At 41.4% G+C, this 47,689-nt stretch carries 44 protein-coding genes and 1 other RNA gene; 25 read left to right on the top strand and 20 right to left on the bottom strand.

Annotated features, from left to right (window positions below):
- A partial coding sequence (gene tuf / locus AC5YCD_RS12665) for an elongation factor Tu (protein WP_496129349.1) occupies window positions 1–1,143 on the top strand: 1,143 nt, incomplete at its 5' end.
- Window positions 1,144–1,254: 111 nt separating this feature from the next.
- Window positions 1,255–1,713: a ribosomal protein S18-alanine N-acetyltransferase gene (rimI, locus tag AC5YCD_RS12660; protein WP_496130373.1), complete on the top strand. Its 459-nt coding sequence runs from the start codon at window positions 1,255–1,257 to the stop codon at window positions 1,711–1,713.
- A gap of 1 nt (window position 1,714) precedes the next feature.
- Here rimI and AC5YCD_RS12655 read toward each other — a convergent pair whose 3' ends face one another.
- The 4 genes from AC5YCD_RS12655 to trxB form a co-directional block, all read right to left on the bottom strand.
- Complete coding sequence (locus AC5YCD_RS12655) at window positions 1,715–2,530, bottom strand: arginyltransferase (protein WP_496130372.1); 816 nt, start codon at window positions 2,528–2,530, stop codon at window positions 1,715–1,717.
- A 23-nt stretch (window positions 2,531–2,553) separates the two neighbouring features.
- Window positions 2,554–3,279: a leucyl/phenylalanyl-tRNA--protein transferase gene (aat, locus tag AC5YCD_RS12650; protein WP_496130371.1), complete on the bottom strand. Its 726-nt coding sequence runs from the start codon at window positions 3,277–3,279 to the stop codon at window positions 2,554–2,556.
- A gap of 53 nt (window positions 3,280–3,332) precedes the next feature.
- Entirely contained in the window at window positions 3,333–4,883 is a 1,551-nt protein-coding gene (locus tag AC5YCD_RS12645; RefSeq protein ID WP_496130370.1) for a methyltransferase regulatory domain-containing protein, read from the bottom strand.
- A gap of 109 nt (window positions 4,884–4,992) precedes the next feature.
- The gene (trxB, locus tag AC5YCD_RS12640) at window positions 4,993–5,946 is read right to left on the bottom strand and encodes a thioredoxin-disulfide reductase (protein WP_496130369.1); all 954 of its coding nucleotides are present in this window, start codon (window positions 5,944–5,946) and stop codon (window positions 4,993–4,995) included.
- Between the two features lie 260 nt (window positions 5,947–6,206).
- Between trxB and AC5YCD_RS12635 the strand changes: the two genes are divergently transcribed.
- Both AC5YCD_RS12635 and AC5YCD_RS12630 read left to right on the top strand, forming a co-directional pair.
- Window positions 6,207–9,338 (top strand): DNA translocase FtsK 4TM domain-containing protein, encoded by a 3,132-nt coding sequence (locus AC5YCD_RS12635; protein WP_496130368.1) that lies wholly within the window; start codon window positions 6,207–6,209, stop codon window positions 9,336–9,338.
- A gap of 116 nt (window positions 9,339–9,454) precedes the next feature.
- Entirely contained in the window at window positions 9,455–10,360 is a 906-nt protein-coding gene (locus AC5YCD_RS12630) for an AEC family transporter (RefSeq protein ID WP_496130367.1), read from the top strand.
- Between the two features lie 29 nt (window positions 10,361–10,389).
- Here the strand turns inward: AC5YCD_RS12630 and AC5YCD_RS12625 are convergent, their stop codons facing one another.
- From AC5YCD_RS12625 to yihG, 6 genes are all read right to left on the bottom strand, one after another.
- Entirely contained in the window at window positions 10,390–10,677 is a 288-nt protein-coding gene (locus tag AC5YCD_RS12625) for a PA4642 family protein (RefSeq protein WP_496130366.1), read from the bottom strand.
- A gap of 384 nt (window positions 10,678–11,061) precedes the next feature.
- Window positions 11,062–11,334, bottom strand: a complete 273-nt coding sequence (gene minE / locus AC5YCD_RS12620; protein WP_122901720.1) for a cell division topological specificity factor MinE — start codon at window positions 11,332–11,334, stop codon at window positions 11,062–11,064.
- Between the two features lies 1 nt (window position 11,335).
- Window positions 11,336–12,148: a septum site-determining protein MinD gene (gene minD / locus AC5YCD_RS12615; protein WP_496130365.1), complete on the bottom strand. Its 813-nt coding sequence runs from the start codon at window positions 12,146–12,148 to the stop codon at window positions 11,336–11,338.
- A 68-nt stretch (window positions 12,149–12,216) separates the two neighbouring features.
- Complete coding sequence (gene minC, locus AC5YCD_RS12610) at window positions 12,217–12,945, bottom strand: septum site-determining protein MinC (protein WP_496130364.1); 729 nt, start codon at window positions 12,943–12,945, stop codon at window positions 12,217–12,219.
- 124 nt (window positions 12,946–13,069) lie between these two features.
- Window positions 13,070–14,125: a preprotein translocase subunit SecA gene (locus tag AC5YCD_RS12605; protein WP_496130363.1), complete on the bottom strand. Its 1,056-nt coding sequence runs from the start codon at window positions 14,123–14,125 to the stop codon at window positions 13,070–13,072.
- A gap of 9 nt (window positions 14,126–14,134) precedes the next feature.
- The gene (gene yihG / locus AC5YCD_RS12600; RefSeq protein WP_496130362.1) at window positions 14,135–15,061 is read right to left on the bottom strand and encodes a 1-acylglycerol-3-phosphate O-acyltransferase, YihG family; all 927 of its coding nucleotides are present in this window, start codon (window positions 15,059–15,061) and stop codon (window positions 14,135–14,137) included.
- A 238-nt stretch (window positions 15,062–15,299) separates the two neighbouring features.
- Here yihG and AC5YCD_RS12595 point away from each other — a divergent pair, with 238 nt between their 5' ends.
- The 9 genes from AC5YCD_RS12595 (at window position 15,300) to AC5YCD_RS12555 (ending at window position 24,292) form a co-directional block, all read left to right on the top strand.
- Window positions 15,300–15,935 (top strand): YiaD family glycine zipper/OmpA-like lipoprotein, encoded by a 636-nt coding sequence (locus AC5YCD_RS12595; RefSeq protein WP_496130361.1) that lies wholly within the window; start codon window positions 15,300–15,302, stop codon window positions 15,933–15,935.
- A 126-nt stretch (window positions 15,936–16,061) separates the two neighbouring features.
- Window positions 16,062–18,098, top strand: coding sequence for a DNA helicase Rep (rep, locus tag AC5YCD_RS12590; protein WP_496130360.1), 2,037 nt, complete (start codon window positions 16,062–16,064; stop codon window positions 18,096–18,098).
- A 22-nt stretch (window positions 18,099–18,120) separates the two neighbouring features.
- On the top strand, window positions 18,121–18,573 hold the full coding sequence (dut, locus tag AC5YCD_RS12585; protein WP_496130359.1) for a dUTP diphosphatase: 453 nt from the start codon (window positions 18,121–18,123) through the stop codon (window positions 18,571–18,573).
- Between the two features lie 148 nt (window positions 18,574–18,721).
- Entirely contained in the window at window positions 18,722–20,140 is a 1,419-nt protein-coding gene (locus AC5YCD_RS12580; protein ID WP_496130358.1) for a phosphomannomutase/phosphoglucomutase, read from the top strand.
- A gap of 10 nt (window positions 20,141–20,150) precedes the next feature.
- Window positions 20,151–21,062, top strand: a complete 912-nt coding sequence (gene argB / locus AC5YCD_RS12575; RefSeq protein ID WP_496130357.1) for an acetylglutamate kinase — start codon at window positions 20,151–20,153, stop codon at window positions 21,060–21,062.
- Window positions 21,063–21,191: 129 nt separating this feature from the next.
- Complete coding sequence (locus AC5YCD_RS12570; protein ID WP_496130356.1) at window positions 21,192–22,040, top strand: class II glutamine amidotransferase; 849 nt, start codon at window positions 21,192–21,194, stop codon at window positions 22,038–22,040.
- A 255-nt stretch (window positions 22,041–22,295) separates the two neighbouring features.
- On the top strand, window positions 22,296–22,751 hold the full coding sequence (locus AC5YCD_RS12565) for a bacteriohemerythrin (protein ID WP_496130355.1): 456 nt from the start codon (window positions 22,296–22,298) through the stop codon (window positions 22,749–22,751).
- A 147-nt stretch (window positions 22,752–22,898) separates the two neighbouring features.
- The gene (locus tag AC5YCD_RS12560) at window positions 22,899–23,975 is read left to right on the top strand and encodes a hypothetical protein (RefSeq protein WP_496130354.1); all 1,077 of its coding nucleotides are present in this window, start codon (window positions 22,899–22,901) and stop codon (window positions 23,973–23,975) included.
- A complete protein-coding gene (locus tag AC5YCD_RS12555; RefSeq protein WP_496130353.1) occupies window positions 23,972–24,292 on the top strand; it encodes an RnfH family protein in 321 nt (106 codons plus the stop codon). The genes AC5YCD_RS12560 and AC5YCD_RS12555 overlap by 4 nt, the downstream gene beginning before the upstream one ends.
- A 42-nt stretch (window positions 24,293–24,334) precedes the next feature.
- Here AC5YCD_RS12555 and AC5YCD_RS12550 read toward each other — a convergent pair whose 3' ends face one another.
- Window positions 24,335–24,733: an outer membrane protein assembly factor BamE gene (locus tag AC5YCD_RS12550; protein WP_122901692.1), complete on the bottom strand. Its 399-nt coding sequence runs from the start codon at window positions 24,731–24,733 to the stop codon at window positions 24,335–24,337.
- A gap of 112 nt (window positions 24,734–24,845) precedes the next feature.
- Here AC5YCD_RS12550 and fur point away from each other — a divergent pair, with 112 nt between their 5' ends.
- Window positions 24,846–25,283, top strand: a complete 438-nt coding sequence (gene fur, locus AC5YCD_RS12545) for a ferric iron uptake transcriptional regulator (protein WP_496130352.1) — start codon at window positions 24,846–24,848, stop codon at window positions 25,281–25,283.
- Window positions 25,284–25,339: 56 nt separating this feature from the next.
- Here fur and AC5YCD_RS12540 read toward each other — a convergent pair whose 3' ends face one another.
- Together AC5YCD_RS12540 and AC5YCD_RS12535 are read right to left on the bottom strand one after the other, a co-directional pair.
- The gene (locus tag AC5YCD_RS12540) at window positions 25,340–26,458 is read right to left on the bottom strand and encodes a PilT/PilU family type 4a pilus ATPase (protein WP_496130351.1); all 1,119 of its coding nucleotides are present in this window, start codon (window positions 26,456–26,458) and stop codon (window positions 25,340–25,342) included.
- Window positions 26,459–26,492: 34 nt separating this feature from the next.
- Window positions 26,493–27,530 (bottom strand): type IV pilus twitching motility protein PilT, encoded by a 1,038-nt coding sequence (locus tag AC5YCD_RS12535; protein WP_496130350.1) that lies wholly within the window; start codon window positions 27,528–27,530, stop codon window positions 26,493–26,495.
- A 122-nt stretch (window positions 27,531–27,652) separates the two neighbouring features.
- Between AC5YCD_RS12535 and AC5YCD_RS12530 the strand changes: the two genes are divergently transcribed.
- Window positions 27,653–28,339 (top strand): YggS family pyridoxal phosphate-dependent enzyme, encoded by a 687-nt coding sequence (locus AC5YCD_RS12530; RefSeq protein WP_496130374.1) that lies wholly within the window; start codon window positions 27,653–27,655, stop codon window positions 28,337–28,339.
- Window positions 28,340–28,429: 90 nt separating this feature from the next.
- On the opposite strand, the gene AC5YCD_RS12525 is transcribed toward AC5YCD_RS12530, so the two are convergent.
- Genes AC5YCD_RS12525 through AC5YCD_RS12515 form a run of 3 tightly spaced genes read right to left on the bottom strand, consistent with a single transcriptional unit; the run spans window position 28,430 to window position 34,072 of the window.
- Entirely contained in the window at window positions 28,430–29,182 is a 753-nt protein-coding gene (locus AC5YCD_RS12525) for a 3-oxoacyl-ACP reductase family protein (RefSeq protein WP_496130349.1), read from the bottom strand.
- A gap of 18 nt (window positions 29,183–29,200) precedes the next feature.
- Window positions 29,201–32,812 (bottom strand): AAA family ATPase, encoded by a 3,612-nt coding sequence (locus tag AC5YCD_RS12520; RefSeq protein WP_496130348.1) that lies wholly within the window; start codon window positions 32,810–32,812, stop codon window positions 29,201–29,203.
- Window positions 32,813–32,821: 9 nt separating this feature from the next.
- Window positions 32,822–34,072 carry an exonuclease SbcCD subunit D gene (locus AC5YCD_RS12515; protein WP_496130347.1) on the bottom strand — a complete coding sequence of 417 codons (1,251 nt, stop codon included), beginning with the start codon at window positions 34,070–34,072 and terminating at the stop codon, window positions 32,822–32,824.
- Window positions 34,073–34,402: 330 nt separating this feature from the next.
- Here AC5YCD_RS12515 and AC5YCD_RS12510 point away from each other — a divergent pair, with 330 nt between their 5' ends.
- Together AC5YCD_RS12510 and AC5YCD_RS12505 are read left to right on the top strand one after the other, a co-directional pair.
- A complete protein-coding gene (locus AC5YCD_RS12510) occupies window positions 34,403–34,849 on the top strand; it encodes an ABZJ_00895 family protein (RefSeq protein WP_496130346.1) in 447 nt (148 codons plus the stop codon).
- A gap of 51 nt (window positions 34,850–34,900) precedes the next feature.
- Window positions 34,901–35,830 (top strand): TIGR01777 family oxidoreductase, encoded by a 930-nt coding sequence (locus tag AC5YCD_RS12505; RefSeq protein ID WP_496130345.1) that lies wholly within the window; start codon window positions 34,901–34,903, stop codon window positions 35,828–35,830.
- 2 nt (window positions 35,831–35,832) lie between these two features.
- On the opposite strand, the gene hemB is transcribed toward AC5YCD_RS12505, so the two are convergent.
- Entirely contained in the window at window positions 35,833–36,846 is a 1,014-nt protein-coding gene (hemB, locus tag AC5YCD_RS12500) for a porphobilinogen synthase (RefSeq protein WP_496130344.1), read from the bottom strand.
- 94 nt (window positions 36,847–36,940) lie between these two features.
- Between hemB and AC5YCD_RS12495 the strand changes: the two genes are divergently transcribed.
- Window positions 36,941–37,438 carry a thioesterase family protein gene (locus AC5YCD_RS12495; protein WP_496130343.1) on the top strand — a complete coding sequence of 166 codons (498 nt, stop codon included), beginning with the start codon at window positions 36,941–36,943 and terminating at the stop codon, window positions 37,436–37,438.
- Window positions 37,439–37,500: 62 nt separating this feature from the next.
- On the opposite strand, the gene AC5YCD_RS12490 is transcribed toward AC5YCD_RS12495, so the two are convergent.
- Both AC5YCD_RS12490 and glpK read right to left on the bottom strand, forming a co-directional pair.
- The gene (locus AC5YCD_RS12490) at window positions 37,501–38,949 is read right to left on the bottom strand and encodes a patatin-like phospholipase family protein (protein WP_496130342.1); all 1,449 of its coding nucleotides are present in this window, start codon (window positions 38,947–38,949) and stop codon (window positions 37,501–37,503) included.
- Window positions 38,950–39,138: 189 nt separating this feature from the next.
- Window positions 39,139–40,620 carry a glycerol kinase GlpK gene (gene glpK, locus AC5YCD_RS12485; RefSeq protein ID WP_496130341.1) on the bottom strand — a complete coding sequence of 494 codons (1,482 nt, stop codon included), beginning with the start codon at window positions 40,618–40,620 and terminating at the stop codon, window positions 39,139–39,141.
- 132 nt (window positions 40,621–40,752) lie between these two features.
- Between glpK and ssrA the strand changes: the two genes are divergently transcribed.
- The 7 genes from ssrA (at window position 40,753) to AC5YCD_RS12450 (ending at window position 46,407) form a co-directional block, all read left to right on the top strand.
- Window positions 40,753–41,112: a transfer-messenger RNA gene (gene ssrA / locus AC5YCD_RS12480) on the top strand.
- Window positions 41,113–41,288: 176 nt separating this feature from the next.
- Window positions 41,289–42,518 carry a tyrosine-type recombinase/integrase gene (locus AC5YCD_RS12475; RefSeq protein WP_496130340.1) on the top strand — a complete coding sequence of 410 codons (1,230 nt, stop codon included), beginning with the start codon at window positions 41,289–41,291 and terminating at the stop codon, window positions 42,516–42,518.
- Between the two features lie 2 nt (window positions 42,519–42,520).
- A complete protein-coding gene (locus tag AC5YCD_RS12470) occupies window positions 42,521–43,318 on the top strand; it encodes a hypothetical protein (RefSeq protein ID WP_496130339.1) in 798 nt (265 codons plus the stop codon).
- A gap of 283 nt (window positions 43,319–43,601) precedes the next feature.
- Window positions 43,602–43,853: a hypothetical protein gene (locus AC5YCD_RS12465; protein WP_496130338.1), complete on the top strand. Its 252-nt coding sequence runs from the start codon at window positions 43,602–43,604 to the stop codon at window positions 43,851–43,853.
- An 18-nt stretch (window positions 43,854–43,871) separates the two neighbouring features.
- The gene (locus tag AC5YCD_RS12460; protein ID WP_496130337.1) at window positions 43,872–44,126 is read left to right on the top strand and encodes a hypothetical protein; all 255 of its coding nucleotides are present in this window, start codon (window positions 43,872–43,874) and stop codon (window positions 44,124–44,126) included.
- 72 nt (window positions 44,127–44,198) lie between these two features.
- Window positions 44,199–45,350, top strand: a complete 1,152-nt coding sequence (locus AC5YCD_RS12455) for a hypothetical protein (RefSeq protein WP_496130336.1) — start codon at window positions 44,199–44,201, stop codon at window positions 45,348–45,350.
- 175 nt (window positions 45,351–45,525) lie between these two features.
- Entirely contained in the window at window positions 45,526–46,407 is an 882-nt protein-coding gene (locus AC5YCD_RS12450) for a hypothetical protein (protein ID WP_496130335.1), read from the top strand.
- Between the two features lie 58 nt (window positions 46,408–46,465).
- Here AC5YCD_RS12450 and AC5YCD_RS12445 read toward each other — a convergent pair.
- Window positions 46,466–47,649 (bottom strand): IS3 family transposase gene (locus AC5YCD_RS12445; RefSeq protein ID WP_496129453.1). Its coding sequence is split into 2 segments (ribosomal slippage): window positions 46,466–47,373 and window positions 47,373–47,649, totalling 1,185 coding nucleotides; the frame shifts between segments, so codons are not numbered across the junction.
- Window positions 47,650–47,689: the final 40 nt, after the last annotated feature.

Genomic DNA, 47,689 nt, shown 5'->3' with positions numbered 1-47,689 from the left:
ACAATTGGTCACGTTGACCATGGTAAAACAACTTTAACAGCTGCGATTGCAACTGTATGTGCTAAACAATTTGGTGGCGAAGCGAAAGACTACGCTGCAATTGACTCAGCACCAGAAGAAAAAGCACGTGGTATTACAATTAATACTTCACACGTAGAATACGATTCTCCAATCCGTCACTACGCTCACGTAGACTGCCCGGGCCACGCCGATTATGTTAAAAACATGATTACTGGTGCTGCTCAAATGGACGGTGCGATCCTTGTATGTGCTGCGACTGATGGTCCAATGCCACAAACTCGTGAACACATCCTTCTTTCTCGTCAGGTAGGTGTACCTTACATCGTTGTATTCTTAAACAAATGCGACCTTGTAGACGACGAAGAGCTTCTTGAATTAGTAGAAATGGAAGTTCGTGAACTTCTTTCTACTTACGACTTCCCAGGTGATGATACTCCAATCATCCGTGGTTCAGCTTTAGCTGCACTTAACGGTGACCAAGGTCAATACGGCGAATCAGCTGTTGTAGCTCTTGTTGAAGCGCTTGACTCTTACATCCCAGAACCAGAACGTGCAATCGATAAAGCATTCTTAATGCCAATCGAAGACGTATTCTCTATTTCTGGTCGTGGTACAGTAGTCACTGGCCGTGTTGAATCAGGTATCGTGAAAGTAGGCGAAGAAGTTGAAATCGTTGGTATCAAAGACACAGTTAAAACAACTGTAACTGGCGTAGAAATGTTCCGTAAACTTCTTGACGAAGGTCGTGCGGGCGAGAACTGTGGTGTTCTTCTACGTGGTACTAAGCGTGAAGACGTTCAACGTGGTCAAGTATTAACTAAACCAGGTGCGATCAAGCCACACACTAAATTCGACGCAGAAGTATACGTACTTTCTAAAGAAGAAGGTGGTCGTCATACTCCATTCCTTAACGGTTACCGTCCACAGTTCTACTTCCGTACAACTGACGTAACTGGCGCAATCTCTCTTCAAGACGGCGTTGAAATGGTTATGCCTGGTGACAACGTAGAAATGTCAGTAGAATTAATCCACCCAATCGCAATGGACCCAGGTCTACGTTTTGCGATCCGTGAAGGTGGTCGTACAGTTGGTGCTGGTGTTGTTGCTAAAGTAACTGCATAAGTATTAATTGTGTGAAAAAAAGCGTCCCTTTGGGACGCTTTTTTTATCGCTGGCTTTTTGAAATAAAGTTTTTATAATGCCAATTTTATTTAACTAACGTAGATAACGAACATGATTCGTTTTATGCAAGCAGCTGATGTTGCTGTTGTGACTCAAATTGAGAACAAAGTTCAAAGCCACCCGTGGAGCGAAAAGCAATTTTCGCAAGCAGTTGAACAGTATCAAAGTACTGTGATTGAAAAAAATGGTCAGGTATTGGGTTTTTGTATTTTGCAGCCTGTATTAGACGAAGCTAACTTACTGCTTATGGCGATTGATCCAAGTCAGCAAGGCCAAGGTTTGGGTTATGAGTTGCTCAGTCAATCGCTAGAGATGCTTCAAAATAATCCATTACAGATTTTTTTGGAAGTGCGTCAAAGCAACATTGCAGCAATTAAATTGTATGAAAAGGCAGATTTTCATCAAATTGATTTACGTAAAAATTATTATCCGAAGCCTGATGGCACGCGTGAACATGCCATTATTATGGTCAAAGCATGTAGTGATGATTTTGCTCAACTCTTCAAATAAATCATTTGATAATGGAGTTGTTCCAACCTGAGGGCAGGGTGGTCATCAATGATCGCCCAAGCTGCTGAATTTCATCTTTATTTAAAATCCGATTTAGGCGACGCCATTGTCCATCAATGAGTAATTCAAGCGGTACATACTGCGATTTATAATTCATTTTATCTGAATGTGGTACCCAATAGCCTAAATAAACAAACGGCAAGCCTTTTTGCTGAGCATATTCAATCTGCTTTAAAATCGCATAAACACCTAAAGATCGACGATTCTCATCTGGATCGAAAAAGGTATACACCGCAGAAATACCGTCATCAAGCGGATCACAGGTGGATACGCTGACTAAACGTTGATCTTGCCAGAGTTCTAAAAAAAAACTCTCGGTACAGGTATGCATTAAAAACTTTTCAAACTGGTCTTCACTGGGTGGATACATATCCCCATCAGCATGACGTTGGTTAATGTAGCGCTCATATAAATCATAATGAATGGAGGTGGCATCTTGAGTGCGGGTAATTTTAATGCTTAAGTCTTGATTGCGTTTCCAAGCCTTTTTTTGTTGACTATTCATGTGAAAGTCTTGAACCGGTACACGGCAAGACAAACATTGGCGGCATAGATGGCATTCCGGACGATAAACAAAATCCCCACTACGGCGAAAACCTAAGCGTGATAATTCAGATAGCGTCACAACATCAATACGATGTGCCGGATCTAAAAACACCATCCGCGCAGATTTTTTCTCCAAGTAACTGCAATTATGCGGAGGCGTAATGTAATACTGTAAATCATTTAACAGGGACTGCGGGTGATAAGAATTCATAACAAGTTCCCTCTAGCTATTTATCATTCATTTAGGCACATGTTTTGCGCTATTGTTTTACTTGAAAATACACTGTCCTGATATTTTTTCCAATCGACAGCAGGGGCATTTATCACATCTTGTAACGAATTAAGATAGGCTTGGCGAGAAAGTGTACTCGCACCTAAACTTAATAGATGGTCATTCACCAGTTGGCAATCAATCCAAGGCAGCTGATTGTCTTGTCCAATGAGCATTAAGGTATAAAATGCCATTTTAGAAACGTCGGTTTGCCGACTAAACATCGACTCACCAAAACAGCCTTTACCAATGCTGACGCCATATAAGCCACCAACCAACTGATCTTGTTGCCAGACTTCTACACTATACGCATAGCCGAGCTGAAACAGTTGGCAATAACCTTGAATAATGTCTTCGCAAATCCATGTATCGGCAGCATAACTGCGCGGCATGCTACAAGCATGGATTACTTGCTCAAAAGCTTGATTGACTGTAATTGTATAATCAAACTTTTTCATATTACGTAGTAAAGATTTACTCGGTTTGTAATCAAATGGGCGAATAATGCAACGGGGTTCTGGACACCACCAACAGATTGGTTCACCTTCGGAAAACCAAGGAAATAAGCCGTGCCGATACGCTTCTAATAAGGTACTTGGCGCAAGATTGGCACCAATACAAATCAAACCTTGTCCTTCGGGGTCGGCTTGAATAGGATCAGGGAAAATAAACTCAGATTGCAGCTGCATGATCGACACATATTCAAAAGGATCGACTTTATCTTAGCCGATCCTTAACCATTTTAGCTAAATAAAGCCAATTGTTTCGCAATCAATGGTTTTGCTTGGTGAATAAAGAGTTGGGCTTGTTGGCTTAAATAGACTAAGCTGGCTTGACGCTCGAGCAAAGGTTGCTGATGATCATCTAATAAATGCCAATTTAACTGATCAAAGTTTTGCTGTGCATATTCAGCTAAGTCTTCAGGGAGGCGAAGCTGCTCAAAGAAATAACCACGATAAAACAAAGCTTCAATTTGCGAGACGGCAATACCAATCCCTGTCATTGGATTGGCTAATACCTGATAGTTTTGGTGATAGCTGGCCTGTTCTAAGATATAACGATTTAAGGCTTGGCTGGATTGAACAGTGCTATTGGGGACTTTGTTTTGACAAGGCTGGGCTAAATTTAAATGACATAAAATCACCAAAGCATTGAGCAGCTGCGCGTAACTTAAGTTAGGCAAGGCATGTTCGAGTTCAAATAAGCTTTGGCTCTTATATTGAATGCATTTGAAGTGCTGGGCTAAGGGCTGGTAAATCTCTTGTAACAGATTAAATTCACCTAAATGTCCTTGAATCGTTGTAGGTAGAGATTCTGCAGAACTGAGTAAGACAAAGCGAGTTTGACGTAAACGTTGCTGAATTTGTAAAGCGGAGAGCGTATTTTTACCGCGAATAAATAAATCTTTCCTAAATTGAGTATTTGCAAAGTAATCACGGCATTGTTCTTTAAAAATAGGGTGCTCAATTTGATTTAAAAATTGCTGATGTTGCTGGCTAAAATTAATGTCATCTAGATGCACATCTAAATTGGTGCTACTGGCAAAGGACAGTTTAATTTCTTCTAAAGTACGTACCACTTGTTGAAAGGAAAAACACTGCCAATCTTGATTGAGATATTCGTGAATCAAATAGTCAGGATTTTGTTGTTGTAAGCTCTTAAGTTTGTCTAAGGCAAAAGGATTTTTTTTGCCAAACTCTGGACCTTGCTTTAATAAGCTTTGGCTAAACGCTAGCGCATCTTTGACTTTTTGTGCCGGCTGAATACTGGTGCTATTGAAGTGAAAATGGCTATGTAGTAGTTCACGCAGTGGCATATTGGCTGCCCAGCCAGTTAAGCAATTATAACTGATATAGACAATCCCTTTGGGTTTTAAAAATTTACGAATAAATTTTAAAATAATGTGTTGATTGCGGTGACTAATCCAACTCCAAATACCATGTAAACTAATGGAATCAAATTGAGGTAAGTCATGCTCAAGGAGTTCATCAAAACTGGCATCAAAAAAATGATGCGCGGCCTGACTGTGCTCTGCCATGAGGTTGGCATGTGCGGCATGTGCAGGATTGAAATCCGTGCCATAAAATGTCCCTATATTTGAAGCAGCATGTATATTAATGCTTACCCCTTGGCCAAAGCCTAATTCGCAATGCTGGTGTTCAGTTAAGCTATCACTACATTCAACACCATTGAGTAATAAGCAAAACTTTTGAAAGTTTGGACTTAAATCTCGATAGTAGCCATATGTGTAATTCACATCCGTATGATAGCCGTCCGTCCAATTTGTTGTCATGAGAAACTCTTATTAGTAAGTCTTGAGAAACGGTCGGCACTTTATAACTGATTGTTAGACAAAATAAAACCACCGCAAAAGGGTGGTTTTACTAAATGGTAAAAAAAACTTATTCGCCTAAGGCATCCAAGTATTTTTCTGCATCCAGTGCAGCCATACAACCAGAACCCGCTGAAGTAATCGCTTGACGGTAAATGCTATCGGCAATGTCACCTGCAGCAAAAACACCAGGAACTGAAGTTTGTGTTGCATTGCCTGAAGTACCACTTTGGACTTGAATATAGCCATCACGTAATTGTAATTGACCCTCAAACATGCTGCTATTTGGTTTATGACCAATGGCAATAAATAGACCAGATACATCAACGTCTTGGGTTGAATCATCTTGAGTTGATTTTAAACGTACTGCGGTCACGCCAGTCTGATCACCCAACACTTCTTCGACTTGATGGTTCCAAATGATGCTGATTTTGCCTTCTTTTTCTTTGGCAAAAAGGTGATCTTGTAGAATCTTCTCAGAACGTAGGCTGTCACGGCGATGCACTAAAGTGACGTGTGAGGCGATGTTAGACAAATAAAGTGCTTCTTCAACTGCAGTATTACCACCGCCAACGACCATGACTTTTTGTTCTTTATAGAAGAAACCATCACAGGTCGCACATGCGCTTACGCCTTGACCCATGAATTTTTGTTCAGACTCTAAACCTAAGTATTGAGCAGTTGCACCTGTACAAATAATTAAAGCATCACAGCTAAACTCTTCCATATCGCCTTTTAAGACAAATGGACGTTGGCTTAAGTCAACTTCATTAATATGGTCGTAGACGATTTCTGTACCAAAACGTTCAGCATGTGCTTGCATGCGTTCCATGAGGGCAGGGCCTGTTAAACCTTCAGGGTCGCCAGGCCAGTTATCAACTTCTGTGGTGGTGGTCAGCTGACCACCGAGTTGTAAGCCTGCAATGAGAGTAGGTTTTAAGTTAGCACGCGCAGCATAAACTGCTGCACTATAGCCTGCTGGACCTGAACCTAAAATAATTAAGCGTGAGTGACGAGCGCTCATCGAGGGCATCCTTTTTTTATTGAGTAATTTATGGAATTATACAGGTAAAAGCATGAGCCGTCTTAGCGCTTGAATGTAGATATTTTTGATCATGTAAATTGATTTAAACTATATAGACAACAAAACCAGCATTATCGATTGAGTTAACAATATCCAAGCATTCTGCTGCATCTTTTTTTGTACAACAGGTGCATAATATTGCTCTTTAGTTGGCACTTCACCTGCCATAAACTTTGAACCACTTAGCCATAGGACCGTATATGACTGCAATGTCGAGTGCTTATGCACAGCGCTTATTACAGACATTATTTTTGCTCTCATTTGGAACATATTTGTTCCTTGCAACAGTAACCTATACGCCGTTTGACCCAGGTTGGATGCATATCTCTAGTGATACCCAACAGGTGTCTAATGCCAGTGGCGTAGCAGGCGCATGGCTTGCCGACTTAATGTTTGGCTTTTTAGGCTGGGCAAGTTTATTGATTCCGCTTTACTTTTTTATTGAAGCGGTTCAGGTGTGGTGGCCACATAGTTTTCTGACTCGTCCTTTTCGTTATGCGGCACAATTTTTTATGCTGCTTGCTACATCGACCTTATTATATTTGTTTTGGGAAGTCCCTGCTGATACTTTAGCCAATGCTTCAGGTGGGATTATTGGCTATGAATTGGGACAAAGTTTGGCAGGCCTACTGACTATTTATGGCGCTGCGGCATTTTTAATTGTGTTTTTAGTGGTGCTGTTTACCCTCGCATTTGGGGTGAAATGGAATAAAACCCTCACTACCCTTAAAGCCTTACCTACTCAGTTACAAGATTTATTTTATAAAAATGTACCTGAAAGTGAGTCAGCATTTGACCGTACCACAGAGCTGAGCAGTCAAAAGACCAGCTCAGATGTAGCCAAGCCAAGTCCAGTGATTACGCCTGCAGCAGAGCATCAGCCTGTGCAGCATGCACCGGTACGTGAGGCAGCGGCAGAGCGTTTATTTAATGAAATGCTAAGTAAAGAGCGTGAAGCTGAACAACGTTTGCTTGAGCAGGCACGACAAGCTGAATTGGCTAAGCAAGCTGAGCTCGATCGCATTGAAGCTGAAGCGCAAGCCAAAATCCAAGCTGAACAAGATATGCAACACAGCTTTGCTGAGGCACGCCGTGTGCAAGAAGAACAAAGCCGTGCAGCTGCAAGCAATGAAGTATGGCGTGCTTTACATAGTGAAGAAGCCCAAAAACAAGAAATTGATGCTTTGTTAAAAGCAGCTGACGAAGAGATTCCTACAACGCAAACATTTGAGCCCACAACACAGCCCTTAAAAATGCTCAAACAAGACCAAGTAGATTGGGATGATGACCAAGTCTTTGATGATTTGATTAAAAGTGTGCCGCAAACATCGGCTTTAAAAGAAGACAGTGATGTGGTGGTGGCACCTGTACGTAGTAAAGTGACGGATAAAGAACAACCCCAACCAAGTGCAGATCAAGCGCTTGAAGCAGAATTAGCGGCGATTGATGAAATCTTAAAAGATCAGCCACGAGTAGCGAGTAGTTATGCTCAGTCTTCAGCTTTTGTACAAGCCCCGATTCAAACTATGGTGACAGCACCAGTATTCTCTACGCCTGTTGCTGATGTGACTGCTGTTGAACCAGCACCAATCACTGCAGAGAAGAGTAGCGATGATTTAGTGCTTGAGCCAAAGGTAGCAGCCACAGAACGACATGAAGTTGATGCAAAATCACCAGCCTCTGAGGCAATTGAAGTTAAAAAAGAATTGTCTAAACAAGAATTTATTGAAGCATGGCAACAAACCGCAGGTGAACCACAAGCACTTGAAGATGAGTTCGATGCACCGCTTACTGATGCTTATGGCCGTCCAATGTCACGTGCCATGCAAGTGGCACAAAAGCGTTTAGATTTATCGCCATTACCGGGGATTGAATTATTAGATAAAGTTGATCCAAACAAGAAAGTCAATTTTACCCAAGAGCAGTTATCACGTTTGTCTGAACTACTGGAAATCAAATTACAAGAGTTTAACGTTAAAGCTAAAGTGGTAGAAGCCCAGCCGGGGCCGGTCGTGACACGTTTTGAACTGGATTTAGCTCCAGGGGTAAAAGCGTCTAAGGTAACTAATATTTCACGTGATTTAGCACGTTCTATGTCGATGGCATCGGTACGTGTGGTAGAGGTCATTCCGGGTAAACCGTATATTGGGATTGAAGTGCCAAACAGCACCCGTGAAATGGTACGTTTGATTGAGTTAATCCAAACCCCAGCCTTTACTGATCCCAATGGCCTACTTTCTATGGCCATGGGTAAGGACATTTCAGGTAACCCTGTTATTGCGGATTTAGGTAAAGCACCACATATGTTGGTGGCAGGTACGACAGGTTCAGGTAAATCTGTTGCGGTGAACTCGATGATTTTATCGATGTTACTTAAATATAATCCCGATCAACTGCGTCTCATTTTAATTGACCCTAAACAGCTTGAACTTGCCAACTATAGCGACATTCCGCATCTATTAACCCCTGTTGTGACTGACATGAAAGATGCTGTTAATGCATTGAATTGGTGTGTCAATGAAATGGAACGTCGTTATAAACTGATGTCGTTCTTAAAAATTCGTAAATTGGCTGATTACAACCGTAAAGTTGAAGAAGCTTTGGCCAATGGCGAAGATTTAATCGATCCAACGTGGAAAGCCAGCGAATCTGTAGCAGGGGAATTTGCGCCGCGCTTGCAACCTTTACCATCCATTGTGATTGTAGCGGATGAATTTGCTGACATGATTATGCAAGTGGGTAAAAAAGCTGAAGAAATGATTACGCGTCTAGCGCAAAAATCGCGTGCAGCAGGGATTCACTTACTGCTTGCGACGCAGCGTCCATCGGTAGATGTGATTACAGGTTTAATTAAAGCCAATATTCCAACCCGCGCGGCCTTACGCGTCAACTCTAAAATTGACTCACGCACGATTTTGGATGCCAGTGGTGCAGAAGATTTACTCGGTCATGGTGATATGCTGTTTTTAGGACCAGGTAAAATTGAACCTGAACGTGTCCATGGCGCATTTATCAGTGATGATGAAGTCAATCGTATTTGTGACGCATGGCGTGAGCGTGGCGCACCAAATTATGTTGATGAAATACTAACACCTTATGATGAAGAGCCAAGCTCACGTGGCTTTGAAGAGGGTGAGGGCGGTTCAGATCGTGATGCTTTATATGATCAGTGTGTGGCCTTTGTACTTGAAACCCGTAAAGCCACCACCTCATCTCTACAACGTAAGTTTAGTTTAGGTTATAACCGTGCTGCACGCATTATTGACCAAATGGAAGAAGGCGGTATTGTCAGTGCCATGGGTGCCAATGGTAAACGTGAAATTTTAGTTTAAGTCAAAACAGCCTGCCAAGCGCAGGCTTTTTTATGCTTGCTAAAATCAAAAAAAATAGCTGTTTAAATTCTAGTCAGGTTTTATAGTAGGCAATAACCCCTCAAGATACTTACAATATGCTTGTTATTATTATGGCTTTAGTGCCATTAATTAGTCTGATTGCTTTAGGTTATGCGTTTAAGCATTTTCATTTTTTGTCTGAAGAGTTTTGGCGTGGGGCAGAACGACTCAATTATTTTATTTTATTTCCTGTACTGCTGTTTAAAAACTTAGCTTTTGTTAGTTTAGAGTTATCCAGTTTAGTGTGGGTCATTGCAGCCATGCTCATAACAATTTTGCTGGTGAGCTGCGGTTTATGGTTCGCAAAATTTTATTTTCATATTAAGCCTGCACAATTTGGTGTTTATGTACAAAGTCATATTCGTTTTAATACCTATATGGGCTTAGCTCTAGTCAGTAGCTTATTTGGTGCTTATGGCATGAAAATCTTTGCCATGATGATCGCCATTGCGATTCCTACAGTCAATATTATTTCTTTATTGGCGTTTGCTCAGCAAAATCATTCTATTTACAGCACCTTACTGGCTATTATTCGAAACCCGTTAATTATTGGCTGTGTGGCTGGGATTGTATTTAACTTTACAGGCTTAGGCTTGCCGACAGGTATACATGATTTGATAGGGTTATTGGGCAGTGTGAGTTTGCCACTCGGCTTGCTTGCAGTAGGCGCAGCTTTACAGTTTCAAACATTAAAACTGGATATTTGGCGTTTAAGTTTCAATAGTTTAGGGCGTTTGCTGGTGGTGCCTTTGCTGGCTTATGGTGTGACGCAAGTACTGGCTTTACCTGCTTTAGAAAGTTTAATCGTGCTGACCTTCTTTGCTTTGCCTACGGCTTCAGCTGCTTATATTTTAACCCGTTATCTAAAGGGCAATCATCAATTAATGGCAGGGGTGATTAGCTTACAGACCGTTTTGTTTGTGCTGAGTTTTCCGCTGCTGATGTATTTATTTAAGGTATAAAAAAGCCTGCTACTGCAGGCTTTTAGGGTTTAAGCGAACTTAGCTAGTACGCTTAAAAATTCACTACTATGACGCGGGAATTTAGCAATCACGTCATGAATACGTTGACCTTCAGGGTTGGTGGCATTTACATCACGACCATCGGCAACAAACTGAGTCAATAAACGTTCATAATCGCTTGGACGCATATGTTTGTATGCGTGATAAAGCACGTGAAAATCTGCATTTACACCTGCAGGAGGCAGCTGAGTTAAATAGGCAAATACACGTTCATCTGACCATTCTTCGTTAAACGTTGCTGGTTGAGATAATGCCATCGCAATCTCCTTGGCTTGTTGTCAAAATTAAAAAGGCAAAAATATGGATCAAAGCGCGGCTTGCGCTAAACACAAGCCTCACATCAGCGAGAAAAGATCTACACGCCGCTAAGCGGCGCGTTTCATATGAGCGCTGGAGCAAAGCTCTACTGATCCAGTCACTTGTAGCAGCGCTTTTCGTCTTGCGGCTAGACAAAGTCTACACTTTGTTGATCCAACCACTCGAAGCAAAGCTTCCCGTCTTGCGGCTGGGTAAGGCAAAGCCTTACTGATCCAGCTACTCGAAGCATAGCTTCTCGTCTTGCGGCTGGGTAAGGCATTACCTTACTGATCCATCCTCATATTTTGCCTTGATTCAATTTGCTTGACTAATCAGAATTCAGATTATCGTTCTTCAGGCAAATTGATATTCATTTCAAGCATTTCTAAATTGGCTTCAGAACGGACTGCCATTTGAATATGCTGTTCATCGACACCACGCACGTAGCGACTCACCACTTGCATGATTTCTTTTTTCATTTGCTCAATTTTTTCAGGCGTTAAGCGTTTGCTTAAGCCTTTTTCTGAGGCGACAATGACTTTTAATCGATCTTTAGCAGTTTGTGCGCTAGAAGGCTTGTCCTCGCCGCTAAAAAGTTTACTCCAAAATCCTGCCATCTTAAGCTCCAAATAATCGTGCTAACCAGCCTTTTTGTTTGACTTCTAAATGACGGTAAGGACGATCTTCACCTAAGAAACGTGCGACTAAGTCATCATAAGCTTGGCCTGCAGGGGTGTCGGTATATAAAATCGCCGGTTTACCTTCGTTTGATGCTTGTAAGATGCTCTTACATTCAGGGATCACACCTAAGGTTGGCACTTTTAAAATATCTTTTGAGATATCGTCAATGGTTAACATTTCTTGTTTTTCGGCACGTTCAGGGTTGAAACGTGTAATACATAAGTGTTTACGAATGCGACCTTCGTTATTTTCTACTTTTTTGGTTTTGCTATCAAGCATACCAATAATACGATCTGAGTCACGTACTGAAGAAATTTCAGGGTTAGTGACAATAATCGCTTCGTCAGCATGATACATCGCTAAAATAGCACCACGCTCAATCCCTGCAGGCGAATCACAAATAATGTAATCAAACTCTTGGGCTAACTCGTCCATCACACGTGCCACACCTTCATCGGTTAAGGCATCTTTGTCACGGGTTTGTGAGGCAGGGAGGATATATAAGTTTTCAATATCTTTATCACGAATCAACGCTTGCTGTAGGCGTGCTTCGTTATTTAATACGTTTACAAAATCGTACACCACGCGGCGCTCACAACCCATGATAAGGTCTAAGTTACGTAAGCCTACGTCAAAATCGATCACAACAGTTTTGTGGCCACGAAGGGCTAAACCTGTTGCAAACGATGCACTCGTTGTAGTTTTACCTACGCCACCTTTGCCTGATGTTACGACAACAATTTTCGCCACCGAATCCACTCCTGTTATGGTTCAAACACCCGATGTTAAGTTTGGGTGTTTTGGTGATTATTTATACGTTAAAATTCAAGCGCCTGAAATACAAGCTCTTGACTATCATTTAAGTAAATATGTACAGGTTTCTTGGTCATATCTGCCGGAATATCATCCGCGACACAATAGGTTCCTGCAATAGACACCAACTCTGCTTCTAAGGAATGGCAGAAGATGCGCGCCGCATGATTTCCGCCTGCGCCAGCAATCACTCTACCACGAACACTACCATAGATATGTATATTTCCTGAAGCGATCACTTCGGCACCACTATTGACACCTGCACTTAAAATAATATCGCCGTGATCTTGCACTAAGCATTGTCCTGTACGCAGCATTTCATCATGATATGAAGTGGCATGCGCGATACGATTAGCAGGTGCTTTTTCTGCTGTTTGTTCAGTGCTATCAGTCGTTTCAACTGCTTCTGGCTCAGCAGCGAGGACTTGTTCTTTGGTGGCTTTAATACGTTGTAGTGGGCGATCTGCTGGTAAAACAGGAAATTGGATCAAACGTGCCGCATCTGAAAGTACGCCTTCTACCACTGCCATCGGTTGTAAATCGAGGCTGATCAGCAGTTGAATCAGACCAATCAGTTCTTGTTCGACGGTTGAATCAAGAATGACTAATGTACCTTGTGAGGAGGTACCTTGCAGCATGTGTGTCAGTTGTTCACGGATAGCATCATGATCATTTGTGTCCAGGGTTAATCGGGTAAAATTAACCATTCTGCCGGTAATCCGGATATCAGCCATACCTGTTCCTTAAGACTTGTTCACGACTTATTATTTATGCCGAAGTAATGTTATAAAATAGAGCAAATCCTAGAACAATTTGCATGATTTCTCTAGCATCTTGACTAAATATTTTCATGCTTGTTTATTCTTTGTCAGCTTGTTTTTCTGCCAATACCTGCTGCCATTGTTTGATCTTAACCTGCTCACGTAAAGCATCCAAACTTTCAAACACGGCTGATTCAACCAAACGGTCAATTTCAGGGTTGTTTTCAATGGCAATTTGACTGACTTTCTCGGCAATCATTTTATAGGTCGCATTATCGCGTGCCTGTTCACTATGGGTAAAGGGTTCAAGCAAGCCTTGGCTAATATTTTCACCTAAGCGCTGCCCAATACTTTGAATCTGCTGTTCAATACGTCCACCAACTAACGGAATGAGGCGCAACATTTGTGACAGTTCTGGGGTATCTTCAATGGCTTTATTGACCACCAAGCCCACATTTTTAGCAATATCATGCCGCTGGGCCTGTAATTCTTTGCCCAAAGAGTCTTGCAAGACATCGGCTAAAGCAGTCGCGAGTAACTCACGGTGATGATTGACGATGTCTTCGATATATTTTTTATGTGTGGTGCTGCTTTGTAATTCGGTTTTCACTGCATTGATTAAGGTCAACACAATACGGCTGGTGAGTTCTTCCATCAGCAGGCGATAGTAGAAATTGCCGCGTGCATACCATTTTTGTGGAATCACTGTATAACCATGGCTATGCAGGTTATAGGCAATAGCAAAGGCACGGCCTAAACGTAAGAAACGGAACATCGGCAAAATTGAAATAATTTCATACCAATGAATAAAGGGGAAAAACCACCAACGTTGATGATGCTTAAACACAATCGCAATCATCCAACGCACGAACAGCTCAAACACTAAAAATGAGGTAAACCAACCTTCGGTGGTTTTCACCCAAGGATGTAAGCTGGCTTCGTAAAAGTCGAGCACTTGCGGTAATTGAATAAAGTTAAACAACCATTCCGCATAATCACTCATTAAAAATGCGTTGGCCCCTAAACAAAATAAGTTAAAGGTAATCAGCCCCAACATCAAAAAGTCATAGATCAAGGCGACTTTCCAGCCCCATGATCCGTGCTGAACAAAGTGAAAAGAAGATTTCAAAACTTTGTGTTGTGGCTGTTTCATGCTGTTCCTTTAACCGTGTTGCTTATGCAACTGTTGTTTCATTTGCTCAATCAGGTGGTCTTTTTCAGTCCAAATCTGTTGTACCCATTTATGAAAACGCACGCGATATTCACGGTCACTTTCATAATCACCCTCGAGTACCCAAGTGGGAATTTCAATTTTGCGTAGATTCACTGCAATGTGTTTGACATGACCCAACCAGAACTCACCATATTCAGGCACATGCTCATCATACACAATGGTCATATCCACCAATGCATCGACTTTTTCACCTAAGATTTTTAAGGCCAGGGCTAAGCCACCTGCTTTAGGTTTAAGTAGATGAGTATAAGGAGATTTTTGTGCATCGTGCTTCTCTTGCGTAAAGCGTGTGCCTTCTAAATAATTGAGTAAGGTAAAAGGCTGGCTGAGCAATTGCTCGCAGGCTTTACGGGCTTCTTGCAGATCGCGATTTTTAAGCTCTGGATTTTTGGCAATTTCTGCCTTGCTATGGCGCTTCATCATCGGGAAACCTAAAATTTTAAAGGCTTGACCGACAAAAGGAATAAAGATCAGTTCCCACTTGGTAAAGAAGCGCGTTAGCGGCATACGTTTTAAACCGACATATTGATTGACCGTGGTATCCACCCAACTTTGATGATTACAGATCATCAAATAACGCCCCTCTAAACTTAATTCTAAGTTGGGGTCAATGTGTATATCCCATGTTAAATCAGGTAAGACATGCTCAATTAAGTGGTTATTAACGTTAATCCAACTATTGGCCAACTTAATATTGGTCTCATCGATTTTAGGTGATTTTTTAACAAGTTTGGTTAAGCCTAAACCAAGGACGGGTGGGCCATGTACAAAAGTATTGGTTGCCATCACTGAAGTCACGGTTAACGCTTTTTGGACTTTTTTTAATAAAGAAGCACGTGGCTGATCTGTGGACATGCGGCTACCTATTGTTGCTGACCGAAAAAATATGCTGCTCAATATAGAGCCAGTTAGAAAAAATGCAAATTATCACTCGGTAACTATGAAGAAAATATGGGGAAAAATCGCTTAAAATCGTGATATATATTACAAAATGTAAATTAAAGCTTTATTATTAACAAAAAATCAATGTTACAAATTTGATTTTTGTTACATGATTCACACAGCGTAAAAACACCAATAAAGGAGGCATGCTATGCGTGCACTATTGATTACAGCAGTAGCAGGGGCATTGGCACTTTCAGGTTGCCAAAACATGGAATATGACAAAGCAGCTCTTGGTACAGTGCTCGGCGCAGGTGCAGGTGCACTGATTGCAAAAAGCAATGCAGATAAAGATAAAATGGGTCAAGCAGCTGCCATTGGTGCAGTGGTTGGCGCAGGTGCGGGCCTTCTTCTTGATCGTAAAGAAAAGCGCTTAAAAGAAGAATTAGCAGGTACGGGTATTGATGTGGATCGTAACCAAGACGGTTCAATCAATCTTGTGATGCCATCTGTAACATTTGCAACGAATTCATCAACTGTTCAACCGCAATTCCAAGCTGCGTTAAATGATGTTGCAAAAGTACTTCGTGAAGATGGTGCATCAAACAAGTTAGCGCTTGTGATTCACGGTCATACAGACAACACAGGTACAGATGCAATCAACAACCCATTGTCACAAAACCGTGCCAATTCAGTACTTAACTACTTAGCGGGTCAAGGCATCTCTGCAGGTCGTATGACAGCACGTGGCTATGGTTCAACTTCACCGATCGCAAGCAACTCAACTGCTGCGGGCCGTGAACAAAACCGCCGTGTAGAAATCACAGTTTACGAAACAGCAAACTAAGTTTGTTGAGGTAAATTTAAAAACCACCTTCGGGTGGTTTTTTTATGCCATCGAGTTCATTTTTTTAATTAGGCAATCCTGATTTTGCCGACTATAATCAGCGCCTACACGCAAAGAGGATTGAATATGTCGACCGCAAGTCAACTCAATGACAAGCAACTTGAAGCCATGAAATACACTCAAGGACCCTTGTTAGTACTTGCAGGCGCAGGTTCAGGCAAAACCTCGGTGATTACCCGTAAGATTGCCCATTTGGTGCAAAATTGTGGTATTCCGGCGTATAAAATTACCGCTATGACCTTTACCAATAAAGCCGCACGCGAAATGAAAGAGCGTGTAGCCAAGTTGTTATCGCGTGAAGAGGCGAAAGGTTTGTCAGTTTCGACCTTCCATACCTTTGGTTTGAATCTACTGCGTTTAGAACTCAAACATACCCCGTTGAAAAACAATTTTTCGATTTTAGATGCCGATGACTGTAAGCGCATCTTGATGGATTTGATGCACCGTGACAATTTATCAGGTGCAGAAAGCAAAGATTTAATTGCCAAAGCCATGAAGAAAATTTCCGATTGGAAAAACGATCTGATTGCACCAGAGCAAGCCCATAGCACTTGCGAAACCCCAGAAGATGTCCAGTTTGCCCATTTATATCAGCTGTATGAGCGTAATTTACGTGCTTATAACGCTGTGGATTTTGATGACTTAATTGTCATGCCAACCCGTCTTTTACAAGACAATGCAGAAGTGCGCGATAAATGGCAAAATCGCGTGCGCTATTTATTGGTGGATGAATATCAAGACACCAACACCGCGCAGTATATTTTAGTCAAATTACTGGTGGGGGTGATGGGACAATTCACTGCTGTGGGTGATGATGACCAATCGATTTACGCATGGCGTGGCGCTAAGCCTGAAAACATGGCGCAGCTTAAAGAAGACTTTCATAATTTAAAAGTCATTAAACTGGAACAAAATTACCGCTCCACTAGCCGAATTTTAAAAGCGGCAAACTCGGTGATTGAAAATAACCCGCATATTTTTGACAAAAAACTGTGGTCAGATAAAGGTCATGGCGAAGCCATTCGGGTGATTACCTGCCGTAATGACGATGATGAAGCGGAACGCGTGGTCAAAGATTTACTCACTCATAAACTGATGCAAGGTAAATCTTGGAAAGATTATGCGATTTTATACCGTGGTAACTTCCAAGCGCGTATATTAGAAACCCAGCTGCGTCAAATGCAGATTCCATATAAATTATCAGGCGGTCAATCCTTCTTCGCACGGGCAGAAATTAAAGACGTGATGAGCTATTTGCGTTTGATTATTAATCCTGAAGATGACAGTGCCTTCTTACGTATTATTAACACGCCAAAACGCGCCATTGGCCCTGTGACGCTAGAAAAATTAGGTCTATTTGCCCAAGAAACCAATCAGTCATTATTGGCTGCGGCAGGTGATCAACGCTTAAGTTTATCCTTACCTAAAAAAGCCACTTCTCAACTCCTTGAGTTTTATGAGTTTTTAGACGGTTTTACCCGTAACTTGCTTGAAGATGATGAACCAGTCCCGATTATTCGTCAGATGATGAATGAAGCGGGTTATATCGATTACATCAAAGAGCAAGCGGCAACGCCTGCGCAAGAGAAAACCAAGCTGGATAACATTGAAGTATTGTACAGCAGCATTCAAAGCCTAATTAACCGCGCTGAAGATGTTGATGAAAAGAACATTGAAAGTGTGATTCGTAAAATGGTGCTGTTAGATATGCTCGAGCAACAGCAAGAAGAGCAAGACACCGATAAAGTCAATTTAATGACCTTACATGCTGCCAAAGGGCTCGAGTTCCCTTATGTATATATGATTGGCTTAGAAGAAGAAATTCTGCCGCATAAAAACTCAATTGCCGCAGAAACCGTCGAAGAAGAGCGTCGTTTAATGTATGTGGGCATTACCCGTGCCCGTCAAGGTTTGACCATCACCTTAGCTGAACAACGTAAAGCCGGTGGCCAAATGAAACAAATGACGCCAAGCCGTTTCTTAGATGAATTACCGCAAGATGATTTAGATTGGCTTGGTCGTAAGAAAAAGATCAGCAATGTTGATCCTAAATTACAAGCCCAACATTATTTAGAAAACTTACGTGCGCTGATTAAGCGCTAACTCCCATTGCTTAGGAATTTACATGAAAGTTCAAGTTAAAGTTTTAGATTCACGTTTAGGTACTGAGTGGCCAATGCCAAGCTATGCCACCCAAGGTTCAGCAGGTTTAGATTTACGTGCTTGCGTGAATGAAACTACGGTGATTGAACCAGGTCAAACCGTATTAGTTAAAACGGGTTTATCCATTTACATCGAAGATGTGAACTTTGCTGGTTTAATTTTGCCACGTTCAGGTTTAGGTCATAAACACGGCATCGTTTTGGGTAACTTAGTCGGTCTTATTGATTCAGACTACCAAGGTGAACTGATGGTATCGGTTTGGAACCGTAGCCAAACTGCCTTTAGCTTAGAACCCGGCGAGCGTTTAGCACAATATGTGTTGGTACCTGTGGTACAAGCACAATTTGAAATGGTAGATGAATTTGTTGCCACTGAACGTGGTGCAGGTGGTTTTGGTCACACAGGTCAAAACTAATTCTGTAAGCGATGAGGCTCATTGTGTTGAGCTTCATCGTTTTTTAATTGAAAAATTGCGTTAAATAGATTAAAACAATATCCAAAAATTTATACACATTTTATTTTGATTATATACACCTCTAATCTCACTTTAATTAAATTTTCCTATGAATAGACCTGCTGCGTTTCCTGCACATATTTTTCGCGCTTACGATATTCGCGGTAAAGTAAGCCTATTATCGCCTGAGTTAGTGTTTGCCATTGCTCAGGCTTTGGCACGTCAGTATCAAGCAGCAGGCCAGACTGAATTGGTGATTGGTTATGATGCGCGTTTAAGCAGTCCAGCGTATGCCAAGCTGATTCAAACCATTTGTCAGCAACACGGTTTACATGCAGAGTTGATGGGCTGCTGTGCTAGCCCGGCTTTGTACTATGCGGCACGGCATTTTAATGGCAATGGCATTATGGTCACTGCCAGCCATAATCCAAAATCAGATAACGGTATTAAGTGGATTATTCAAGGTGAACCACCGACGCCTGAGATGATTCAGCAAGTGGCGACATGGGCAAAACCACATTTTCAGCCTACACAAAAAATTGAGCTAGAACATGAACCGCATACCGTGGTGGTCAAATATTGTTTGGATTACCAACAAGGGATCTTAGATGATATTAAACTGCAGACTACATTTAAGGTGGTCTTAGATGGATTACATGGTGCGGCAGGGCGCTGTGCAGCCTTAGTATTAGAAAAGCTAGGGTGTGAAGTCATTCAACTGCGCTGTAAGGCCAATGGTGAATTTCCTGACCATGCACCTGACCCATCGCAAGCGGCACATTTAGTCACGCTACAGCAACAGGTCTTAGCACATCAGGCCGATATAGGGATTGCCTTAGATGGCGATGGCGACCGTGTGGTGATTGTGGATGAACAAGCCAATATTATTTCCGCCGATCGATTAATGGTATTGTTTGCCAAAATCTGTTTGTTGGAGCATCCACAGCATGAAGTGGTGTTTGATGTGAAATGTTCTAACCTGGTGGCGCATAGTGTGCAGGATGCAGGGGGCAAAGCCAAAATGATTCGTACGGGGAGTACATTCTTACGTCAATATTTAGCTCAGTCCAAGGGACAAGCGGTATTTGGTGGTGAATACGCAGGGCATTATGTATTTAATGATGGGCGTGGTTTTGGTTACGATGATGGCCTATATGCGGCACTACGCATTTTAGAATACATTGAACAGCACAATATCACCATCTCACAAGCCCTTGCTGACTATCCTGAGCGTTGTAGTACCGAAGACACTTATATTAGTACCTATCAGCAAGACCCTAAACACGTTTTAAACATTGTGGCAGATGCAAGTGAGCAATCGGGCGCGCATTTAAGTCAAATTGATGGGGTAAGGCTTGATTTTGCAGATGGTTTTGGCATTATTCGCGCATCTAATACAGGTGAATACTTTACGGTACGCTTTGATGCCCAGAATCCTGAGCGTCTAGATGCAATCCGTGATACCTTTGCCACCATGCTTCAAGCACATTATCCACAAATTGCACAAGATATCTTAAACGCCAAATAAGGAGCGGCACATGCCACATCAACATACTGGCCTCGACAAAGCACAAGTTTTAACCGAAGCTTTGCCGTATATTCAACGTTTTTCAGGTAAAACGCTGGTGGTAAAATATGGTGGCAATGCAATGACTGACCCTGAGCTGGAAAGCTCATTTGCGCGTGACATCGTATTACTCAAAACAGTAGGTTTAAATCCGATTGTAGTTCACGGTGGTGGACCACAAGTCGATTCATTTTTAAAACAGCTCGGCCGTGAATCTGATCGTATTGACGGTATGCGCGTTACTGACCCTGCAACCATGGAAGTGGTGGAAATGGTTTTAGGCGGCAGCGTTAATAAATCAATTGTGAACTTGATTAACAAACACGGTGGTCGTGCCATTGGTCTAACGGGTAAAGACGGTAATTTACTCCGTGCGCATAAATTACTCATGAAAAAAAACCAAGAAGATGGCTCAATCAAAGAGATCGATCTTGGTTTAGTGGGTGAAGTGGTGGGTGTAAAAACTGACGTACTAGAAATGTTTACCCAAAGTGACTTTATTCCTGTCATTGCGCCACTAGGTGTGGATGAAGAAGGTAACACTTACAATATCAATGCCGATCTAGTCGCAGGTAAAGTCGCAGAAGCTTTAGGTGCTGAAAAATTGATTCTACTCACCAACATTAGCGGTGTATTAGATGAAAATAAAAATCTACTCACTGGTTTAAGCACCCAAGAAGTGGATCGTTTGATTGAAACTGGCGTGATTTATGGCGGTATGATTCCAAAAGTAGGTTGTGCGCTAGATGCTGTAAAAGGCGGTGTGGTGAGCGCACATATTGTCGATGGCCGTGTACCACATGCCACTTTACTTGAGATCTTTACCGATCACGGTGTAGGGACTTTGATCACCAATCGTCAGGCAAAAAAAGCAGCTGAATAAAATGAAAGCCTCCCTTAGGGAGGCTTTTTTATGGCTAAAGTGATTGATAAAAATTAGAAATAGTGATTTGAAAAGCGCTATATAGTCATGCACAATAGCAAAAATTAGTTAGCCCGATGAGAAGATATTATGTGCCAATTACTTGGAATGAACTGTGCCACACCTACAGACATTACCTTCTCATTTCGTGGCTTTTCCCAGCGTGCAGGGATTACCTCAGACCATTGTGATGGCTTTGGTATCGCCTTTTTCGAAGATAAAGCCTGTCGTTTATTTGTTGATAACCAATCCGCAGTTGAATCACCGATTGCGGAATTAATTCGTAATTATCCGATTAAATCACGCAATGTGATTGCGCATATTCGTAAAGCCACGCAAGGCAAAATTAATTTAGAAAACTCGCATCCGTTTAGCCGTGAACTATGGGGCAGACAATGGATTTTTGCCCATAATGGCGATTTACATGATTTTAATCCGCGCCTAAGTGGTCGTTTTACTCCTGTTGGCAATACCGATAGCGAATTGGCATTTTGTTATTTACTGGAGCAACTGGTGCTACGCTTTGGTTATGATGAGCCATCGCTTGAGCAAATTTTTGATTTATTGGTTGAGATTTCACCAAGCATTGCTGAACATGGCACCTTTAATTTTTGTCTTTCCAATGGCCAAGCTTTATTTGCCTATAACATCACCAAATTGCATTGGTTAGTGCGTGAGTACCCATTTCAACCGGCACAATTAATTGATTTAGATGTCGAAGTGGATTTTAGTCAGGTGACTACACCTGAAGACCGGGTTGCAGTCATTACCACAGAACCACTGACCCAAAATGAGACGTGGTCTGCTTTTCAACCGGGTGAAATGCGATTATTTAAAGACGGTCAACCCATTAAAAATCAAATGACGTTTGTGGAGCGTTTAGAACGTGAGCGCTTAAATCCAGCCTTAAAACGTGTTACACGAGCAGATCAATATTAAATGACACAATCAAGTTGCTATTTAAAATAGCAACTTGATGTTTTTAAAATAAAAAAATCATGATTTAAAATCAAAAGTGGTTAAAAAATATCTGAGGTTTTTACTCAACTTAAAATATAAAAACTATTAAAATCAGTACTTTATTAAAAAAACTTAATTTCTTGGATAATTCCTACTAAATCGCTTCATTTTTATTCTATTTAAATCAATATATGATCAATTTTAACGAATTTGGGGATATCAATAGGTAGTCGTATGAAAATGAAATGGATTCCAGAATATAATACTGGCATTGACGTTATTGACGAGCAACACCGCCGTATTCTCGACTACATTAATGAAATTGACAGTATTGGTGTAAATACTGATCGTACACGTATTCGTTCAATTCTAAATAACATTATTGATTATACGCAGTCACATTTTACCTTTGAAGAATCATTACAAGAAGAAGCAGGCTATAAATATCGTGTACCGCATAAACGTGTACATGATTTATTTATTAAAAAGATTGAAAGTTATCGTGATCGTTATGAACAAGGCCATGCGATTGAAACAGAACTGCATGATATTTTGTCAAAATGGTTAATTAATCATATTCAACATGATGATGCAGATTATGTTGGTGCCGTCAAAGAAAATATGATGGGGATTATCAAAGAAAAAGAAAAGAAAAAAGGTAAAAATTGGTTTGCGCGTTTCTTTTCATAACCGTCGAATCCTATAAAAATAAAGCAAAATGATAAAACTTTCAGCCAAGCAAGGTATCTAGGGATGCTTTGCTTTTTCTTTGTTTGGGTTTTGCTTTTTGGTCATGACAACGGCAAAATAGCGCTAGATTTTTATTAGGAAAGCATCATGCACGACAACGCGATGTCTCGATGGCTATCACCGCTGATGGCATTTTGTTTATCGTTTATCATTATTGCCACACTCGCGCCAATTTTAGGTATTGGCGCTGAGCGTCAACTGGATTTCTGGTTGTTGTGGTTGGGGACGATGTTGGTCTTAGCGCTGCCAATTACGTATATGGAAGTGGCGCTGGCTAAACGCAGTAAAACCACAGCTTTAAATGCTTTGTCTGGTTTAACCCGTGATGCCGATGCCTCAGCGCAGTGGCGCTTGGTCGGTTGGCTGGCTGTGGTATTTATGCCGTTTTTAGCAGGCGGTATGTTGTTTAATGCTTCAAATATGTTGACACAGTTTAACGAGATTAGTCATTTAGCTGTATTTGCAGGTTTAGCTGTAGCGGCTTTGGCTTTATCTTTAGCACCGCGTCAAGTGATTGTCATACTGACTTTACTCGGTGTAGTGGCATCTCTAGGCTTGTCAATCGTGCTCGGTGAGCAATTACCGACTTGGCAATTTACTGCACTTGAGTTTGGTGAGTGGGGCGCAGCTACAGTTTTAGCATTGGTGGCCAGTGGTTTAGGTTTAGGTGTGTATTCGCAAGTCAGCCTAGGCCAAGTCAAACAAAGCGATGCAGCGACGACAACTGTATTACCGATATGGATTGCTCAGCTTTTAGCAGTTGGCGCTTTTGGTTTCTTTATTGCCAATAGCCAAATTCCAGCGCTGGCCTTTGTGGTGAGTGTAGTTACAGGTTCAGCATTATTGCTAAGCCTTGCTCGTCAGCAATTGGCTGAACGCCAAATGATTGCCCCAATTCAATGGGCGGTTGTGGCAGTTGCTCTATTGATCTGGGCTATTCCAATGCTCGCTGGGGTATTTAATATTGCACTGCTAGTGTGGGGCTTAATCATTTGTTTAATTTATGCAATTTTTGCAGGTTGGATGATGAAGATCAGTCATCTACGTAAAGCGCTGAATTTTAGCAGTGAAGCAACCTATAACCTGTGGCGTATTGCCATGCGTATTGTGTTACCGCTGTCGATTCTTGTGGCGATGATTGCTTTGCTTGGAAAATTAGTATGAGTCAAAATCAGGTTTGGGTGGCTTATGCTGCCCCTGATGCACAGTTTCATATTGCTTTAGATTTTGTCGAAGGCATGACAGTAGCAGATGCGATTCAAAGCAGTGCTATTGCCGCGCATACGAGCCTTCCTGAACCGCTAAACGTGGGCGTGTTTGGTGTTAAAGTGAATCTTGAACACGTGCTGCAAGTGGGTGATCGGGTTGAGATTTATCGTGCTTTAACCATTAATCCTAAAGATATTCGTCGTAAACGCGCGGCAAAAAATCCTGTTGGAATTTATGGGCGAGCAAATCGCTTTAAACAATCGGAATCATAAAAAAAACCCCTCACTGAGGGGTTTCTTTTTATCTTAAAGCGACTATAGTGGTGGGGCTGTTAAGATCGCCTCTTTAGAGGCAGGTAAACCGGGTTGTGTAGCCGGAATGGTCTCTAGACCTTCAATTTTTTCAACAATACCATTGCCATTAAAATAGACTTTCAGATGCTGACCAGAAGCAGCTGGAATCTTGGCTTTTTTCGCATTGGTACCTGGAATATAATTGTAAATATAGTCCCAACGTAGTGGGTTCATGGGATCAGTAACAGTTGGGCTGCCCAGTAAAAAACGCACTTGTTGATGACTCATACCGACTTGGATTTTAGCGGCTTGTGCTTGGGTCAATGGCGTTCCTTGAGGAATATCCACTTTATATACGCCCAAAGTTGAACACCCTGCGAGCACTGAAGTGACGAACAACGTCAACATAATTTTTTGCATTTTGCTACACTATCCCAAATTATTTATGATGCATTTGATCTGGTCATAGATCATACTGCATCTTAACTTTATTGCCTATTCCAACTTTAATTTTGTTGAGAGACCTTTTTTCATGCCTATTTCAAACCAAGATTTACGTAAAGCTGGACTGAAAGTTACCCTTCCACGAATTAAAATCTTAGAACTATTAGAAAATTCAAAACAACATCATCTAAGTGCGGAAGATATTTATAAGACTTTACTTGAACAAGGTGAAGACGTGGGTTTAGCAACCGTATATCGCGTGTTAACGCAATTTGAAGCGGCAGGTATTATTCAACGTCATCATTTTGAAAACAACCACTCTGTGTTTGAAATTATGCAAGATGATCATCACGATCACTTGGTTTGCCAAAACTGTAACAAAGTTGTGGAATTCCATAATGACTTGATTGAAAACGAACAGCATGAAGTGGCAAAGAAATTTGGCTTTGAACTGACAGGTCACTCATTGAATCTGTATGGTTATTGCGATGCAGCAGAATGCCAAGAAGCATTCCGTAAAAAATAAGCTACACCCAATAAAAAAGGCTTAACCTTAGTTAAGCCTTTTTTGTGTCTGAATTTTTAATGCGCATCAAAGGTGATGTTATTGGCAGCATGCATCAGGCCGCCTGCGCCTTCTTCTGAAAGTTTAATTTGTAAACGTAAATCATTGGCAGAGTCGGCATGTTTGAGTGCTTCTTTGTAGCTAATGATTTTGGCTTGATATAGCTCAAATAACGCTTGGTCAAAGGTTTGCATGCCCAGTTCAGTGGAGCGTTTCATTAAATCTTTGATTTTATGTACATGCCCTTCACGAATGAGATCCGCTACCAATGGGGTATTAATCAGCACTTCAATGGCTGCGCGGCGAGTATGTCCATCGACTGTAGGAACCAATTGCTGCGCTACAATGGCTTTCAGATTTAACGACAAATCCATAAACACTTGATTCTGGCGATCCCCGTCAAAGAAATGCACAATACGATCAATGGCTTGGTTGGCATTATTGGCATGTAAGGTGGCAAAAACCAAGTGACCAGTTTCGGCAAAGGCAATGGCATAGTCCATGGTCTCGCGTGAACGAATCTCACCAATTAAAATGACATCGGGTGCCTGACGTAAGGTGTTTTTAAGCGCGACTTCGAAACTTTCGGTATCAATGCCTACTTCACGCTGAGTAATGATACAGCCTTGATGTTGATGCACAAATTCAATCGGGTCTTCAATGGTAATAATATGACCTTTAGAATTTTTATTACGATAACCAATTAATGAAGCTAGCGAAGTGGATTTACCCGTACCGGTTGCCCCCACAAAAATCACAATACCGCGTTTGAGCATAGCCAATTCTTTCATAATAGGCGGCAAATTCAGCTCATCAATACTTGGAATGACGGTTTCAATCCGACGTAACACCATCCCCGGTTCATCACGCTGCTGAAAAGCGCTGACACGAAAACGGGCTGTGCGTTCTTGGTTGGTAATGGCAAAGTTACACTCGCGGGTGCGGTTAAATTCTTCACGCTGTTTCGGTGACATGATGGACAACACCAACTGCTCGATAATTTCCCCAGTGAGCTTGGTTTTTGCCACAGGAATGATCTCACCGTTAATCTTCATCGAGGGTTCGATGTCGGCAGTGATAAACATATCTGAGGCTTTTTGCTCAATCATTATATTGAGTAAGTCATTAAATTTCATTATAAAGTCCTAATTTTTTTTATTGTTTTTGGAATTATAAAAAGCTTTCAGGTTGTTTTGCCGCAGTGCGCGCTGTTTGGTTGGTGATAATACCTTTAGACACCAACGTTTTTAGGCTTTGATCAAGGGTAGTCATGCCGTAGTTGGCACCAGTTTGAATGGCTGAATACATCTGTGCGACTTTGTTTTCACGAATTAAGTTACGAATCGCGGGAATACCAATCATAATTTCATGTGCTGCCACACGGCCACCACCGACTTTTTTGAGTAAGGTTTGTGAAATAACGGCTTGAAGTGATTCTGATAGCATGGCACGCACCATATCTTTTTCTTCGGCAGGAAAGACATCAATCACACGGTCAATAGTTTTTGCGGCAGAAGTGGTATGTAGGGTACCAAACACCAAGTGACCAGTTTCAGCAGCTGTTAATGCCAAACGAATGGTTTCCAAGTCACGCATCTCACCGACTAAGATAATGTCAGGGTCTTCACGTAGTGCAGAACGCAAGGCGTTGTTAAAGCCATGGGTATCACGATGTACCTCACGCTGGTTGATGAGGCATTTTTTTGATTGATGCACAAATTCAATAGGATCTTCAACGGTTAAAATATGGTCATAACGGTTGTCGTTGATGTAATCGAGCATAGCGGCTAAGGTGGTTGATTTACCTGAACCTGTCGGGCCTGTGACCAAGACAATACCGCGTGGATATTCACAAATATCTTTAAAAATTTGGCCCATACCTAAGTCTTCCATGGTGAGGACTTTAGATGGAATGGTACGAAACACCGCGCCTGCACCCCGGTTTTGGTTAAAGGCATTGACACGAAAACGTGCTACCCCTGGGACTTCAAAAGAAAAGTCAGTCTCTAAGTTTTCTTCATAATCACGGCGCTGTTTGTCATTCATAATGTCGTACACTAATTTGTGTACTTCTTTATGCTCAAGTGGTGGCAAGTTGATTCGACGTACTTCACCATCGACACGAATCATAGGTGGCATACCTGCTGAGAGGTGTAAATCTGAAGCCCCATTTTTAGCCGAAAATGCTAAAAGTTCTGTAATATCCATGCAAATCCCCAAACGAATTAATCTTAATTATTTTGCTAGAATAATAAGGCTTTCTCGAGGCTTAACCAACAGTTGAGTAGAAGGGAAGGTGAAAAAACCGCTATCAAATGAGAATTGCCGTTATGAATCGTCTAGATGCCACACGAAATCAAGTTTTACAACAGATTGCAGAGGCTTGCCAACATGCAGGGCGTGATGTGCAAGAGGTCAGCTTATTGGCAGTTTCTAAAACCCATCCCAGCACAGCTTTGGCCCAAATGTATGCGACCGGTCAACGTGCTTTTGGCGAAAATTATTTACAAGAAGCTTTAGATAAAATTGATGCTTTAGCTGATTTGGATATCGAATGGCATTTTATTGGTCATGTGCAGCGTAATAAAACCAAGCATTTGGCTGAAAAGTTTGCATGGGTACATGGCGTAGACCGTTTCATTGTTGCTGAGCGTTTGTCCAATCAACGTCAAGCCGTGCAAGCACCTTTAAATATTTGTCTACAAGTGAATATTGATGGTCAAGATACAAAAGATGGTTGCCCGCCAGATGAAGTTGCCGATTTAGTGGCGCAAATCAGCCAGTTACCCCATTTGCGCTTACGCGGTTTAATGGTTATTCCGGCTCCAAATCATCCACAAGCCTTTTATGATGCTCAGGCTTTGTTTCATGCAGTGAAAGACCAGCATGCTCAACCGCAAGACTGGGATACTTTGAGTATGGGGATGTCCGGTGATTTAGACGCGGCCATTGCCGCAGGTTCAACCATGGTGCGTGTAGGGACGGCATTGTTTGGGGCGCGTGATTACTCTAAATAAGCATCGGTTGTTACCCCATGCAGAGCGTTTCAGAGCTCGCGCTGCAGGGATGACGTTGTATTTGTAACAAGAACTTTAGACACAGGTGGCTTAGGCTGTGTAGCCACCATCAGCAATAATTTCTGCGCCTGTGATATAAGAAGCTTCTGGGCTGGCTAAAAACGCTACGACATTGGCAATTTCATGGCATTGAGCATAACGTCCTAGGGCAATACCCGGCACAATCATTTGGCTCATTTCACTATTGGCAGGGTTCATATCGGTATCGGTGGAACCGGGGTGAACAATATTGCTGGTAATGCCGCGAGGCCCTAAATCACGCACTAAACTGCGGTTAAAGCCAGAAATTGCGGCTTTACTCATGGTATATAAAGAGATGCCAGCAAAGGCGGCATAGCGGGTCATGGCAGAACCAATATGAATGACACGTCCACCTGATCTCATATGACGTACGGCTTCTTGTGTAGCAACAAACACGCCTGTGACATTGGTGGCCATGGTTTTCTCTAAATCTGCCAAGCTCACCTCATCAATTGTACCAAAGACACTAATGGCTGCGTTATTGACTAAAATATCTAATCCGCCAAAGGTCTCAACAGTACGCGCGACAGCTTGACGTACTGCTTCAGGTTGAGCGGCATCGGCTTGAATCGCTAAGGCTTGGCCACCATTGGCGACAATTTTTTCTACCACCAAATTGGCCTGCGCCACAGAATTTTGATAGGTAATGGCAACGTATGCGCCGTCTTGTGCCAAACGCTGTGCGATGGCCGCACCAATTGAGCGAGAACCCCCAGTGATGAGGGCAATTTTACCTTGGAGTGGGAGAGTTTGAGTTGACATATCATGATCCGTGAAGCGTTAGCTGACTATTTTAATGCGACTTGCCCCACCACCAACAGGTTTAACCTGAATTTGTACTGGAATACGTTCATGCATCTCTTGAATATGCGAAATCAGTACCACTTTACGTCCTTGACTCTGCAGATGATCAAGTGCATTCATCACCATATGCAACGATGCAGGATCTAGGGTACCAAAGCCTTCGTCAATAAATAAGGATTCAAGCTTCATTGAACCCGCTGCCATATTGGCAATCGCTAAAGCTAGCGCTAAAGACACCAAGAAGGTCTCACCGCCAGAGAGGGATAATACGGGGCGGATTTCACTGTTCATGTCTAAATCAATAATGGCCAGACTTAAACTGTCTGGGATACGGTGCAATTGATAGCGCTGTGAGAGAGGTTGTAGCTGTTGGTTGGCATGTTCCACTAAAATATCTAGATGATGCTCTTGGGCGATTTTTTTAAACTTTGTACCTTCTTTATGCCCAATTAAGTCATAGATACGACCCCAACGATATTCCTCCGCCTTAATCTGCTCAATCTGAGTTTGATATTTGCTATAAGTGCTTTGATTGGTGGCATTCATGCGTAGCTTTGCATCCGCCTCATTAAAGGCATTTTGCTGTCTGGTTTTTTCTAATGCCAATTCTGCAAGTTTGATTTGAGCATCTTCAAAGCTGAGTTCAGGTTGCTGCTTAAGATGTTTAGCATAATGTTCTTCAAGCGTTTGCCATGCCGTTTTGGCACTTTCTAAAGCCTGTTGATGATTGAGCAAGTCCTGACGAATATGGCGGTGTTGATCATGCCCAATGGCAAGGCATTGTTCGATCACACTCGGTTGCATCTCAGGGTGGGCCACTGTCCATGTCCCAATTTGCTCAGTGGCTTGTTGCAATTGTTGAGTATTGAGTGTGATTTGGCTGTCCAAATGCTGTTGTTGCAGTTGTAACTGTTGGTGCTGTTCTTCACTCTTTTTTAAGTAGAGTCGCTGTGTAGCAACCACCTGTTGCAATTGTTGTTGCTCTTGATCCAAGGTTGCTTGCCATTCGCTCACCTTCTGATACTGACGACCTGCATAGGCTTCGGTCAGGGCATTGAGTTGATCGCGGAGCAATTTTCCGGCACTGGTAATCTGAGCCAATTGATCTAACTTTTCCTGCGATTGCTTGTTGAATAGTTCAAGTTTGAGTTGCTGTTGACTTAATTCAGCTTGTAGTTTCTCACAATGTTTGTGTTGCTCAGTCACCGCCATCAAAAGTTGTTGGCGTTGTTGTAATTGTTGCAAGATCTGTTCGGCGCAGTGCAGAGGATCTGCTTGCCACTGTTGCTGTTGTGTGTCACTGAGTTGAGGCACGATTGTTTCGATCAGTTGTTCGAGTTGCTGACGTTGTTGTAAGCCAAATTGTAATTGCTCAGCTTGGCGCTGTGCCCAATGCCATGCGTGTAGGATTTGCTGATCGTGCTGTACTTCAAGCTGTAATTGCTGCGTGATTTTCGAGACTTGTTCTAAGTAGATGCGAATTGTGTCCAAGATTTCTGTTGCAGGTTGCTGTGCATTGACATCTAAGGCTTGGTTGTGCAGTTGCGTTTCTAGCTTTTGCTGTTGTAAGCGGATGCTTTGTGTTAACGCATCAAGCTGACCTTGCTGTTGTTGCAAGGTTGCATCCGCTTTGGAAGCTTCAATTTCCAATTGTCTAAGCTGTTGACGCAGTTGAGTGTCTTCTTGCTTTGCATTTTGTAGCTGTTGGTCTTGTAATTGCTCTAAAGCATTGCTGAGCAAATCTGCATGTTCAACAAAGGGATGGGTATGGCTACCGCAGACCATACAGGCTTCATTGGGTTTCAACTGCGCACGTAAATCCTGCACGCTTTGATGTTGTAACAGGCGCTGTTGCTCGAAAATGTGTTCGAGTTGCTGCAATGCAATTTGATGTTGTTGAACTTTTTGCTGTTGGGTACTGATGCGTAGCTTTAAATCATCAGCAATTTTCTGATTGCTCGCTTGCTGTGTTAAGAGTTGCTGATGCTGTTGCTCAGTTTGCACGATCTGCGTCGCCTGTTGCTCAAGGCGTTCTAAAACACGAGATGATTGATCTTGTTTTTGAATAGTATGCTGCTTTTTATGGATTTTTTGCTCAAGTAAGCCAAGTTCTTGATACTGATTTTTCCATATGCAAATACGCTGTTGTAATTCAGACTGTTGTTGCTGTAATGCCGCTACCGAATGTTGCAATAATTCAGGTTGTGTAGTTTTGAGTTGCTGATATTGCTGAATATAATCGTTTAAACGTTGTGAAGTTGTGGAAAATGAATCATCAAAAACAGCCCATTCTTGTGACTGTTGCAGTTGCTGTTCAAACTGTTGTTTACGCTGTAATGCTTGGTTGAAATCGATCTGCTGTTGCTGACATTGCAGTTCAAGCGGTTGTACTTGGTTTGCAATAAATTGCTGTTGTTCATGTTTGAGAGTTTGATGCTGTTGAAGCTTGCTTTGAATGTTATGATCAAGCTGTGTGGCTTTTTCTAATTGTGGTTTCAGTTGTTCCAATTGGCTTTGCCACAGAGTGAGATGCTGCTCAGCCTGATGCAAATGTTGAGTCGCTTGCTCATGTTGGATTTGTGCTTGCTGTAACTGGGGTTGGAAATTTTTAAGCTCGTGCGTCAGTTGATTGAGTTTAAATTGACTGTCTTTTTGGGTCTGATATTGGGCACGAATTTCTTGAAATGCATCGAGTTGGGCAAGGAGCTGTTTTTGTGGTTGCAGTTTGAGATCAGCATCTAACTGCACTTCATAGACTTCTTTTTTTGCTTGCATGCCTGCATAGAGCTCATGGCGGTCTTTATGCCATTTCAGATCATTCTCAAGTAACTTTTCCGACTGGGCTAAATGGACGAGTTGTTGTTTTAACTGCTGATGCTGCTGATTTAAAGCCTCGAGTTGTTCTTCACTAAGAATATCAATATGACCTAACTGCTTTTCTAAGTCATGACGTTGCTGTTTGATCTCACTAAATTTATCGGCAGCTTTTTTACTGACTTCGCTAAAAATTTGTGAGTTGGTTAAGTATTCTAGTAAATCAGCACGTTCATAATCTTTGGCTTTTAAAAATGCACCGACTTCCGACTGCGCCAAAAGCACCGCACGGGTAAACTGCTCAAAACTTAGCCCAATCAGTTTTTCAATTAATGGCGTCACTTCCGAGATTTTTTGCGTTAAGGTCGTACCATCATTTAAACATTGAACGAAGCGTTCGACTTTTAAATTACCATCGACTTTTTTACGCGCACGGCTAATTTCCCAACGCGCAATATAGCGTTTCTGATCGAGCGCAACAAATTCAAGTTCAGCAAAACCTGATGTGGTGCCACGGCGGAGAATATTTTTCGAATCTTTAATCGATATATCTTTGCCGCCCACATCTTTCATGCTACCGGCTGCGCCACGTAAACGTGGGATTTCATCATAGAGCGCTAAACACATGGCATCGAGTAAGGTTGATTTTCCCGCACCAGTTTTACCGGTAATAGCGATCAAACCTGCTTGAGCCAGTGGGCTGTCTTCAAAATGGATATGTTGTTCACCTGCTAACGAGGCCAAGTTATTTAAACTGAGTCGAATAATTTTCATGGCCAATCCTTAGTGCGCTTGTTGATCCAAATCGTGTTGTGCTGCTTCAAGCAAGGTTAAGAAATCACGTTGTACTGATTCATCCTGCTCATAACCCATTTTCTCCCACAGCGTTAAAAATAATTTTTCAGGCGTGGGTGGTTCTAAATCGACTTTTTGGTTGGTATCATTTTGCTCAGTTTGTTTTTGATAAATTCGAGCAATACGCAGTAAGCGGTAACGATTTGGCGGCAAGGCAAGTTCGATCTGTTGACGTAAATCAACAGGAGGCGGGGCATCCGTCGTATATTCAATTTCTAAAAAATGTCGTGCATTGAGATTGTCAATCTCACCTTGCGGTAAGGCTTGTACAGCGGCAATTAAATCAGTTAAAGGTTTACGAATTCGAATCAGATCGACCGTGCGTGGAATAATATGCGCCTCATAATGAAAACGATTTTTCTCATCTGCCAAAGGATCAATGCTCACTTCAACTACTTGATGTTTATAGTTGCGTTCACTAAATGACAGTGGGATAGGTGAGCCACTGTAGCGGATATGTTCATGTCCAACTTTTTGCGGTTTATGCAAATGACCGAGTGCAACATAGTCAATCACATCATCAAATAATGCGGTGGATAATGCCTCTTCATTACCAATCACAATTGGGCGCTCGGAGTCGGATGTCTCGCCACCTTGCAGATGGGCATGTGACATAAGAATGAGGGCTTGATTGGGCTGTTTACGGGCTTTAGCCTCTAAAATGAGTTGTTGATGCAAATAGGCAATGGCATTTTGGCTGTTGCTGGTGTGTTCATTTAAACCGGTAATTTCTGCGCTACGTAAATAGGGCAAGGTTAAACACCAAGCAATGGTCTGACCTTGGGCATCCTGAATAGGCACCAATAAGTGTGATAAATCAAAACTCTGGTTGTCATTGCGTCGAATCACGCCCACTGCTTTGGCATTAAATTTGGCTAAAAAGGGCTCGACTTGCTCGATGCGATAACCAGAGTCGTGATTACCTGCAATCATCAGGGTTTGCATATGCGGGGCAATGGCATGGGCATCGGTTAAAAATTGATAGAGCTGCTTTTGTGCACTTGAGGCGGGGTTAACCACATCAAAAATATCCCCTGCAATGAGTAGTGCATGTGGCTGTTTGGCTTGAATTTGTTGTAATAGCCAAGCGAGAAAATGTTGATGTTCCTCATTACGGTCGTGGTTATGGAAAAACTGCCCTAAATGCCAATCAGAAGTATGAAAAAAACGCACGCTCATGCTATTGCCCAAAAAGTTGCTGCTGCCTACTATAAGGAAAAATGCGCAGAAAATAAAAGACCGACGATTCGAGTGATAGTAAATCGTCGGTCAAAAAAACATTTTGTGCTGACTTTGGTGGCTGCTACACCTAGGTCAAACAAAATTAATTATTATTGCTATAAAAGGTCACCGAAATTTGTGGATGCCATTACAAACGCTCGGCTGCTACAGACCTATACCCTTTATAACGTCACTGTTTTGCAATTGGTTGACAATAAAACTTAAAAAAATAATTTTTTTTTTTATACTGTCATGAGGTCTCAATCCACATGGGTTTAAAAGCAGCATATGTTTAAATATTTTTTAAGATTTTTCATTTACTTAGTGTTATTTACTATGCTGATGGGTATTTTGGCTGCTTTGCTGCCGCGCGGTATGGGACAAGTCTTAACGGCTTTACCATTTTTAATCAGTAGTATTTTATTGTTATTTCATTTTCTTAAAAAAGAGCGCCGTGCGCCTAGTAAGTTAGAACGTAACCGCTTTAGTTTAATTTATGTGCTGATTTTCTTTTTATACAATTATATTTTTGCCGTGCTTGGTCCATTAATGTTTAACCTTAACATTCCAAATGTAGGTGCATTATGGTTAAAAGAGGCTTTAAATCTAGAATTTCAATTGATGCTGATTTCACGCTTACTTATTTTTATGATTCCTTTTTATTTGGTGGTGTTTTGGTTTTATGGTCCACAAGCGCAGCGTATGGCAGCTAAAATGTTTCCACAACAGCAATAATGCTGTAGTGTTGAGCATTGACTCAAAAACAAAAAATATCATAGGTCTTACATGGCTAAACCGTCAGTATTAATTACCGGTGCGAGTGGTTTTATTGGTTCACATTTAATTGCTTTTTTGGTGACACGTGGCTATGAGATTATTGCCTTAAGCCGGCAACTAAGGAGCAACAGTCATGCGGTCACTTGGATCCGTGACTTTGAGCAAATTGGTACGCAGCCGATTGATTATGTCGTAAATTTGGCAGGTGAGAGCATTGGCAAGGGGCGCTGGAGTACTGCTCGTAAACAAAAACTGATCCAGAGTCGGGTGGAGAGCACCGAGCGTTTATATCATTACTTAACTGCGCATAATATATTTCCTAAAAGCATTATTTCTGGCTCAGCGGTTGGTTATTACGGCATTGACCATGAGCACACATGGCAACAGGTCTGTACTGAGGATAGTCCTAGCCAAGCAATTTTTATGTCTGAGCTGTGTCAAAAATGGGAATATACCGCGCTGAAATTTAGTCAATTTAATACCAAGATTATTCGTTTAGGTATTGTATTTGGTAAAAATGGTGGCATCTTGCCACAAATGTTATTACCGATTAAATTCAATTTAGTTGGTAAAATTGCCACAGGACAGCAGCCTGTGGCATGGGTGCATGTGCACGATGTATTAAGAGCAATTGAGTTTTTAATGCGTACCCCGACACAAAAACGCATTTTTAATGTGGTTGCCCCAGAATTAACCAGTCAAGCACAATTTGCCCATCAAGCCGCGCAGTTATTTCATAAGCGACCGCATTTACCGGCACCAGCGTGGCTATTTCAACTGCTGTTAGGCGAGCAAGCACAACTGATTTTAAACGGACAATTTGTCCGACCTCAGCATTTAAATGATGCAGGCTTTATTTTTCATTTTCAGAGTGTGCAACATGCATTAAGTAATTTAAAGCAAAGTAAAAGGCCAGCACATGCTGACCTTAAGAGTTAAATTTATTGCATGTCTTTAAGCTTCAGTGCGGCTTCTTCAGCAAAGTAAGTCCAAATTCCATCTGCGCCTGCGCGGCGGCAGCTCATTAACGATTCAATAATCACGCTATCGGACAACCAGCCATTTTGAATGGCACCGGCAAGCATGGCATATTCACCACTGACTTGATACACAAAAGTCGGCACGCCAAAGGTGTCTTTGACTTCACGCACAATATCTAGATACGGCATACCCGGTTTGACAATCACCATATCTGCACCTTCTTGAATATCAAGGGCAATTTCATGCAGGGCTTCGGCACGGTTGCCAATATCCATTTGGTAATTGTACTTATTGCCACCTTTTAAGTTGCTGGCAGAACCGACAGCATCACGGAAAGGACCGTAGAAGCTTGAGGCATATTTGGCAGAATAGGCCATAATACTGGTATAGATATGGCCATTGGCCTCTAGTGCTTGACGAATGGCACCAATACGTCCATCCATCATGTCACTTGGTGCGACCACATCGGCACCCGCTTCGGCATGACTTAAGGCTTGTTTAATTAATGCTTCTACGGTTTCGTCATTTAATACGTAGCCTGTGTCATCAATAATGCCATCTTGACCATGGGTGGTATATGGGTCAAGTGCACCATCGGTAATTAAAACCATTTCTGGTAATTCTTTTTTAAGTAAGCGCACCGTGTTTTGTACTAGACCATCGTCACGCCAAGCGGCTTCTGCTGTTAAACTTTTATCTTCTTGTGGTGTCACTGGAAATAGCGCGAGTTTTGACACCCCTAGCTCAAGTAAGCGTTCTGCTTTTTTTAATAATAAATCTGCCGATAAACGCTGTACGTTGGGCATACTTGGAATATCTTGAGTTTGATTTTGCCCCGGCAGTACAAATACTGGATAAATTAAATGATCTGTAGAGAGTTGTGTTTCACGTACCATGGCACGTAATTGATCATTTTTACGAATACGACGCATGCGAGTCGCAGGAAAAGCCGGACGATTAAACGTATAGGTCATAACAATCTCAATGTTTCGTATTAAAATTTAGTTTATTGTAGCTCTATAATGACAGCTTGGTCATTGTAAATTGTTGTTAAGGTAATTTGAAAAAATGAATGATGCTGTGAAAAAGTGGACGGGTGAATTAAATCTCGGCGAAAAAATTGAAATCAATGCAGTATTTGAAAAGCTATGCCAAGCCTTTAATAGCTCGCCATTTTTTCAACATAACGGAATGCAAATGCGAGTGGTGAATGGGCAAATTCAAGCTTATATTCAGATGCAACCTCATTTAATTGGTAATATGCAATATCAAATCTTACATGGTGGCTCGACCGCGACGGTACTCGATAGTGTCGGGGGAATTATCGCCATGGCGGAATTGTATAAAAAAGCCAGCAAAGAGACCTTTGAGCAGGTCAGTCTGCAAGCAGCACGCTTGGCAACGCTAGATATTCGGGTGGATTATTTAAAACCGGGACGCGGTGAATATTTTATTGCCACCGCTGAAGCGCTACGCATGGGGCGTAAAGGTTGTACCATGCGTATGAATATGGTTAATGATCAAGATGAGCTGATTGCTACAGCAATTGCCTCTTATGCTTATTGATCAGTGTTAGACTTAAACAGCAGATTAAAATAGCTAAAAAAGACCCGAGCGAGGGTCTTTTTTTATAACAATTGGGCACGGATATGTTTATAGGCCTGCCAATCAAAAGGCGCGATGGGTTTAGGGATATAGGTCGGCTGCTGGGCTTCGAGATGAAAACGCTGTTTAAAATTGGCCACATGGTTTTGATGCTGTAATTTATCTTGATTCCCTAAAATAAAGTCGGCAGCGGCAGCCACACCGAGCTTAAATAATTTTAATTGTTTTTCGAGCGGCATCTGAAAATCAAGCCAATGAAATTCATGAATCTCACGCGCTTGATTGGCTTTAAAGTGATACCACAGCGCAGGGGCAGGCACTTTATGTCGTGCAATCTCGATATAACTAATTAAATGGCGATAATCTTGGTTTTGGTGCAAAAAGTTAAAGTCTGAGGTATGTCTTGCGGTATCAAACAAAGCGTTTAAAAATGCCAACATGCCTTGAGTATTTTGGGGATGCTCACGGTCAGTATCTAGCTTCGCACCAAAGGTTGGACACAAAGGCACATATTGGCGTTGATGAAAAATATCAATTGGGAAGTTGGACATGATCCCACCATCGACCAAAGCGGATTGTTCAGGCAATTGACCTTCATAACCCACCCATTTACTCCAATTTGCTTGAGGGTTGACAGGTAACAGCACAGGCTCAAAAAAAATCGGAATCGCCATGGAGGCACGCACACATTTGGCCAGTGTTAGCTGTTGCTGCTGGTACAGTTCGGCCATACGCGGAAATACAATTTTACTTTGGGTACTAATATCGGCACTGACCATACACAATTGAATATTGGCTGCAATTTTTTCTATCCGTTGTTGGTCGCTCAGCCGTGTGCCGTGTGCTGCACGCATAGGGTGGGCGGTTTCAGATTCGCGTTGGGGGCGCAGTTTAAGGGTGTTGGGGGCTAATTGTAGATGCTGCTCTAAGTCAGCAATATGGTTAATGCTCAGATTTTCTGTCAGCCACTGTTCAAAGCGTTGCCCTGAGTTAAGCGCAATGCGCTCTTTGGACAATAAACGGCGTAGCTCTTTGAGTAAGCTTAAACTCAATTTTTTCTTCCACATGTCGGATTGTTGGCTTTGTAGTGCCTCGACTACATAGTCTGCCAATTTACCGCCATCAATAAACTCCTGCATCGGCATACGACTGAGGAGTTCAAGCAGTTTATCGCTGCGCATTTGGTTAGGTTTAGCAAGCGTGGCTAAAAACACGGCATTGATCGCGCCTGCGGATGTCCCTGCAATATTTAAAAAACGAATGCCTGCTTGTTCTAGGGCATAGGTATAGCCTGCCAAGGCGATGCCTAACACCCCGCCACCTTCTAATACGAGATCGACATATTGATGCCCTTGATCATCGACAATGTCGGAAATGGGTTGCTGTTGAATTTTGCTCGTGATGTTGTGGATAGAATGCCGAATCTCACGGTCGTCTAAGACCTGCTGTTGTAATGTGGAGGAATGAGACATCGCAAAACTCCATCTTATTTATTATTGTGAAATTTGAGTATAGTTTTTTTGAGCGCATTTCTCGAGCAAAGATGATTTTTTTATCAATTGTGCTAAACAATGAACGTGCGCTCAAGCACGAGACTCAAGTGCTTAAAAAAGCCCTGCAAAAAGCTGCTTACAAAAGCACTTAAGTCACAGCGCTTAATGTCAATGCGACTTGGCACGTTGCAGTGCATCTTGCCATTTGGCTAAATGACGCTCACGTTCCAGTTGGGGCATTTGGGGTTCAAATGCACGTTCTAATTGCCAACAGGCGGCAATATCATCGAGCGAACTGAACACGCCTGATTTTAAACCTGCCATAGCAGCTGCTCCCCAAGCAGTAGACTCCAACATTTTAGGGCGTAGCACAGGCACGTTTAAAATATCGGCCTGAAACTGCATGAGGGTATTATTGTGACTGGCACCACCATCGACACAAAGCTGGGTGAGTTGTTGGCCTAAATCGGATTGCATGGCGGTTAAAACATCTGAGACTTGAAAAGCTATCGCTTCTAAGGCTGCGCGGGCAATGTGATGTTTGTTGGTACCGCGCGACATCCCACATAATAAAGCGCGTGCCTCAGAATCCCAATGCGGTGCGCCAAGCCCGGTAAAGGCTGGCACCAAGACCACGCCATCGCTATCAGGGACCTTATTGGCGAGGCGTTCTACATCGCTACTTTTATGTAAAATTCCTAAACCATCCCGTAACCATTGCACAATGGCACCAGCCATAAACACACTACCTTCTAAGGCATAGGTGGCTTGACCTTGTGCTTGCCATGCAAGGGTAGACAAGAGTTGATTTTGGCTGGTTTTGACTTCTTGACCCGTATTAAACAGCATAAAACAGCCCGTACCGTAGGTGTTTTTAGCGCTACCGGGTTTAAAGCAGGCTTGTCCAAACAGTGCAGCTTGCTGGTCACCTAAAATCCCAGTAATCGGAATACAGGCACCCAATAACCCTTGGGCGGTGTCTGCGACATAGCTGTCTGAACTGATAATTTTAGGCAATACGCTGCTTGGAATCTCAAAGCGCTCCAGTAGTTCTTGATCCCAAGTTTGGCTTTTGAGATTCATGAGCATGGTACGTGAGGCATTACTGGCCTCAATAATATGTTCTGCGCCTTGGGTCAAATTCCAAATCAGCCAACTGTCAATGGTGCCAAAGGCAACATGACCTTGCTTGGCCAATGGGCGTAAACCCGCGACATTTTCAAGTAACCACACTAATTTTCCTGCACTAAAATATGGATCAATCCTTAAGCCAGTTTTTTCTAAAATGTTGGTAGTTAAACCTTGCTCAATCAGTTGATTACACCATGTGCTTGCCCGGCGATCTTGCCAAATAATGGCAGGGGCAAGGGCGCGACCTGTACGTTTATCCCATACCACCGTAGTTTCACGTTGGTTGGTTAAGCCAATGGCATGAATATCCTTGGCCAATAAACCCGCGGCAGCCAAGGCTTGCTGCACCACGCCCAATTGGCTACTCCAAATTTCATGTGCATCTTGTTCAACCCAGCCTGAGTGCGGGGTTTGAATTTGGGTTTCGCGTTGCGCTGTGGCTTGAATTTCGCCTTTTTCATTAAAGATAATCGCGCGGCTTGAAGTGGTGCCTTGGTCTAGGGCCAATAAATAACTCATATTTTTTCTAATATTATGCTTGAAAGGCAAAATATTAACCCAATTAATCAAACAAACGCATAAAGCAGGCGTAATTTATCGGTAAATAGACTCGTAATTACTGATAGTTGTGCTATGATTAAGCCGTACTTTGGGGGTGTTTCTGGCTTCGACGCTGGTGATGAAACTCATAGATGCATGCCGAGAGCGCATTTTCTCTCGTAAATCAAATTTGCATTTTTATAGTCGCAAACGACGAATCTTACGCTCTAGCTGCCTAAGGGCAGCTTGTCCGCATCCCTGAATACTTGTGGTTAGGGGTCCCGACTGAAGCGAACGCACACAAGTCCGTATGAAATCAAGCCTCGGGGTTTCGTACTAAATTAAGAGGATCGCAACTTGTACCCTGTTCGTCGGGTCACAAGGCGCTAAAACAATAGACGATATCTAAGCATGTAGTATTCTGGGGCGTAATGCTGGCGGACGCGGGTTCAACTCCCGCCACCTCCACCAAATACCTAGCTGAATATAACAGGATATAGCGTTATATAAAGCGGAAAGGCTTGATTCTAAAGGGATCAAGCCTTTTTTTATGTCTAAATATAACTGAGCTTAACCGACTATATGAGGTTGTATCATGTATCAGATTGTGTATCATTAATAAATTATTGAAACCACTGTGATACACGATGAAGCGTTCAGATATTAAAAAGCGTCCTTTGTCAGATACCGTTTTGGAAAATCTAAAACCTGAAGATAAGGACTATCGGGAGTTAGATGGTAATGGGTTGTATTTCTTTGTACAGAAGAATGGAAACAAGTCTTGGCAATTAAGATATAAAAAGCCTGATGGGAAATGGTCTTGGGTTGGGCTAGGTGGTTATCCTGCGATTAAAGGCAAACTTGCTCGAAAGAAAGCTCAAGAATTATTGAATGACATCGGCAATGGCGAAAATCCTATTGTCAGCAAGCAAGAGCGAAAGATAAAAGAGCTTGAAACTAACAATGCTACTTTTGAAGCTTTAGCTCGTGAATGGCTTGATACCAAGCAAATGCAATGGGTATCCGATACCATGACACGTAACAAAGGTGCGTTAGAGAAGCATATATTCCCAATGTTTGGAAAACGCTTATTTGTTTCTATCCGACCGATTGAATGGATGGAGTATCTAAAGCGCATTCAGCTTGAAAAAAAGATTTATGAGCAAGTTAAGCGTATGTGTGCAATGTGTCGTGACATTTATGACTATGCAAAGGTTACAGGGCGCATTGATTACAATCCATTAGAAGGAATGCAGAAATACCTTATTCAAGGCAAAAAAGAAAATATGGCTCATGTGTCGGAAAATGAATTGCCTGCATTGCTCCGAGCTATCAATAATTATCCAACATTAGATAGCCGTATTGGCTTACAACTCTTAGCTATGTTGTTCTGTCGACCAAGTGAGTTACGTGAGGCTAAGTGGGAAGAGTTTGATTTAGAAAATGCACTTTGGACTATCCCAGACTTCCGCATGAAGAAACGCCGTGAACATACAGTACCCTTGCCAAAACAAGCTATTGATTTGCTTAAACAGCTTAAGACTATTTATTCTGAATCTGATTTCCTTTTCCCAAGTCGATCAGATAAGAATAAGCCAAAGTCGGATACAGTTTTTATTATGGCATTGCGCCGTCTTGGGTATGAGGGGCGTCAGACCCCTCATGGATTCCGACATATTGCTAGTACGCTTTTAAACAACCGTGGCTTTGATGAAAGACACATTGAGTCTGCTTTAGCGCACGTCAAAGATGGTGTGGCAGGTGTATATAACAAAGCCCAATATTTGGAAGATCGTGCACGTTTGATGCAATGGTATGCCGACTATCTTGAAGAGTTGGCAGATATGAAAGTAATTCAATTTAAGAAGGTTAAATAACGTTGGATTTTCTGTCTTTTAATGAGCTGAAATCAAAGCTAAGTGAGTCGTATAAAAGAAACGTTGAAAATGCAGAGACTACGCATTTTATTAAAGATAACCATCTCGAAGTTTTTACTATTGTTGATGGTTTATGTGGGGGTGGATACGACAATGTGCTGACAGAAAGAATAGTAAAAGAGATTTTTCTCGAAATTAGTTATGTTGAGCTTTTTCGAGATAGAGATTTGAACAGCTTAATGTTTGGCGATGTTGATAAAATATCGGTAGATAAGTTCAAGAAAATTTATGGTGAAGAGTCAAAGTGTGACGGTTTTATTATTCTACCAAATGATATTCATGAACGAATGTTTATAGAGAAGCATGTAAATGGCGATGAAAATGAACTCCCTTTAAATACTGAAAATTTAAAAAAATATTATGAACAATCTGAGGTATCAATAAGTATCACTCGCAATAGCATTTGTGTTTCAAAAATAGCTTTAGAAGAGGTTATCGATGAGCCTTTGATATCACTTCAAGAAGATTCAGATGATTGTGCTGTACTTGAAGGAAATGAAAAAAGTCAAAGAGATGCTAGAGATAGACGAGGAATGGCTAGAATATTGGCTAAGTATCTAGAGTCTAAAGAGGATGAAGATTACAAAGCTATTGATATTGCGAATAAAGTTATAGATTTAATGAATACTTTTGATGCGGGTCAAACAAAAGATCCACTCAATATGAAAAGATGGATTAGCTGTGTATTGAAAGAAGATGCCAAAAAACCTGGAGTCAGGAAATTAAAAAAGTTGAAATAATAAACAATAAATAGTGTAGACCCGTGGTCTACACTATTACATATTTTTCAATAAAAATAATAATAAACATAATTCATGTATCGCAACGAGCATGGAGCTATTAAATGCTTTCTCAAGAAATTCATCCTCTTCAAATCCCCTACAACAAAGTATGTGAAATGCTTAGCGTGTCTAGAGAAACGTTAAGAATTTTAATGCGCAGAGACCCTTCATTTCCGAGAGCAATTAAATACGGCGAATCGAGACAAGCTCCAGTTTTCTTTAGTTATGACGAATTAGTGGCATGGCACAACAAAAGAAAGGGGCAAGTATGATTGGTCAAAAGACATGGTTCACAAGATCACAAGCTTCAGAGTATTTAGCCGAAAAGTTGCCTTTTAAAACTGAGAAACAGTGGTATTCATTTTTGGCAAATAATCGGACTTCAAAAGAAGTTTACAAACTTCGATTTGAGCTAAGAAATAGCAAAGTTGCTTATACCCAATTAACACTTGATGCCTTCATTCGGGCGTCAACTACTCATACAAAACACTAAGTCCTTAAGGAGATCATCATGGACATGGAAAAAAACGTAGCTACCAAAGTTGCTTTGACTGTACTTGAGAAAGTTAAAGCATCGGATCATTGGCAAGATCTTAATTTGGAAATTAATTGGGGGGAGTTAGAGCACTTAATTCCTGAGCCGAACTTTGATGAATTAATGACGGGATCTCTTAAAGATAGTGAGTCATTTAATCGTCTGTTAGATAAGTTAAACGAGGATGTGGATGCGGAAATTAAAAGGCTTGAGAGTTCTTTAATTGATTAATTAAGGAATATTGATGGCGAAACGGTTCAATGGATTGAACCGTTTTTTTATCCAAAAAATAGGTTGTGCATTATGTTGAATTTAAAAGTTGGTGATGACTATCAAGCTTTGATGAATCGGTTGTATCAAATTGATGAAGAGAAACTTACCGCTACGGATTTTTATACCAAGTTAAATGAAATTCGGTTTGAGCTGAATTTATTAAAAGCAAGGTCTGACCGATGTGAAGAGTCGTGTCGGGAGAGTGGATTTAGTTTCCATGTGGGTGAGGTGGTGTCATTCGATACATGGGGAGCTTTAGAACAACGATATGCAGAAAATGCTAAACAAGCTGATGAGTTAGAAACAAAGATTTATTCCAATATTAATAGCTACGATTTTAAGGCTATGAATATTAAGATCAGAGCGAGAGTGGATTTTTTAGATCTTTATTTTGAAATTACAAAACCATGTACTCGACACGATATTAAAAAGTTTTTAACTGAGAAAACTGGGATTAGACATTACATCACAGAAAACTTGAATGGCTATGTGATTCGCTTGCACGATATGAATTCGCTTAAGCTGTTAAATGAACGTCTGAGATATTTAAATCATTTTGGTTTGCTTCATCAGAGTATGAAAATTGTAGAGTTGGAAGTGGCTTTAGACTTCTATGGATATAAGCATCTAGGGCTTGCTACGGCGCTTTTAAAGTCCTTGAGACTTCCTAGTACTACAAATAATTTAAGGGTCTTTAAAACGCAAACAGGCGTATTTATCCCTATTCCTGTTAATCCGATTGCGCTCCATAGAAAGTTAAAAGATGGTTTTAATATCGGAATCAATCATAGATTAGCTGATGAGTATTGGCATATATACCAAAAGCAGACGGATCAAAATGGTACGCCGTTGAAAGAGAGTGAATGGCGAATTCGTGCGGAGAAGAATATTAAAGAGTCCATACTGAAACGCTTGAATAACTCATTTTCAAACATCAGACAATTGTTGTTGGATATCTTTAAAGGGCTTCGATTTACACATCTAAAAGCAGAAGCATCGAGTCACCAAGTGTGTGTCTATATGAACAAAATTGATGCCTATGGGATGGAGAAAGAACCATATCTGGATTCACATCGGAATTTGAGAACGTTGACTCCTGATATAGAAATGAATGCCGAACTGAATAGATTGGTGGTGAATGCAGTTTGTAATTTGGCTAAAAACTTTAGGCATTACTCGTAAAATTGCTGTAGTTGATTTATAGCTACAAGAACGCCGTAGCCTTGTATTGATAAAGTTTACGGCGTTTTCTATGAAATGAGTCTGCCTAATAACTTATATAAGAACTATTCTTATTATTGCTGTGACAAGATACAAATTATTAGATATATACTCTATATTTCACGTTAAATTTCAAATGGAAAATATGCGTAGACTATTTTTAACTGCGTTCGTCTTGTTGGCAATTTCAAATGTACAAGCTAATGATGCAGGTTTGATTAATACTGCTAAGACACAAATTAAAGATAATATTGATGATCCATTCTCGGCACAATTTAGAAAAGTTCGTGTCGTAACCAATTTAGATGGTAAAAAATCAGTATGTGGTGAAATCAATTATAAAAATCAGTATGGGGCATACAAGGGTTTTGTACCATTTCTATATACATACGATAAATTGCCATTTATTCGATCTGCTGAATATGGCGCTTTAGTATATATGTATGATCTATATTACGTATCGACTGGATGTGGCGGTAAAGAATTGGAGTTGGCAGAAAAAAGAAAACGAGAAGAGGCGGAGCGTCAAAAGAAACTTAGAGAACAAGAAAAACTTGAGCAAGAAAGGCTTTTAAAACAAAAAAAAGAGGAAGAGGAAAGAGTTAAAAAAGAAAAGGCTGAGCAAGTACGTCTCGAAGCTGAACGTCAAATTGAAGCTAAACAAAAATATGAACAAGCAAAAGTAGAAGCTAGGTTAAAAAAAGAAAGTATGAGTAAAATCGAAATTAAACAACATAATGAATTAGTGACGAAATTTTGTAACTTTGCCTATGATTATTACGTTAATAGAGTGGCAAATGGATTTGGACATGAGCAAGCTTTTTCTAACATTCAAACGATTCATAAAAATTTGAATCTTGAGCCAGTTGTCGGGACTTTAAAAAGTGTTGAAGAAACTTTGAATAACGGCATGATTGAAATTGAAAAAAATGATTTTATGCAAGGACGATTAAAAAACAACGGAGCATTCTTTCAAGGATTTGTTAAAGGTACTTGTCTAAGTAAATATAAGCTTTGATTTAAATAGGAAAGCATAGGGACATGCTTAAACTTAATATTTAGTTAACCTGTAGTGGTCAACAAATATTGGACACAGTTTTAAGTTCATTTTCAGCCTGACAAGGACTGATACCATCGTTAAATCGATGAGGTCGTATCTGATTGTAGTATTCCATCAGATACAGACCAACATCTAGCTTCGCTTCTTCAATTGAGCTGTATCCCAATTTGGGAATCCACTCAGTCTTGAGACTTCTAAAAAGCCTTTCTGTTGGGGCATTGTCCCAACAGTTTCCTTTACGACTCATACTTTGTTGCATGGCGTAGCACGCCAACCTATGCCGAACTAAAAGGCTTTTATATTGGCTGCCTTGATCAGAATGGAAGATCACGCCACTCGGTTTACCTCGCCGATGCCATGCTTCATCTAATGCCTTAATGACTAAATGTTGGTCTGCTTGGGACGACATAGACCAACCAATCACTCGACGAGCATACAGATCAAGAACAACTGCAAGATAAGCCCATGTTTTACCTGTCCAAATATAGGTAATGTCACTGCTCCACACATGATTAGGCTGAACAGGTTTAAATTGCCTGTTTAATATATTTGGAACAGCAGGGACTTCAGCTACGTTGCTTTGATATTTGTACTTCTTACGTTGTTTGGAAACAAGACCTGATTCACGCATTAACTTACGTACCAGATAGCGTCCAATCTTAATGCCCTGATTCAACAACATAAATCGAATTCCCCGACTACCAAGAGAGTGACGACTTTGCTTAAATAGACTTTTAATCATCACTTTAAGCTTGATACGATCTGGATGAGGAGTTTTACTTGTTGAACGGTAATGGTAATAGCTTGAACGCAGTACACCAAAGGCACGACAGATTAATTTAACAGAGCTTAGCTTTCTTAATTGATCAATCAACGCATATGTTTGAATTCGTCTGACATTAAGAGAGCTGTAGCCTTTTTTAGGATCATCTTCTCCTGCTCGAGTTGATGGATACGAGCTTTAAGTTGTTGTATTTCCCTTTGCTCAGCTGTTAGAGCAGGCATTGTTGGAGATTGTCCTGTTCGTTCAAATTGAAGTTGATCAACCCAACGTTTTAATGCTGTCTGCCCAACATCTAAAGCACGACAGGCCTGTAAAATTGAATAGCCTTGATCAAGTACAAGGCTTGCTGCTTCTAATTTGAATTCTGGAGTAAATGTTCGTCTTGTTCTCATTGAGCACCTCTTTGGTGAATACATTATCACCTAAATTGGTGTCCAACTTTATTAAACCACTACA

This window comes from Acinetobacter sp. CY05, from assembly GCF_059515805.1.
This window is presented reverse-complemented; position numbering and strand designations above follow the sequence as displayed.

Coding starts and splice junctions, on each gene's coding strand:
- fur (WP_496130352.1), top strand. CDS start 24,846: ATGCCTATTTCAAACCAAGATTTACGTAAAGCTGGACTGAAAGTTACC.
- AC5YCD_RS12510 (WP_496130346.1), top strand. CDS start 34,403: ATGTTTAAATATTTTTTAAGATTTTTCATTTACTTAGTGTTATTTACT.
- minE (WP_122901720.1), bottom strand. CDS start 11,334: ATGGCAGGATTTTGGAGTAAACTTTTTAGCGGCGAGGACAAGCCTTCT.
- AC5YCD_RS12625 (WP_496130366.1), bottom strand. CDS start 10,677: ATGGCATTATCTCAACCAGCAACGTTTAACGAAGAATGGTCAGATGAA.
- AC5YCD_RS12555 (WP_496130353.1), top strand. CDS start 23,972: ATGAGTCAAAATCAGGTTTGGGTGGCTTATGCTGCCCCTGATGCACAG.
- yihG (WP_496130362.1), bottom strand. CDS start 15,061: ATGTCCACAGATCAGCCACGTGCTTCTTTATTAAAAAAAGTCCAAAAA.
- argB (WP_496130357.1), top strand. CDS start 20,151: ATGCCACATCAACATACTGGCCTCGACAAAGCACAAGTTTTAACCGAA.
- AC5YCD_RS12505 (WP_496130345.1), top strand. CDS start 34,901: ATGGCTAAACCGTCAGTATTAATTACCGGTGCGAGTGGTTTTATTGGT.
- trxB (WP_496130369.1), bottom strand. CDS start 5,946: ATGAGCGCTCGTCACTCACGCTTAATTATTTTAGGTTCAGGTCCAGCA.
- rimI (WP_496130373.1), top strand. CDS start 1,255: ATGATTCGTTTTATGCAAGCAGCTGATGTTGCTGTTGTGACTCAAATT.
- minC (WP_496130364.1), bottom strand. CDS start 12,945: ATGGCTGATATCCGGATTACCGGCAGAATGGTTAATTTTACCCGATTA.
- AC5YCD_RS12540 (WP_496130351.1), bottom strand. CDS start 26,458: ATGAAATTTAATGACTTACTCAATATAATGATTGAGCAAAAAGCCTCA.
- AC5YCD_RS12630 (WP_496130367.1), top strand. CDS start 9,455: ATGCTTGTTATTATTATGGCTTTAGTGCCATTAATTAGTCTGATTGCT.
- AC5YCD_RS12495 (WP_496130343.1), top strand. CDS start 36,941: ATGAATGATGCTGTGAAAAAGTGGACGGGTGAATTAAATCTCGGCGAA.
- AC5YCD_RS12550 (WP_122901692.1), bottom strand. CDS start 24,733: ATGCAAAAAATTATGTTGACGTTGTTCGTCACTTCAGTGCTCGCAGGG.
- AC5YCD_RS12565 (WP_496130355.1), top strand. CDS start 22,296: ATGAAAATGAAATGGATTCCAGAATATAATACTGGCATTGACGTTATT.
- dut (WP_496130359.1), top strand. CDS start 18,121: ATGAAAGTTCAAGTTAAAGTTTTAGATTCACGTTTAGGTACTGAGTGG.
- aat (WP_496130371.1), bottom strand. CDS start 3,279: ATGCAGCTGCAATCTGAGTTTATTTTCCCTGATCCTATTCAAGCCGAC.
- AC5YCD_RS12645 (WP_496130370.1), bottom strand. CDS start 4,883: ATGACAACAAATTGGACGGACGGCTATCATACGGATGTGAATTACACA.
- AC5YCD_RS12525 (WP_496130349.1), bottom strand. CDS start 29,182: ATGTCAACTCAAACTCTCCCACTCCAAGGTAAAATTGCCCTCATCACT.
- AC5YCD_RS12475 (WP_496130340.1), top strand. CDS start 41,289: ATGAAGCGTTCAGATATTAAAAAGCGTCCTTTGTCAGATACCGTTTTG.
- AC5YCD_RS12520 (WP_496130348.1), bottom strand. CDS start 32,812: ATGAAAATTATTCGACTCAGTTTAAATAACTTGGCCTCGTTAGCAGGT.
- AC5YCD_RS12595 (WP_496130361.1), top strand. CDS start 15,300: ATGCGTGCACTATTGATTACAGCAGTAGCAGGGGCATTGGCACTTTCA.
- AC5YCD_RS12605 (WP_496130363.1), bottom strand. CDS start 14,125: ATGAAACAGCCACAACACAAAGTTTTGAAATCTTCTTTTCACTTTGTT.
- AC5YCD_RS12460 (WP_496130337.1), top strand. CDS start 43,872: ATGGACATGGAAAAAAACGTAGCTACCAAAGTTGCTTTGACTGTACTT.
- AC5YCD_RS12530 (WP_496130374.1), top strand. CDS start 27,653: ATGAATCGTCTAGATGCCACACGAAATCAAGTTTTACAACAGATTGCA.
- hemB (WP_496130344.1), bottom strand. CDS start 36,846: ATGACCTATACGTTTAATCGTCCGGCTTTTCCTGCGACTCGCATGCGT.
- AC5YCD_RS12655 (WP_496130372.1), bottom strand. CDS start 2,530: ATGAATTCTTATCACCCGCAGTCCCTGTTAAATGATTTACAGTATTAC.
- AC5YCD_RS12450 (WP_496130335.1), top strand. CDS start 45,526: ATGGAAAATATGCGTAGACTATTTTTAACTGCGTTCGTCTTGTTGGCA.
- AC5YCD_RS12515 (WP_496130347.1), bottom strand. CDS start 34,072: ATGAGCGTGCGTTTTTTTCATACTTCTGATTGGCATTTAGGGCAGTTT.
- AC5YCD_RS12535 (WP_496130350.1), bottom strand. CDS start 27,530: ATGGATATTACAGAACTTTTAGCATTTTCGGCTAAAAATGGGGCTTCA.
- AC5YCD_RS12580 (WP_496130358.1), top strand. CDS start 18,722: ATGAATAGACCTGCTGCGTTTCCTGCACATATTTTTCGCGCTTACGAT.
- glpK (WP_496130341.1), bottom strand. CDS start 40,620: ATGAGTTATTTATTGGCCCTAGACCAAGGCACCACTTCAAGCCGCGCG.
- AC5YCD_RS12455 (WP_496130336.1), top strand. CDS start 44,199: ATGTTGAATTTAAAAGTTGGTGATGACTATCAAGCTTTGATGAATCGG.
- AC5YCD_RS12560 (WP_496130354.1), top strand. CDS start 22,899: ATGCACGACAACGCGATGTCTCGATGGCTATCACCGCTGATGGCATTT.
- AC5YCD_RS12570 (WP_496130356.1), top strand. CDS start 21,192: ATGTGCCAATTACTTGGAATGAACTGTGCCACACCTACAGACATTACC.
- AC5YCD_RS12490 (WP_496130342.1), bottom strand. CDS start 38,949: ATGTCTCATTCCTCCACATTACAACAGCAGGTCTTAGACGACCGTGAG.
- AC5YCD_RS12635 (WP_496130368.1), top strand. CDS start 6,207: ATGACTGCAATGTCGAGTGCTTATGCACAGCGCTTATTACAGACATTA.
- AC5YCD_RS12465 (WP_496130338.1), top strand. CDS start 43,602: ATGGCACAACAAAAGAAAGGGGCAAGTATGATTGGTCAAAAGACATGG.
- rep (WP_496130360.1), top strand. CDS start 16,062: ATGTCGACCGCAAGTCAACTCAATGACAAGCAACTTGAAGCCATGAAA.